Origin of the sequence: Diaphorobacter caeni (genome assembly GCF_015354245.1) — a bacterium.
Lineage (GTDB): Bacteria > Pseudomonadota > Gammaproteobacteria > Burkholderiales > Burkholderiaceae_C > Diaphorobacter_A > Diaphorobacter_A caeni.
This window is the reverse complement of the sequence record NZ_JADKYZ010000005.1, coordinates 57,672-115,342: the sequence shown is the minus strand read 5'-3', so window position 1 is coordinate 115,342 and position 57,671 is coordinate 57,672. Positions and strand designations below refer to the sequence as shown.

Here is a 57,671-nt window from a genome sequence, read left to right as displayed (position 1 = left end):
GCACATATCCCAGTGAACTAAACTTGGGTTGGTTTGCGCTGGCGGGGTAGTTGGGTTCCGACCAGTGCACATATCCCAGTGAACTAAACTCTGGTACTTCTCTGCCAGCACCCACTCAGCGTTCCGACCAGTGCACATATCCCAGTGAACTAAACTCGCGATGCCTTCGCCGCCCAGGGGCATGAGTTCCGACCAGTGCACATATCCCAGTGAACTAAACTGGGCTCGTCGATGATGTGGATGGTGATGGTGTTCCGACCAGTGCACATATCCCAGTGAACTAAACTTCGAAGATCTTTTCCTTTTGCATGAATTGGGTTCCGACCAGTGCACATATCCCAGTGAACTAAACTCCGGACTGCGAGCACCTGCACCCGCTGGAGGTTCCGACCAGTGCACATATCCCAGTGAACTAAACTGCCTGCATCGATCAGGTCTCGCCACTTCCAGTTCCGACCAGTGCACATATCCCAGTGAACTAAACTCCTGTGACTGCTGTCACTTCGTATTTGCGTGTTCCGACCAGTGCACATATCCCAGTGAACTAAACTCACGCGCAGCGATGCCCAGCGGTCACCCAAGTTCCGACCAGTGCACATATCCCAGTGAACTAAACTCTGCCAGCGACGCGTAGACACGCGTGGTGTGTTCCGACCAGTGCACATATCCCAGTGAACTAAACTCTGCGCCCCCTGCAGTTGATACCGCATACAGTTCCGACCAGTGCACATATCCCAGTGAACTAAACTCTTGTCCGCCGAGTACATTCGGCCAGTGATGTTCCGACCAGTGCACATATCCCAGTGAACTAAACTGACGTCACGCTTTCGGGGTAGCCGTACTCGGTTCCGACCAGTGCACATATCCCAGTGAACTAAACTACCGTGGCCGTACGAAACCGCCCCGCCTTAGTTCCGACCAGTGCACATATCCCAGTGAACTAAACTCCAGCACGCCAGCGGTCAAGCATCCATTGCGTTCCGACCAGTGCACATATCCCAGTGAACTAAACTAATGGTTCTTTTCTTCCATGGTTACTCATAGTTCCGACCAGTGCACATATCCCAGTGAACTAAACTATGTTGATGCTTGATGTCAATTCACAAACTGTTCCGACCAGTGCACATATCCCAGTGAACTAAACTCACGGCGGACGCGAAGATGTTTTTCGTCGTGTTCCGACCAGTGCACATATCCCAGTGAACTAAACTATCGACCAAGAGTTCATCCCTGGTATTCATGTTCCGACCAGTGCACATATCCCAGTGAACTAAACTTGAAAGCGTTCTGCGTATGTGTCCTTGTGGTGTTCCGACCAGTGCACATATCCCAGTGAACTAAACTGCGTACAAGGCGCGGGACTACGAGGGGGCAGTTCCGACCAGTGCACATATCCCAGTGAACTAAACTCTAACGCACCTTGAAGCTCTGTAGACCATGGTTCCGACCAGTGCACATATCCCAGTGAACTAAACTGAGGCGTTGGCTTGCGAGTCCGTGAGGAGTGTTCCGACCAGTGCACATATCCCAGTGAACTAAACTTCGTCATCGATGATCTCGGTGTACAGGCGGGTTCCGACCAGTGCACATATCCCAGTGAACTAAACTGCAGGGCTGATAGGTGTCTTTGTCGATCAGGTTCCGACCAGTGCACATATCCCAGTGAACTAAACTTGCCATCGCCCAGATTTCCTCCATCGTTCTGTTCCGACCAGTGCACATATCCCAGTGAACTAAACTGCACCATCACCAACTACGAAAATGTCCTACGTTCCGACCAGTGCACATATCCCAGTGAACTAAACTCTGATGCCCTGTGGGGGTAGCCTACCCTGTGTTCCGACCAGTGCACATATCCCAGTGAACTAAACTGCCGAACACGATGTCACTTGTCAGCCATCCGTTCCGACCAGTGCACATATCCCAGTGAACTAAACTGCGCGTTGCGTAGACCCCGGTGGGCGCGCGTTCCGACCAGTGCACATATCCCAGTGAACTAAACTTTTCGGAGTGCATGCGATCGCGTTCATCGTGTTCCGACCAGTGCACATATCCCAGTGAACTAAACTGTTGTGGATGAATTTGACTGGGTAGGTGTAGTTCCGACCAGTGCACATATCCCAGTGAACTAAACTCAGCAGTGCGAGCGTGAGACTCGCGGGCAAGTTCCGACCAGTGCACATATCCCAGTGAACTAAACTGCCGCCATACAGCAGCGATTGCCGTGCGGAGTTCCGACCAGTGCACATATCCCAGTGAACTAAACTAACCAGGCGGCGCAGACCCGACCGCTCCGAGTTCCGACCAGTGCACATATCCCAGTGAACTAAACTGCGCCGACGATAACCCCTTGATTTCTCAAGGGGTTTTTCGTTTTTTCAGCCCAATAATTCACGATTCACCTCAAAAAAGATCAAACTGATCAGGCGCTTTTTTCGGCCTTTGGGCGCTCCGTCCGTGGAAGGTGATCGTGCGTCCGTACTGTTTGTCGGTGAACTGAAGAATATGAACTTTGCCACCGCTTGGCAAGACCCGCTCAACGGCCTTGCACAGCGTGTCCACCTGCGTCTGACTGGTGCAAAAACGCAGATATACGCTGAACTGACTCATCTCGAATCCGATGTCCAGCAGGGCGTTGCGAAAGCCCGTCGCGGCTTTTCGTTCTGGCTTGGTGACCACTGGTAGGTCGAACATCACCAGCATCCACATAAGCCTGTATCCAGAAAGCATGTTGAGTTCACCTTTCCTCCTGGTTTGCTTTTCAATCGCGTGAACTAGCCACGACTCAATGAATCAATCTGCGTCCAGACTCCCAGCAAGGGAAAGCGGCAAACCTGGAAGCGGAAGATCCAATTTGTTGCGCTCATCAAGAAAAACCTGTGCCAGCGATGTCGCCAGCCGATGCATGCAAACCATGACTGGAGTGACACCCACATTGGTTGGCAAATCGTCATACAGAACACGCACCAGTGATCGTTTGGTTTCTGGCGTGACTTGTGCCTCTCCAGCGCGATTCAATTGCCAGACCTTGAGATCGACCACCGGACGAAAAGGCTCCATCAGATCATCCACCAATCGCATGGGATTTGCATCATTGCTATGGTGCAGTCCGATGCTCGGATGCAATCCTGCTGCAACCACACCACGGGCCATCGCAGAGCGCAATACGGTGTAGCCGTAATTCAGCATGGCATTGAGACCACCGCCGTCCTGGTCTCGCCTGAAATCACTACCAAACAGCAGGCCCCAGTATCGGCGAGCACCTTGACCTTCGAGATTCTCCGGGTCACCACTGCGCACCTTTCCCACCAAGGCGCTCAAGGGAATGGACGGCGCGCCTGTAGCTTCCAGCGCAGCGGCCTGTTGTTGCAGTTTGGATTTGACGACTGAGGCCCACAGCCGTTTGACGGTGGGTTGGCTGGCTGCAATCTGTGCCTCGATGCGCTTGGACTGCACATGGTGACCATCAAGGGTGAACAGCATTCCGACCACATTGTGATTGGCTCCACACAATACAAACGGTGCGCCTTTTTCAGCCAAGGCCACTAACAAATTGTTGGTATAGGTGATGCCATGCGCGTTTGCGATGACGGCGGCAATATCGTCCAGCGGGATCTGTCCAAGCTCCTTGCGCTCTCCTTCCGCATCGCGTACGACCATGAAACCTCGGCTGACGAAAAGGTGGCGCCGGTCATCTGCAATTTCGACGATTCGGCCCACCATGTTCGTTACTCCTTGAAGCCTGGGTCGCGAAGCTCGCCGAGCGGCGATAGGCTCACTTGTCGCGCTTTTGCTTTTTGGAGTGAGCCTGCCATCTTTGAGATATACGCGAAATCGCTTTGCTTATCCCTGTTTCGCGCATCGACATTTGCTTCGTTCGGTGCAGCCATAAAAACCTGCCCATTAGCAAAAATTGTTACAACCCTCATAAGCTGCATTCGCCCTTCCAATTCGAGACGTATGAAATCGCCAATGACGAGCCGCATCACAAGCGGCTTCCCGCTTTGACTGATTCCAGGATGGCGCAATTGTTTCAACCCGCCTTTTCCGACAATCGCATAAGCCTCAAAAGTGGATATAACCTGACCTCCCCATTTACCGCGCTCACCCTGAGAAATCTCGAAACAGTAATTGCGTCCACGAAGGTACCCTTTATATGGAAGTGGCGACCCTGCAGCGTCAATACCATGACGCAAAGGCTGCCCGAGTTCCGCAATCCGCACAAGATTGCTGATCTCCCGCCCAGCGCTTCCATCTGCCTTCTTGCGCTGCTTGATCACCCCATCACGCCGAATACCGTAGCTGGTCTCCTCCATCATCGCGCCTTCGTATCCGTGATCCGGCTTATGGCTCACCCAGATATGCCGAACAGCGCGCTCCACGTGCTCGCGATATGTCTTCCACGGCAGTGGCATATCGTCCACCAACCTCGTCAGGCCCCCTTCTCTCGCCTCTGCGCTTGCGCGGGCAAACCGCTGCATCAAACCTTGATCCGTCACACCAATCACACAGGCATCCACCGCATGATGGCGATGGTCGTTGCGATTCTTTTCTCCATCTAGTCCGAGAACATCGTTGAGACCGAATTTGCCACGCAGTAGCGCAGTCATCTGGCCTGGAATGACGCGCGTTGCACTACCGGGCGCGACAAACCGCAAATACTCAGCAGCAACACGCGACAGGTAGCGGGTGTCATTCAAGGCGCGCGCCAGAAAATCCTTATCCTCGCCCAGCCAGCGCTCATAACCATCAGCCGCGAAGCGATAGCGCTTGCGTAATGGCATACGTTCTGCGCGCAGCAAAATGCCGTCGTAACTCCAGCCTTGCGATTCAAAATCTGCGCGTGCATCCCACGGCGGGCGGTTGTGCTTGATGCGATTGGCCTGGCGCATAGCCACCGTACGATTGTTGAGGCTGTCGTCGAGCGTTTTGGAAAACGGCAGAATGTGCTCGATTTCCACCTGATCGCTCAGCAGCATCGCCGCGCTGATTTGCACGCCGCTGTAGGGGCAGCGCCGATCCGCGACATCAAAGCTCAGCTCTTCCCAAAGAATCCATTTCTGCACATCGGTCGTGCGAACGCGTGTTTCGGCAATGCCCAGTACTTCTGAAATTGACCGGCGAATGCGTTCATTGCGCCTCTGGTTGTCCGCCTGCTTGCGTTGCGCTTCCTGCTTCTGCTCCCGGCTTTGCTTCAGGTCGCGAGCCAGTTCAATCACCACCTCTGTCGGCCTGCCGTACTTGCGGATGAGCGCGTTGACCACCACACGCACCTGATTCAAACCGATGTGCACCGTGGGATTGGCTATCTTTCCAAAGCGCTTTTCTTCTGAATCGTCAAGCTTGCCGCTACCGAAGGCGACGTGGCGCTGCAAAGCGCGTCCGTAATAAGGCAATTGCTTGAATGCGAATACTGGTTTGACTTCACCCGTCGTCGCAATGGTGCGCTCACCGATCTGTTCAACATCGGCTTCGTTGTACTCGAAGTTGAATCCCAGATCGCTGTGATGCGAAAAGCCCGCAGCCTGCACCGCCTTGTCATAGGTGACCACGTCGCGTTGCAACTCTGGCAGGATCAATGCCAAGGCTTTGCGACTCAGGCTGCCATATCCTTCCGGCAGTCCAGCATTGGCGATGGCGTCGGCACGGTTCGCATCCACACCGACATTCTGTTCCAGCCAGGCAATCAACCGTTCTTCACTTTCTTCGGTTTGAAGCTGCCAGACGATGTCGTCCTGCAGTGCCGCATCAAGCTCCGCCCACCGCGCACCCAACATCTCTTTCTTGCCCAAAACAGCTGCTGTGGCGTTGCCTTTGAGCTCCTGCCGTTTGGCGTCTTCCAGATTGAACTGAGTGCTGCCAGACAGACCCAGCGCCTTGCGCATCTGCTCGAACGTGACCTTTTGCTTGCTCTCCAGCATCGCCACAATCTTGTCGCGTTGTTCAAACGTGAGTGCCGTCTCACTCAAATCATCATGCAGCACGCGCAGATGGTTCACCTCCTGATAGATGCGAAAGCGCTGCGTGCTGGGCAACGCAAGCGGTGCACGTTCTTCCTCAGGCAACAACGTGCAACGCCCCGGCTTGACGGGCCGTAGATTGCGCTGAAACAGCAGCGTATCGCGCAGATCCGCCCGCGCAGCTTCATTGAACTGTGCCGGATTGAACGCCGCCTGCGCAGCCCAAAGTGCATCAAACTCCTGCGCAACCATCGCACGATCAAGGTACAGGTCATAACGCTTGTCGACGCGCTTCTTGCCTTCGTCATTCGTGAAAGGCGTCTCGCGATATCGCGCGCGAACGCCCTGGCCCTTCACGCCCTCGACGCGCCGCTGCATGCGCTCCGTCCAGAACCACTCACCTACGGTACGGCAGCCCGTTACTTGCAACTGCGCGCGCACCGTGCCAATGGCCTGCTTGAGCGCTCCGCTGTCGTTGTCCTTTTTGTCCGTCTTGCGATTGCTCAGAAAACCACGCCGCTGATTCAGATGGAACAGTGCACGCGCGAACTCTGCGGGTTTCAGCGCTTCATTCAGGCCCTTGGCACGCAATTCATAAGGATTCAGCGTTTCAAGCGATTTGCGTGCCGCTTCGTCTGCGGGGAAAAAGCCGTAATCGATCAGCTTGCGCAACATCCGCTCCTTGCGCTTGAGCAGACGATCACGACGGCGGCGCATGGCACGTGCGGCACGACGGGTGACGGCGAGGGAGCTACCGTCTTTTGGATTGCGACCATCGCTGAAGATGCGAACGCCCGCCTTCATCAACGCCGTGGGTTCAAATTTCTCGTTGAGACGTAAAACAGCCCAGCCCAAAGATGTCGAGCCCAAATCAAGTGCCAATCGATATGCCATGCATCGTCCCTGTTTCTCTTGTGCCATAAAGTTGTCGCAGGCTAGCACGCACATTTACTTACATCAACTGGATGAATCAACAGGGTTTCAGCGAAATCGCTCGTTCTCAGCCTGATGTTGCCAAACTCACCCAAATCACATAGACTGCGATTCACATATTCACTGGGATATGTGCACTGGACGCTAACAAGCATAAAGTTGCACCAAATGGAAAGCCCCGCATGCGGGGCTTTCGCTTTTCTGGACGATGGCTTGTCGCCGGATTGGGGAGTTGCTTGATGGCCAGCGTTTCAAGCAACCGTTTTGGAGTTATCCCAAATTCGGCGCCAGCGCGCGCTTCAACCCTTCCAGATCCATGCCGCGTCGCTGGGCCATGTCTTCCACCTGGTCTTCGCCGATCTGGCCGACGTTGAAGTAGGTGGAATCGGGGTGTCCCAGATAGAAGCCGCTCACGCTCGAAGCCGGGAACATCGCCAGGCTTTCAGTAAGCGTCATGCCGATGTCGGCGGCGTCGAGTGACTTGAACAAATCGAGCTTCGCCGTGTGATCCGGGCAAGCAGGGTAGCCGGGGGCGGGGCGAATGCCTTTGTATTGCTCTTTGATAAGCTCGGCGTTGCTCAAATTTTCATCCGGCGCGTAGCCCCACAGATCTTTGCGCACGCGCTGGTGCAGGCATTCTGCGAAGGCTTCGGCCAAGCGGTCGGCCAAGGCTTTGAACATGATGCCGGAGTAATCGTCCAGCGCGGCTTCGAATTCCTTGTCTTTCTTTTCCGCGCCGATACCAGCGGTCACGGCGAAAAGGCCCGCGTAATCCTTGATGCCGGATTCCTTGGTCGCAACGAAATCGCTCAGGCAGCGGCTGGGGCGCATCACGCCTTCGATTTCCTGCTTCTCGGTTTGCTGGCGCATGCCGTACCACGTCATCAGCACGCGCGTGCGTGATTCGTCGGTGTAGAACTCGATGTCGTCGCCCACGCGATTGGCGGGGAACAGGCCCATCACGCCGTTGGCCTGCAGCCAGCGGCCTTCGATGATCTTCTTGAGCATGGCCTGCGCGTCGGCGAGCACCTTGCGTGCTTCGGTGCCGACGATCTCGTCATCGAGAATCGCTGGGTAAGACCCGGCCAGATCCCAGGTCTGGAAGAACGGGCCCCAGTCGATGTATTCAGCGATCTCGGACAGGTCGAAATTCTTGAACACGCGGCGGCCCATGGCGCGCGGCTCGAGCGGTTGGAAATTCGCGAAATCGACGTGCGTTGCGTTGGCGCGAGCCTTCTCCAGCGGCCACAGCGGAATCTTCTTCTTGTTGGCGTGCTGCGTGCGCACCTTGTTGTAGTCGGCCTGAACCTCGGTGAGGTAGGTGTCCTTGTTGTCGCCGAGCAGGCTCTGCGCCACGCTCACGCTGCGCGATGCGTCGGGCACGTAGACGACCGGGCCGTCGTACTTCGGCGCAATCTTCACTGCCGTGTGCACGCGCGAGCAGGTCGCGCCGCCGATCAGCAGCGGGATCTTCTTGATGCGGAAATACTCGTCCTTGTCCATCTCGCCCGCGACGTACTGCATCTCTTCCAGGCTTGGCGTGATGAGACCGGACAGGCCAATGATGTCCGCACCCTCGGCCTTCGCACGCGCGAGAATTTCATGGCAGGGCACCATCACGCCCATGTTGATGACTTCAAAGTTATTGCACTGAAGCACCACGGTGACGATGTTCTTGCCGATGTCGTGCACGTCGCCCTTCACGGTGGCAATCACGATCTTGCCCTTGCTCGACACGTCCATGCCCGCCGCTTCCTGCTGGCGCTTTTCTTCTTCGATGTAGGGCACAAGATGCGCCACGGCCTGCTTCATCACGCGGGCGGATTTCACCACCTGCGGCAGGAACATCTTGCCCGCACCGAACAGATCGCCGACGACGTTCATGCCGTCCATCAGCGGGCCTTCGATCACGTGCAGCGGACGACCGCCGTTCTTCACGACGATCTCCTGGTACGCCTCTTCCGTGTCGTCCACGATGAAGTCGGTGATGCCGTGCACCAGCGCGTAGGAAAGGCGTTCGCCCACGGTCTTGGGCTGCTCGGGCGTGCCGCGCCATTCGAGCTTTTTGCTGTCGTCCTTGGCCGCGCCCTTGGCTTGGTCGGCGATTTCGAGCAGACGCTCCGCCGCATCGGGGCGGCGGTTGAGCACCACGTCTTCCACGCGCTCGCGCAGGTTGGGCTCCAGATCGTCATACACGCCGACCATGCCGGCGTTGACGATGCCCATGTCCATGCCTGCCTTGATCGCGTGGTACAGGAACACCGTGTGGATGGCTTCGCGCACGGGGTCGTTGCCGCGGAACGAGAACGACACGTTGGACACGCCGCCCGACACCTTCGCGCCCGGCAGGTTCTGCTTGATCCAGCGTGTGGCTTCGATGAAATCGACGCCGTAGTTGTTGTGCTCTTCAATGCCGGTCGCCACGGCGAAGATGTTCGGGTCGAAGATGATGTCTTCCGGCGCAAAGCCCACCTCATCCACCAGCACGCGGTAGGCGCGCGCGCAGATTTCGGTCTTGCGCTCGAAGGTGTCGGCCTGGCCCTTTTCGTCAAACGCCATCACCACGGCGGCCGCGCCGTAGCGCTTGACCAGCTTGGCCTGCTCCTTGAACTGATCGACGCCTTCCTTCATCGAAATCGAATTGACGATGCCCTTGCCCTGAATGCAGCGCAGGCCCGCTTCGATGACTTCCCACTTGGAGCTGTCCACCATGATCGGCACGCGCGCGATGTCGGGCTCGGACGCGATCAGATTCAGAAAGCGCACCATGGCGGCCTTGCTGTCCAGCATGGCCTCGTCCATGTTCACGTCGATCACCTGCGCGCCGTTTTCCACCTGCTGGCGCGCGACGGCCAGAGCCTCTTCGTACTGCTCGTTGAGGATCATGCGCGCGAACGCTTTGGAGCCGGTGACGTTGGTGCGCTCGCCCACGTTCACGAACAGCGAGCCTTCGCCGATGTACACGGGCTCAAGGCCGGACAGGCGCATGGGGGCCACTGCGGGGGAAGAAGAATCGACGGAAGACGACACAACAGACATCTCGCTCACCTGTGCAAAAACCAATGACAAAAAAACAGGTGAGCGCCGTTGTGCGGTACGGGCAGTCAACTGCCCGGGCCCCAAGCCTGACAGGAGCGGACGAAAAATCCGGCGTGGCCTGCTGCAGCGCTCCTTGGGGCGAAGCCGCAGATTTTAAGGCAAGGCTGTCAGCCCTGCACGTTGGACGCCGAAGTCCCGACGGGCGGCTCCTCCTCGAAGGTCTGCGGAACGGGATTCGCGGCCGGTGCAGGCCGGCCGCTCAGGCCGAGCAGCTGCGGCAGCCTGCGCACGGCGTCGCGGTCCTTTTCGCGCTCGGCTTCGCTCAACTCGAACCAGGGCAGGAGCGAGGGATGGGTCCTGCGCTCGTCGTCACGCTCCGCGCCGTAGCGCCAGCCGTTGAGATAACGGTGCGCGGCCCAGCGCTGGTGTTCGGTCATCGCGAGAAACTCGAGCACCTCGCCGTCGATCCGGGTGACATCGCCCTGCACCGCCATGAGCTTGTAGGCGATGTGGTCGGCCTGCGCGCGATTGGCGTCGCGGGCGTCTTCGCCGAGATCTGCCCAGCCGCTTTTGTAGGCATCGCTCTCGCTGGCCGTGCCCTGCGCGAGGCCGACATAGTCCGCATGGATCGCACGCGCGATCCGGTCCTGCTGCTCGCCGCAGATCATCTCGACGGTGCAGAAATCCGCGAGATTGCCGAAAAGACGCAGGCGCGGCTGGGTGCCCGCAAGCAGCGCGGGCAGGCCGTCGATGTCGGCGCAGCGCGCAAACACCGGGAACCGCGCGTTCGGCACAGCCTGCAGCAGCTCGGCCGCCGCGCTGATGTTGTCCTCGTCGCCGGGGTGCGCGCAGATCACGATCTGCAGCGTGTCCTCGGGGCAGGCGAAGGCGTCGTCGACCAGCGCGCGGTAGTGCGCGTCGCTGCCGTGAAAGCGGATGTCGGCGATGTGGTCCGCCATCGGATGGCGCGCCGCCAGCGTCTGGCGCGCCTTGCCCGCCGTGCTCGCGTCCACCCACACATGCCATTGCACGCCGTCGGGCAGCCCCAAGTGGAGAACGCGCAGGCCCTGCACGAGAATCGCCTGCGCCTCCTGCCCGAAGCCGATCAGGTCCACCCGCACGCGGCGCGCGCCGTTCATCAGCGCGGGGGCGAGCTCCTTGGGAAAACGCTCGAACAGGCTGCGCGCCACCATCTTGTGCAGGTTGAAGAAGTGCACCCGCACCGGCTGCATTTCGGCCTGCACATGGCTGCGGAACAGGTCCACGAGCTGGGGATTGTCCAGATGCACATGGCAGTCGCAGGTCTCGCCCCGCAGATCGCCGCGCGCGCTCCACAGCTCGCGCACCAGACCCGCCACCTGGATGCCGGTCTTCTGCTCCTGCGCGAAGCAGATCACGCGCCTGGCCCGGTGCGCTCCGGCGCTTTTGAGCACCGGCTGGGAGGTCGCGTCGCCCGCGATCACCAGATGCCCCTCGCGGCGCAGCGGCGCGACTCTGGCGGCATCGCCCGCGCCAGCGGCACGCTCGATGATGACCGCCGATTCATGGTGCCGCTCGCGCAGGTCGGCCGCGATGCGGCGGCCCTTGCGGCCCGCGCCGACGATGACCGTGGGATGCTTCTTGAACATCACGCGCAACTGCGTGACGTTGTCGCGGAACACGCTGCCGACGATCTTCATCAGCCCGCGGATCAGCACCAGCGTCACCAGCAGCTTGGCGACGATGAGCTGCCACGGCACGTCCGGGCTCTCCAGCGCCGAGCCCAGCGGGTCGGTGCCCATGACCGTCTTGACGAGCCGGAACAGCCGGTCGGGAAAGTAGCGCACCGAGGCGATGTCGGGATAGGCCACGGCGAGGCCGAACCAGGTGAGGAGCACGATGGCCAACACCACCGCTGCCCAGAACAGGCTGACTGCCTTGCGTCCGATTTTCATGTGCTTGCGTTTTCTGTTGTGTCGATGTCAGTGGGAGGGCGTGGTCAGCGCGCGGGCCTTGTCGAGCCAGCTGCGCGTCTGCCGGGCCAGATCGGCGGCCGCCGCCCGTTCACCGCGTCCCTGGCCTTGCGCGCCGTCCGCTCCATCCACGCCATCCACGTCGTTGACCAGCTGGCGCTCGGTGATCTGCACGAGCTGCTGCACCAGCGCGCCCATGCCTTCCTGATGCGCCAGATATTCGGCAATGCCGGCACGCGCGAGCGGGTGGTCCAGCGAGATCGCGGCCAGCGAGCGCAGCTGCGCGCCGTCCTTGAGCGGCAGGCGCGCCGCGATGTCCTGCACCACCGTCCGGCCCGATGAGGGCGTGACCTTGCGCAGATACGGGTCGGCGAAGAACCACGAATCGGCGGGCTGCTTCGCGTCGATCGCACGGATCGCGCCGGTCTGCATGTCGTACTTGCGGCCGTAGTAGTTCTCCAGATCGCTGGCCAGCCGCTCGGGCGGCAGATGCAGCGTGCCCGGCACCTGCCACAGCTGCGCGCCCAGTCCGTCCGTGCCCATGCCGATGGTCAGCAGCAGTCGCTCGTCGCCGAGCAGCTTCACCTCGCTGAACGTGCCGCGCGCGAACGGCATCGAGATCAGATTGCCGTTGCGGCTGTCGACCACCTTGATCCACGGCGCAAGCGACTCGGTCATGGTGTCCTGCAGAAAGATGCGGCGCCCGTCGGCGGAGAACTCGGCCCATTGCTGGCCCAGCGCCACGGGGACCACCTGCCCATACGCCTGCCCGGTCTGCGTGTCCCACAGACGCAGCCGCCGCGCATCCTCGGAGGCCAGCAGCGTGCTGCCGTCCGGGCTGAAGCGCAACAGCGGTGTCACCGTACTCGCGAATTCAAACAGCTTGGTGCCGCTCGCCACCTGCCAGACCGTGACCTTGCCGCCCTTGTCCGCCACGGCCATGAGGCGGCCATCGGGACTGAAGCGCGGCACCGTCAGCGCCTCCTTGCCTGCGAGCACGGGCTTGCGACTGGCGACGTCAAGCACGCTCCAATCGGCGTCGCCGGCCTGCAGCATGTACTTGAACGAGGGTTCGAGCGCGTAGCGCGGCAGCTCGCCGTCTGCCTCGTTCCAGTCGACGATCTGCTTGCCGTCCGAGATCTGCCAGACGCCCATGCGGCTCGCGCCGGTGCGTGCTGCCACCCGCTGGCCGTCGGCGCTGAACTGCACGCTCGAGAGCACCCGCAGCGCCACGCCCGTGGGCTTGCCCGATGAGGCGTCGTAGAAGCGCAGCTGGTTGCTGGCGGACAGCGTCGCGAGCTTGCCGCCCTTGGGCGCGTAGAGCTCGGTGATCGCCACGTCCTCGCGCAGAAAGTTGTCCTCCACCGCGCCGCTGGCCTGCGTGCGGCGCGCGACGAGGTTGCTGTCCTTGCGCAGGATGAACAGGTGCTCGCCGCCCGCATCCGCCACCACGCGGCGCGTGTCCGCATGCAGCGGCACGGCGCTCACCAGCTGCGGCGTGGGCGTGAGCTGCTGCAGAAACGCCCGCTTGTTGCGCGACACCAGCGCGTGCGCCGCATCGGGCGAAAGCCCGGGCGTCGCACCCGAGCGGTCGGGCAGCACGGTCTGCAGCGACTCGGGCACGGACTGCGAGGCGACGCGCTCGCCGTTCGGCAGGCGATACACATCGGCCTCGCTGTCCGCGAGCGCCAGAATCGTCTGGCCGCCGGGGTTGAAGCCCACCCAGTCGTAGATCCGCCCATCGGTGGCGATGGGCCGCACGTCGCCACCATCCCAGACCTGCAACTGCGCGCCGCGCCAGAACACCAGCTTGCGACCACCGGGCGCAAAGGCCACGGGCGGCGGCGAGCCTTCGAGCTTGACCGTCACCGCATCGCCGACATCCTCGCCCGTCTGCAGCGGCGCGATCAGGCATTCGGTGGTCTTGTCGTCGCGCTCGGCGCAGAGCGTGGCGAGCGTCGAATCCGCCGCGAACCGCGTGACCGCCATCCGCGCCTGTCCGGCCGCAAGCCGTCTGGATTCACGCCCCGCCGCCGCCACGGTCGGCACCAGCAACAGATCGCCCTTGCCGCGCAGGTGGCGCAAACCGAGCCAATGGCCGTCGGGGCTCACCTCGAGCAGCGCGATTTCTTCCTTCGCCGGATTGGCGTACAGCACCTCCTGCTTCCGGGTCTCGAGGTCGTAGCGCAGCACGCGGTATGCATCGTCGGAAAAGTAGATCCGGTTCTGCGCATCGAAGCGCGGCCTGCCGATGCCCTGCACCATCCTGGGCTGATAGATGTCGGCCACCTGCGCGCGCGTGCGGACGTCAAAGACCTGGATGTGCGAGCCCTCCGCGCCCGCCCGCGCGCGGCCCGCCACATAGCGGCCATCGGGACTGAACAGCAGATCGCCGATCAGCAGATTGGGCAGCGGCGTGAGGTCTTCCCGGGTCGCCAGCATCGACTCGGCGAACGCCGTGGCGTTGGCGTTGCCCTCGCGCACCGAGGCCGCGATGTAGGCCGCCGGGTCGCCATATTCGTTCTGCGCGATCTTGTTGAGGCCCGAGGTATAGAGCGTGAATGCGAAGTTCTGCTGCGCGCGCGTCTTCTGCTGCCACGCGAGCGCTCCGGCGATCACCGCCGCGATCGCCAGACCGCCCATGCCCGCGGCGACGCCCATCACGATGCGGCTCCTGCGGCGCATGCGCTCGAGCTGGTAGGCCTGATCGCGCCGGGTCAGGTCGGCCAGCGGAACGCCGAGAATCGTGGAGATGATCTTGAGCCGCGCAAGATTCAACCGTCCCTCGTATTCCACGACGCGCTGCCTGATCTCACTGGGAGGCACTTTCTGCGCGTGCAGGTGCTGGCGATAGGCCTCGGACGAGGTGAAACCCTCCTCGCTCGAATGCGGCAGTCGCACGTCGGCAGCCAGCGCTTCCTCCGCCTGCGCCTCGATGATCCGCCCCTGCCCGTCCACCGCATGGCGCAGCACGGCGGGAAAGCACTGGTCGTCGCTTTGCGCATCGACCGCACCGCCGTACGCGGGCTCGCCCCGCAGAATCATCGCGATGACGCGATCGCCGCGCCCCAGACGCTTGAAGTGCCGCAGCTCCTCCTGCACATAGACCGAACGCGCCGAGCGCGGCGAGGCGAGGAACACCAGAAAGTCCGAATGGTCGAGCGCGTCCTTGAGCGAGGCGCTCAGATCGGCGTTGGCCGACAGTTCCTTCTCGTCCTGAAACACCGGAAAGATCTGCGCGGGAATCGGCTGCCCGTGGGTGTTGGTCTTGCCGATCAGCTCGGCGGGAATCTGGTAGGTCTCGAGGCTGTGGTGCAGCCAGTCCGCCCATTTGCGGCCCTGCTCGCGGTTGTCCGAATGGCTGTAGCTGATGAACGCCCGATATCGCTTTTCCTGCGCTGTCGTCGCCGACGCCTGTGCGGCGCCGCAGCCGGAATCTGCTGGGTGTTCTTGGTCGGTCATGTACGCGGTTCCCTCCTGCCTGAATCACCACGCACGCCGCTTCGCGCGGCATCGTGGCAGCCGGGGTGTACCACTGCGCGGGCCGGCCCCGGTATCCAAATGGTGCGCCTGCGCTCACGCGCTCTGGAGGCGGTGGATCACCGGAAAGCGGTGCTTCGGCCCGCGCTATCAACATTCACAAGCCCATTCAAGCATGCATGGCGCCGCGCAGCGGCCGTGATGCGGTGTGGCAAATGGTTGCAGTCCAAAACGACTGCATACCGCTTGACCGCCGTTTGAGTCAGGAATGAATGGGGATTTTTGTGATGCTGGCAAGCGGCGCCTGCGCGCGTTCTTGCCTGCGTGCTCGCCTACCGGACGGGCAGAAACTGCAGGAACGTGCCGCCCACGAATCCCTGCGCATAGCCGATCACCGCACGGCGGTATTTCTCGGTGGTGACGGCGGCCAGCAGATCGAGCCGCGCGATGATCTTGCCGAATTCGCGCTCGTAGCTCAGGTTGCGCTCGCTCGCGTTGAGCTCGTCGGCCAGCAGCAGGGGCTTGCCGTTCTCGCCACGGCGGTTGCCCAGCATCCACACGGCGATCTCGATGTTGCGCGCGGCGTTGTAGATGTGCTGCGCATCCTGGCCGTCGATCAGATAGAACTCCGTCTTGCCGCCGTGCGCGGTGATCAGCATGTCCGACGTGCCGTAGATGAACGCCGCCACGCGGTCGCCGGTGAAGCCGTGCGACAGCGCCAGATCCATGGCCTCGATGTCGCGCTTGCCCTTGAGCGGCGCCCAGCCCTTGGCCTGCGCCGCACTGTTGGCCGTCTTCTCGGGCTCGCGGCGATCGGTGCTGCTCTCGGGGTTTGATGGGCTGTCGCCGCTGTCCGGGCTGCCCGCCGCCTCGATGGCCGCCTTGAGCACCTGCATCGCCTCGTCCCGGCTCGCGAATCCGCCCTTGCGCCACTCCGCCGGGTTGCGCTTGTAGAGCTTGTCTGCCAGCCGCATCAGCGCATTGAGGTTCTCGCGCATGCCGACATTGGCCACCCGGTTCATGTCGGACTGCAGCCACTCGCCAATCGACGCGTCGGAGCCCTTGACCTCGCCACGGTTGGTGGGTGCGGAATTGCACGCCGACAGCGCGAGCGCTGCGGCGATGCAGCTCAGGGAAACGGTGATTGGACGCATGCAACTCCTCATGGCGCTGCATTCTCCAAGACAAACGAGAAATCTCTCTACTGACTTGCGCCAATAGCCGTCACTTTTTTGCAAACGAACGTGTCAATGCCGCCGGTCAATATCCACTGACATGCGGCACGCGACACACGACTTGCCTCAATCCAGACGGATGTTCCGTTCCTTGATCAGCTTGCCCCAGCGGTCGAGTTCCTTGTTCAGGTGCGTGCCCAGTTCCTGGGGCGTCGTGCCGATGGGCTCGGCGCCCACGGACTCGAGCTTCTTGAGGGTTTCGGGGTCCTTCATGCCGTCGTTGAGCACCTTGTTGAGCTTGGCGATCACGTCAGCGGGCGTGCCTGCGGGTGCGAACACGGCGAACCAGGGCGAGACCTCGTAGCCGGGCACGCCGGCTTCGGCAATCGTCGGCACGTCGGACAGCGCGGAGGAGCGTTTGGCCGTGGTCACGCCGAGCGCACGCAGCTTGCCGGACTGGATGTGCGGACGCGCCGAGGTGATGCTGTCGAACATGAGATCGACCTGGCCGCCGAGCATGTCGGTGATGGCCGGGCCGCTGCCCTTGTAGGGCACGTGCAGGATGTTGATGCCCGCCATCGACGCGAACACCTCGCCCGCGAGGTGGATCGACGTGCCGTTGCCCGCCGATGCGTAGGTGAGCTTGCCCGGGTCCTTCTTGGCGTGGGCGATCACTTCCTTCACCGACTTGTCGGGGTTCTTCGAGGCGTTCACCACCAGCACGTTGGGCACCACGGCCAGCAGGCTGATCGGTGCGAAATCCTTCACCGGGTCGTAGCTCAGCTTGGCGTACAGCGCCTTGTTGGTGGCCATGCCGATGGAGGTGATCATGATGGTGTAGCCGTCCGCCGGCTGCTTGGCGACATAGTCCGCGCCGATGTTGCCACCGGCACCGGGACGGTTCTCCACCACCACGGCCTGGCCGAGCACGCGTGCGGCCTTGTCGCCGAGCGTGCGCGCGATCACGTCCATTGCGCCGCCCGGCGGGAAAGGCACGATCCACTTGATGGGCTTGCTCGGCCAGTTGGCTTCGGGCTGCTGCGCGTTCGCAGCGACCGGCAAGGCACCTGCGAAGGCGACGGCGCTGGTGAAGAGCACGAGAGAGCGGCGGGTCAGTTGGTTCATTTCGGTTGTCTCTTTGAAATCAGTTGATGAGGTCTTGCTCGGGTCTTGCTCGGGAATGCCGAGACATCAGTACGCTGCGCGCCCCATGTCCACATGCACGGCATGCAGGCCTTCGCGCGCGCGGTCGAAGCGTTCGAGGCGTTCGGGCACGACCTCCACGCCGAAGCCCGGGCCGTCGGGCAGCACCAGTTCGAAGTCGCGCAGTTCCATGCGCTGCTCGACGATGTCATCCACCAGCAACTGCGGGCCGAACAGCTCGCAGTTGTGGTGCGCGCCAGGCAGGGTCGCGAAGACGTGCGCCGACGCCGCGCTGCCGATGGAGGTCTCCAGCATCGTGCCGCCGTACCAACCAATGTCGGCCGCCTGCGCGATGGCGGCCACGGCGCGGGTGCGGATCAGGCCACCATGCTTGGCGACCTTGAGCGAGAACACATGGCAGGCCTTGTTCCTCGCCAGCCGCATCGCGTCCTGCGGCGAGCACACGGTCTCGTCGGCCATCACCAGCGCGGTGTGCGGCAGCGTGGCGGTGAGCGCGGCGAGCGCCTCCTCGTTCCACTGCGCGACGGGCTGCTCGAACAGCGTGACGCCCGCGTCGATCAGCTCGGGCACGTAGCGGCGCGCGGTGTTGCCGTCCCAGGCCTGGTTGATGTCCACGGTCATGCTCGCGCGGCCTTCCAGTGCACGCGAGATGCGCGCGACGTGGGCCACGTCGCCTTCCGGTGCGCGCGCGCCGATCTTGAGCTTGAAGATGCGGTGGCGACGGATCTCGAGCATGCGCTCGGCTTCCTCGATGTCCTTGGCGGAATCGCCGCTGGCCAGCGTCCACGCGAGCGGCAGGCTCTCGTGCACCTTGCCGCCGAGCAGCTGGTATGCGGGCCGGTTCATCGAACGGGCCACGGCGTCGATGGCCGCCATTTCCACGGCGCTCTTGGCAAAGCGGTTGCCCTTGCAGACCGCGTCCATCTTCTGGATGAGCGCTTCGAATCGGCCCGCGTCCACGCCCTTCAGCGCAGGCGCGAGGTAGCCGTTGATCGCGAGAAGAATGCTTTCCGGCGACTCTTCGTTCCACGAGGGGCCGCCAATCGTCGCCGCTTCGCCGAAGCCGCAGGCGCCGTCGCTCAGCCACAGCTGCACGATCACCGGACTCTGGCGGTTGATGGAGCCGAACGAGAACTTGTGCGGGCGGATCGTGGGGATGTCGAGAATGCGCGCCTCGATGCGATCGATGCGATCGATGCGCAGCAGGGGAGCGGTCGGAATGGCGGATGCGGTCATGGTCGTCAGCGCTCGGGCTGGAAGAGGTCAATTGACGCGAAAGTTATCCCCAACCATGCATTGAATCCAATGGTATATATTGCACAAATCGTTCGATAGCTTCGAACGAATCGCCATTCAAGGGTTAACCCCAATCCCCCAAGGAGCGCCAGTTTCCATGGAATTGCGCCAGATCCGCTACTTCCTGAGCGTCGCCGAAACCGAGCACCTCACCCAATCGGCCGAGGCGCTGTTCATCACCCAGTCCACGCTGTCACACGGCCTGCGCCAGCTCGAGAGCGAACTCGGCATGCCGCTGTTCGACCGCATCGGTCGCGGCCTGAAGCTCTCGCAGGCGGGCGTCGCCTTTCGCAGCCATGCGCAGCGCGCGCTGCAGGAACTCGACGCCGGCCGCATGGCGCTCGCCGACATGGCGGGCCTGCAATCGGGCACGCTCACCGTGGGCGTGATTCCCACGTTTCTCACGCATTTCCTCCCCGACGTGGTGGCCGCCTTCAGCGCGCAATATCCGGGCGTGCAGGTGATGGTGCGCGACCTGCGCAGCGGACAGATCGAGGAGCAGCTCATCGCCGGTCGGCTCGATCTCGGCATCGCCTTCCACCCCGCCAGCCGCGAAGAGATCGAGGCCGAGCCGCTGTTCGACGAACGCATGCATCTGGTGGTGCATGAGAGCCATCCGCTGGCGAAACGCCGCACGCTGCGCATGCGCGAGCTGGCCGATGTGCCGCTCGCGCTGCTGCCGGTGAGCTTTGCGACGCGGCGGCTGACGGACACCGCTTTCGCCGAGGCCCGCATCAGGCCGCAGGTGCGGGTGGAGATGGAATCCGTCGACGCCCTGCTGCTCGCCTGCCGCAGAGCCCCTCAGCTCGCAACGATCGCGGCGGAGCATGCGGCCACGCACGCGGGAGCCGACATGCGCGCCATCCTGCTCACGGAGCCGCGAACCGTGCGCCGCGCGGGCGTGCTCTGGCGACGGGATGCGTCACGCAGCGCGGCGGCGCGGGAATTCGCGGCGCTGCTGCAGCCCGCGGTGAAGCAGGTCCAGAAAACGGCCACATCCGACCACTGATTCCGCGAACCAAGTGCTGGCCCGCATCCACGATCCACGCCCAGAGGCTGTGCATGGAACCGTCGAAGCGGATTTCGCTTCTCGGCGCGCGGCTGGAACCGTTCGCAACGCTCGTCATGCACGTGTCTTCGCGACCTTTGATGGATATTCGACCGGGCAACTGTCGCACCGCACGGCATTGCTCTCTTTCACTTCGCCGCGCTCTTGTCTCCAGGACAGGGCATCCCCGCCTTCGCCCACGCATCCAGCTTCTGCAGAAACTGCTCGTGCGTGATGCTTGGCGTCGAGCGTCCATTGCCCGGGTTCCATGCCCAGAGCACCAGCGGGTCGATGCGCATGTGCTCGATGACCTGCTCGGGCGTCTTGCGGCCGCCGTTGCGTTCGGGGTCCTTGATCTGGTTGCAGATCTGCGCGCGGGTCTTGCTTTGCCAGGACATGCTCAGCGGCGCGAGGTGCCAGTGCGCCGCGCCGGGCACGCGACCGTCGGCGCTGTTCTGGCCCTGATGGCAGGCCGCGCATTGCATGGTGGCTGCACCGGTGCCGTGCGCGCCGCGTATCACCTGCTGCAGATGCGGGATGGAGGCATCCGTCTGCGCGGGGCGTTGGTCCTGGTGGCAGTTGAGGCAGCGTGGATGCGTGAGCACGCTGGCGACGGGGTCGAACAGCTTTTCCGCCGACGGCCCTGCGGGCGCTGCGGCATTGCCGCCCGCCGCGAAGGCGGGTGATGCGGCGCACAGCAGCGCGGCAACCACCACCGCGTTGATGCGCCGGATGAGCGCTGGAACTCCGGGAGCGTTTGGCTTCTTGAACATGGCGTGCGCTCCTCAGGCAATCGTGAAATGGCGCGACAGCGGCAGCTCGCGCACGGGCTGTCCGGTGGCCACGAGAATGGCGTTGGCGAGTGCCGGTGCCACGCAGGGCACGCCGGGTTCGCCCGCGCCGCCGGGCTTCTCGCCGCTCTTGATCACCTGCACTTCCATCGGCGGGCACTGGTGCATGCGCAGCACGGGGTAGTCGTCGAAATTGGACTGGCGCACCTGCCCTTTCTCGAGCGTCACCTCGCCCATCAGAGCCGACGACAGGCCGAAGACGATGCTTGACTCCATCTGCGCGACCACGAGGTCGGGGTTGATCGCGACGCCGCAGTCTATGGCGCAGTAGACCTTGTGGACGGCAAGCCGCCGGTCGGCCCCGACACTGGCCTCGATCACGTTTGCGACGTAGCTGCCGTAGGACTCATGAACCGCGATGCCGCGACTCACGCCGGGCTTGGGTGGCGTGTCCCAGCGCGCCATGCGGGCGACCGCATCGAGCACCGCGAGGTGGCGCGGCTTGTCCTTGAGCAGCGCGCGACGCATCTGATATGGGTCCTGCTTCGTGGCCTGCGCGATCTCGTCGAGAAAGTGCTCCACCGCGAACGCATTGAACGAGTGCCCCACCGAACGCATCCACAGCACCGGCACCTGAAAGCGCGGCGTGTGCAGATCGACGCGCACGTTGGGCACGGCGTAGGGGAAATCCTCCGCGCCCTCCACCGAGAGCGCATCCACGCCGTTCTTGACGATGAAGGGCTCCATCACCGAATCGGTCGCGATGGACTGCGCTGCAATGCGGTCACTCCACCCGATGATGCGGCCGCTTGCGTCGAGCGCCGCACTCACGCGGTGGTAGGCGCTCGGGCGGTAGTAGCCGCCGCGGATGTCCTGATCGCGCGTCCAGATCATCTTGACGGGCTGCTTCACCGCCTTGGCGATGTTGGCCGCCGCGATCGCCACGTCAAACCCGAGCGTCGAACGCCGCCCGAAGCCGCCGCCGGTGAGCGTGGTGTGCAGCTTCACGTTCGCGGGCGCAATGCCGAGCACGCGCGCGATGGCGTTCTGGTCGCCCTCGGGCCATTGCGTGCTCATCCAGACTTCGGCGCCATCCCCGCCGCGCCAGTCGATGACGGCGTTGAGCGGCTCCATCGGCGCATGCGTGAGATACGGGAACCAGTAGTCCGCCGTGAGGCTGCGCGCCGCGCCCTTGAGCGCTGCGTCCACATCGCCGTCCTGCCGCGCCACCGTGCCGCCGAGGTTCATGAGCGACGCGTACATCGCGCGCTGATCGCGGCTGTCCACGCGCTCGCCGAGCGTCGCGTCGTACTGCGGCTGCAGCGCCTGGCGCGCCTGCGATGCGGACCAATAGTCCTTCGCGACCACGGCCACGCCCTCGGGCACGTCGTACACGCCCACCACGTTGGGCAATGCCAGCGCGGCCGCCTTGTCGCAGCGCGCCACCTTGCCGCCGAAATACGGCGGGCGCGCGAGCAGCGCGGTGAGCATGCCGGGCACCTGCATGTCGATGCCGAACAGCCCCGAGCCATCCACCTTGGCGCGCGCATCGAGGCGGCGTGGCGACTGGCCGATGATCTTGAAATCCTTCGCGTCCTTCAGTTGCGGATTCGCGGGCACGGCAATGCCCGCCGCGTCGCTGGCCAGCTCGCCATAGGTCGCGCTGCGCTTGCTCGCGGCATGCAGCACGCGACCCTTTTCCGTGCGCAGCGTGGACGCGTCCACGCCCCACTTCCTGGCCGCCGCCGCAATCAGCACCTCGCGCACGGCCGCGCCCGCCTTGCGTTGCGGCTCGTACTGCGCGATGGTGGTGAGGCTGCCGCCCGTGAGCTGCTGGTGCATGATCGGGTGCTGGTAGGCCTTGTCGGTGGGCGCCTGTTCCCAACGCACGCGGCTCCAGTCGGCATCCATCTCCTCGGCCACGAGCATCGGCAGCACGGTGGCCACGCCCTGCCCCATCTCGGTGTGGCCGACGATCACGGTCACCACATCATCGGGCGTGATGCGCACAAAGGCATTGGGCTGGAAGGCGGGACTGGCGCCTGCGGTGGTCTGCGCCTCGGCCTCGTTGCCGAGAGTCGGCAGATAAAAGCCCGCGAGCAGACCGCCACCGGCGAGCGCCGAGAGGCGCAGAAAGTCGCGGCGAGCTTCGGAAGATGGCGCGGCGCGTGTGGTCTGCTCAGCTTGCGCGGCCAGCGCGTTGACGAGTATGCGTTTCATGCTGCGCTCCCTGCGCCATTCGCGATGCGGTGGATCGCCGCCCGGATGCGCGGGTACATGCCGCAGCGGCAGATATTGCCCGACAGTGCCTCGTCGATGTCCTTGTCCGTGGGCTTGGGAATCGCGGTGAGCAGCGCTACCGCCGCCATCACCTGGCCGGACTGGCAATAGCCGCACTGCGGCACGTTGAGCTCGGTCCACGCGGCCTGCACCTTGCGGCCGATCTCGGTGCCGCCAATGGCCTCGATGGTGACCACCTCGCGCGTGCCGACCGCCTGCGCCGGCATCACGCAGGAGCGCACCGGCTGGCCATCCACATGCACCGTGCAGGCGCCGCACAGCGCCGCGCCGCAGCCGAACTTGGAGCCGGTCAGGCCGCAGTCCTCGCGCAGCGCCCAGAGCAGGGGACGACCCTGAGCGACCTCCACATCCCGTGTCTGGCCGTTGACCTTCATCTTTGCTGTCATGGGGCGATCCTTTGTTTTTCGATGTCCTCTGCGCGTCGCACGCATGGATCGTCCCAGTGTATGAATTTATTTACTCAATAGTTGACAGCTATTTTTAACGAAGCTGTCGGTTTGTTTGAACAATGCTTGCGGCGCTCATGCCGCCTCGAGGTACGGCGCCAGCAGCTCGGCCAGCCAGTCAGCCACGGCCTGCACCCGCGCGGGGCGGTGCTTGCGGTGCGGGTAGACGAGATGCACCGGCAGCGCGGGCGCGCGATGGGAGGCCAGCACCTCGACCAACGCGCCCTGCGCCAGAAAATCCACCACGCTGTAGCGCGGCACCTGGATCAGCCCCGAGCCCGCGAGGCAGGCGCCGGTATAGGTGTCGGTGCTGTTGACCAGCAGGCGATGGCGCATCGGCACACTCTGCAGCACGCCCTCTTGATCCACATGGTCGAACGACGCGGAATGCGCCTTGCCCGGCGGCGCGTAGCCCACGATCCAGTGCTGCGCGAGATCCGCCAGCGCATGCGGCTCGCCATGCTCCGCGATGTAGCTGGGGCTCACGCAGTTGACGAGATCGAACAGGCCGAGGGCGCGCGCCACGAGGCCGTTGTTGGCCAGCGCGCCCACGCGGATCACGCAATCGACGCCCTCCTGGATGAGATCGGCCATGCCGTCACCCGAGCGCACGCACAGCTGCACGCCCGGAAGCCGCCGCAGCAGCCCCGACGCGGCGGGAATCACGAGCTGGTTGGCCATGCGGTGCGGCACCTCGATGGTGACCGGCCCGCTCAGTTGCTCGGGCGTCTGGCGAAAGAGATTGTTCAGCGTGTCCGCGTCAGCCAGCAGCTGCCGCGCACGCTCCAGCAGCAACTGCCCATCGGGCGTGAGCTGCATCTGGCGCGTGGTGCGATACAGCAGCCGCACGCCCAGATCCTGCTCAAGCTGCGACACCGCCATCGACAGCGCCGCGCGCGAGACCCCGGTGACCTGTGCAGCCTGAGAAAAACTTCCGTGCTGCGCCACCTGAACAAAGCTGCGCAGCGGACCGAGCCTGTCCATGTCTCACTCCCGCAACCCGGACACGGGCGCCGCAGACAATGCTACTGGAACGCGCGACGCAGCCCGCGCTTCGTCATCGCAAGCCCCGCCAACCCCATCGACAGCAGCACCAAAGCCCATTGGCTGAGCGTGGGAACCGGCGTAGCGGTGGGCGTCACCATGGCTACAGGCGCCACCGTGATGGTCACGGCCAGCGTGGTTGTCGTCAGCGTGGGACCTGCCTTGGCCAGGGTCTGTCGACGCTGGAACGGCGCCACGGTGCTGTCGGCGATCTCCATGGTGAAGGCCGCGGTGCCGGAAGCCGTCGGCGTGCCGCTGATCAGAATGGCAAGACCATCGGCGGACAGCACCGCCGTCAGCCCGTCGGGCAGGCTGCCCGAGGTGATGCGGAATTGGTAGGGCGCCGTGCCGCCGCTCGGTTGAATGACAGCGTTGTAGCTTTCGCCGACTGTGGCATTCGGCAATGCGGACGCGCCGGCGGGCAGCGCCACGCTGGCAATCGGCGTCACCGGCTGCGGGCTGCCGGCCGATGGGCTCGGGCCCACGTCATTGATGGCGACCACGGTAAAGGTATAGGCCTTGCCATTGGAAAGCCCCGAGACTACACAACTGGTCTCTGTGGCCGCCGCGCTGCATTGCTGGCCGTCGGGCGATGCGGTGACCGTATAGCCCGTGATGCCCGCTGCGGCTTCGTCACCAGTGGGCGCATCCCACGAAACGATCACCTGCGCATCGCCGGACTGCGTGGTGATGTTCTTCGGCGCAGCTGGCGCCGAAACCGGTGCGCTGGGCCCAATCCTGCGTACCAGCTTGTTGTCGGAATCGGTGATGAACAGATGTCCCTTGGCATCAATGGCAATGCCGGAAACGGTGGAGAGCCCCGTCTCCAGAGCAGGTCCGTCCTCGCCACCCAGAACCCAGCTACCCGTTCCTCCAACCAGTGAGAACGTCGGCTCCGCTCCGGTGGTCAGCCGCACTACGCGCCCTAGCGCGCCATCGGCAATGTAGAGATTGTCCGACGCATCAAACACCATGCCAAACGCCGAGCCCATGCGCACACTCGAAAGATCCGTGCCGTAGTAGTCATCGTCTCCTTGAGGGTTACCCAAAATCGTACGGATCGTCTTGGTGGCGGCATCTACCTTGTACACGCGCCCGTTATGGCCATCCCCCACGTACAGATTGTCATTGCTGTCGAAGGCGATAGAGTCAGGTCGAAATTGGAAGTCGATCGCGGAATTGCCCTCGAACATCTCTTCGTAGAAAGGGTAGGTGTTCCCGGCCACACGATCGATGATCTGGGTGCTGGCATCCACCTTGCGGACATGGTAATGCCCATAGTCTGCAATGTACAAATTGCCTTGGCTATCAAAAGCAACGCCCGTCGGCGAACTCAGCAGCGCTTGCGTCGCAGGCTTCCCGTCGTTATGAGCTCCTCCAGTGTCCGCGGTACCAGCCACCGTGGTGATCAGGCCAGTGACAGCGTCCACCTTGCGAATGCGATTGTTGCCATAGTCGGCGATGAAGACGTTGCCGCTGGCATCAACAGCCATTCCGATCGGCCCATTCAGTTCAGCTTGGTTGGCCGGGCCACCGTCACCACCAAAACCCCAAACGTCATACGTGCCCGCGAACAAAGTGACGACGCCGTCCACCGAGCGTTTGCAAACCACGCTATTGAGCGTGGACACATACATATTGCCGGCCTTGTCTATCGCAATCCCTCGCGGGAAATCCATCTGCTTGTCTGCGCAACCTTGGGGGCCCATCACCGTGGTGATGTCCTCTGCTTTCACCGGTGCCGCCGCCATTGCAACCAACAGCGCGCCCGCCATCAGCAGCTTGTCAACCCATGTCTTGCGCGGCGCTGTCTGCGCACCACTAGCGGTACCTATACCGCAGGACGATCCGTGAATCGCCTCAATCGCTTGCCTCGCCTCTCTCATTGGATGCTCCGACTGCTGTGTTTGTATGCATCGGAGTCTATCGACAAGACGAATTTAATCAATTGAAATTTGTTGCTTAATAGGCAAAATTAATACACCAATCAAGCCTCGTAACACCGCGCCTGCAAAAGCCCGCAGGCTCCCGCTTTGCACAGTTGGGGTGAAGCGTCTTCGGCTCAGGCTTTCACGGGTACCGCGACACCCTGCGCCGAGGCGGGCAGTCCGAAGATCCGGTCAAACGTCCAGTTGAACGCGTAGGTGTAGACCAGAAAGAACACCAGCAGTCCCGCCTCCATCACCGTGGCTTCCCACAGGCTCACACCGAACCACCAGGCCATGAGCGGGATGAGGACCAGCGCGAGGCCGCCCTCGAAGCCGACGGCGTGCACCGCGCGGCGCGCGATGGAGCGGCCCTTGACGGGCTGGCTGGCTTCCCATTTCTCGAACAGGGTGTTGAAGGTGACGTTCCAGATGATCGCGATGGTGGACGCGGCGACCGCCATGGCGCTGGAGTGCCCGGCCTGCTGGCCGAGCGCCATGAAAAGGCCGCTGGAGACGATGATGGCAATGGTTTCGTACAGACCGACGTAGATCACGCGGCGCCATGGTCCCTGCAGGCCGATGGCTTGTGTTGTTTGACTCATGCACGCAGTTTATGCGCCCTGAATTGAAGAAAAAAGTCAGAATATTTCAGTTAATCTGATAGATTGAGCCATGACTGTCGCTTCCGCATTCACTTCGGACAATGTGCAGGTGTTCCTCGCCGTACTCGACAAGGGCTCGTTCTCGGCGGCCGCGCGCTCGCTCTCGCGCGTGCCCTCGGCCGTCAGCATGACCATCGGGCTGCTGGAGGCCGAGCTCGACCTGCAGCTCTTTGACCGCCGCACCCGCGAGCCGCGCCCCACGCCCGCCGCGCTGGCGCTGGAGCCGCAGGCGCGGCTGCTCGCACAGCAGCTCGCCCAGCTCAACCGGCAGGCAGAGGCGCTGCAGATGGGCCTCGAGGAGCGCCTCACCTTCGCCATCGCGCCGGAGCTGCTGTCCACCCACTGGGCCGATGCGTTGACCCCGCTGATGGCCGAGTTTCCCGCGCTGGCGGTGGAGGTGCTGGCCGCTCCGCAGACCGACGCGCTCGCGCTGGTGCACGGCGGGCGGGCGCATCTGGCGCTGGTGTTCGAGCGCCCGGCGATCGATGGCCGCGAGGATTTTCAGGAGATGGGACAAGAAACGCTGCTGGCCGTGATGTCGCCGCAGTACCAGCCGTGGAAGGATGCGCAGGCCGAGCTCGGCGAGACGGCCAGTCTCAACGTGTCGCGCCTGGCGCTCGCGCGCCAGATTCTCGTGGCCAGTCGCGATCCGCAGCAGACCGATCTGCGCTTCGTGTTCTCGCGCCAACTCTGGCGCACCGACAGCCACCTGGCCGCTCTCTCGCTCATCGGCGCAGGCCTTGGCTGGGGCTGGCTGCCGAGAAGCCTGGTCGAATCGCACATCCACACCGGCCACCTGATGGAAATCCCGGTGGAAAACCTGAGCAACGGCACTACGCTGTTCGTGGACTGGGTCTGGTCGCGCGAACGCGCACTGGGTCTCGGGGCCCAGCGCTTCATTGCGCTGATGCGCGAGCGCAGACTTCAGCAGTCGACGCCTTTGCGCTGATCGCCCCCGCTCCTCCTTCATTCACCCCCACGCGTTGTCGAACTCCATGCCACCACCCATGCCTCCTCCATCGTCATCACCCACCCACGGCAAGAAGAAGTCCGCCAGCGCCCCCGCCCGCACGCCCGACCAGCCCCGCCATGTCGACAACGCGCTGCTCGCCGACGGTCGGCTGGTGCGGCTCACGATCCGCGATGGCCGATTTGACGCCATCGCGCCCATGGCCGACGCACCCGCCTGCGCCGATGCGCTCGATCTCGGCGGGCTGCTGGTGCTGCCGCTGCTGGTGGACGGCCATCTGCATCTGGACAAGACGTTGCTCGGCCTGCCCTGGATGCCGCATGCCGCTGGCCCCACGCGCGCGAGCCGCATCGAGACCGAACTGGGCCTCATGCCCACGCTGCCACTGTCGACCGCCGAGCGCGCCGGCCACCTGATCCGCGCCTGCGCCGCGCACGGCACCGGCACGCTGCGCACCCATGTGGACGTGGAACCGCAGAACGGCTTGAAGGCGCTGGAAGGCGTGCTCGAAGCACGCGCGGCCCACCGCGACTGGGCGCAGATCCAGATCGTCGCCTTCCCCCAGACCGGCGTGATGCGCGCGCCAGGCACGCTCGAACTGCTGGACGCCGCCATCGCAGCCGGTGCCGATCTGGTCGGCGGCATGGACCCCTGCGAGGTCGACTGCGACCCGGCCGGACAGCTCAACGGCATCTTCGCCATCGCGCACCGGCGCGGCGTGGGCGTCGACGTGCATCTGCACGAGTCCGACGAACTCGGCCTGTTCTCCATCCGCGAAATCTGCAAGCGCGCCAAGGCCCTTGGCATGCAGGGCCACGTGACCATCAGCCACGGCTTCTGCCTCGGCCACGTGAGCGAAAGCAAGGCCCGCGCCACCGCCGACCTCATGGCCGCAGCAGGCGTGAACCTCGTCACCCACGGCGCCGCCTCGCATCCCCTGCCGCCGCTGGCGCTGCTGCGCGAACACGGGGTGACGGTGTTCGCGGGCAACGACAACGTGCGGGACATCTGGTCGCCCTACGGCACGGGCGACGCGCTGGAGCGGGCCTCGCTCATCGGCTGGCGGGCGGATTGGCGCACCGATGCGCAGATGATGGATGCGTTCGATCTGGTGACCGCATCCGCTGCGCGGGGGATGGGGTTGACGTTCTCTCCGGTCGCCGTTGGGGAGGCGGCCAGTTTCTTTGCGGTTCGTGCTGGAGGCGTGGCGGAGGCTTTGGCTGCACGGCCTGTGAGAGAGATTGTTGTTCGGGGTGGGCTTGTTTTGGCGAGGGGTGGGGTTTCGTCTCAATCGCTTGTTTCTGTTTGATTTTTTGTTTTTTTGATGTGGGGCGGAGGCTTGGTTAGGGGCAGATGCCGGGTTAAGGACAGAGGCCGGGACTGCCCCCGGCGGGGCAGTAACTTTTTGGTCTTGCCCAAAAAGTCACCAAAAATGCGTTTTCAATGCCCGCGGCAGAACTCGCTTTGCGCTACGCGCGCCGCTCGGGCAACCGCCGCGAGCTAGATGTTCACTCGGAGGTGTGTTCGGCACGTCGCTGCGCTCGTGCCGGGCATCTCGCGATTTTTGATTTGCTCGCTGGATCGCCCTCGCTGAAAAAGCACAGTGGGCATTTGCGCACCAACCCAACTTCATCGACACCCCGGCACGAGCGAAGCAAAGTGCCGCAAATTCCTCTTGGTTAAACACTAGCTCGCGGCGGTTGCCCGAACGAAGCGACGCAGTCGCGCAGTGAGTTCTGCCGCGTGACCCCGTATTCAAAAGCGCGCTTTTGGTGACTTTTCGCGCGCAAGCGAAAAGTTACTCCGCCGCCGGGCGGAACTCCCGGCCTCCACCCTCAACGAGAAAACAGAAAGAAAAAACCGCCCCGAAATCTGCACTCAAAAGAGAAAAACTCAGAGCCCCAACCTCACCACCCCAACCCCATCAAAAAAGACCTCCACCACATCCCCCACCCCACCCACCAACGCCCCCACCCAATTCCCGGTAGTCACCACCGTCCCCGCAGGCACAGCCGCACCGCCATGCTGCTGCACCACATGCCGCGTCCACTGCGGCAGCAGCCAGGCAGGATCGCCCAGCGAGTGCGTGCCGACAAACTCCCGTTCGGCAGACGCACCCACCCGCACCACGCAGCGCTGCACCGACCAGTCACGTCGCTGATACGGAACCCATTCGCCCAGCACGAGCGCGCCGTGCACGCCCATGTCGGCGAGCTTGAACAACGGCGGGAGGTCGTTCAGCGGTTGGGCCCATCGGCTGTCCACCATTTCGATGGAGGCGGTCATCGCGTCGATGAAATCGTGCGCGGTTTCCGGGGTCATGCTGGCGGCTTGTTCGGCGGTCACGTCCTGGCCGAGGCGCAGGGCGATTTCGCCTTCGATCAGGCGGTGTTGAAAGGGCCAGGCTCCGGCGCTTGCGGGCGAGGTCCATACGCCCGCGTCGGGCAAGGGGGCGTGCGTGAGGAGCGATGTGCGATGCGCGCCGCCGGATTTCCAGTGGCGTGGCAGCGGCGTGGCGAAGAGGCCGAGCGTCCGGGCCACGCCACGTTGCACGGCGTAGGCGTCGGCCTCGCTTTGCAGCGCATCGGGGGCGAAGGCGCTGGCGTCGGCGAGGGTGGCGTTGCGGCGCGCGGTGCACAGGGTCTCGATCATCAAGGCGGCAAGCGAAGCGGTGGAGGAAGAAGCATGTGCGGTCATGCGCGCATTGTGCATGCGTGAGAGCGTCAACACGCTCTGACAACGCGGCCAATACTTGTCTTGTCTCCGCAGGCAAATCGCGCGGTGCGTGCGCCGCGCGCGCATGCGCCGGACAATGAGCGCTCGCAGCGCCCCGTGCACGTGCACGCGCACGGCTGTCGCTGCAACCCATTTCTTGCATTTGCTTTTTTTCCGATTTGAAAGATCCGCTCACCATGTTTGATCGCCGCCGCTTTCTCGCGTCCAGCGCCGCCGTTGCCCTGCCTTCCATGATTCCGGCCCTCGCCCACGCGGAGAAAGCCTGGCCCGGCGCGCGCACGATCCGCGTGGTGATTCCCTACGTCGCTGGCGGCGTGTCCGATTCGGTGGGGCGGCGTCTGCTCGAGCAGGTGGCCAAGGGGCTCGGTCAGTCGATCATCGTGGACAACAAGGGCGGCGCCGGTGGCACCGTGGGCATGACCGAGGTGGCGCGCGCCAAGGGCGATGGCTACACGCTGGCGCTCACGGCCATCAGCCCGGTGACGCTGATGCCGCACCTCATGAAGCTCACCTACCAGCCGGACGACGTGATCGCCGTCGCGCCGATGATGTATTCGCCGATCTACCTGATGGCGACGACCGCCTTCAAGGGCAAGACGCTGGAGGACATGATCGCCGAAGCGAAAGCCAAGCCGGGCAGCATCCGCTGGGCGACTTCGGGCATCGGCTCGGTCGGCCACATCATGCTCGAGCAGGTGCAGGCGAAGACCGGCGCGCAATTCATCCACGTGCCCTACAAAGGCATCGCGCAGACCGTGACTGACGCGGCCAGCGCGCAGTTCGAGATCATGACGGGCAATCCGTTCGGCACCATCAACAGCCTGATCGATCAGAGCAAGCTGCGCCTGCTGGCCGTCACCGGCCCCAAGCGCGCTCCCAATCAGCCCAACGTGGCGACGCTCGCCGAAAAGGGCCTCGCCGAGGCCAACCTGACCTCGATGTTCGGCTTTCTCGCACCGGCCGGAACGCCCGCCGACGTGGTCGCGCGCCTGAACGCGGCCATCGCCAAGGAAATCGCCACGCCCGCGATCCAGGAAGCCATGCACCAGACCGACAACATCCCCATGCAGCAGAGCGCCGCCGATTTCGAGGCGCTGCTGCAAAAGGAAAGCCAGAACAATGCGGCGATCATCAAGAAGGTAGGCATCACGCTTTGACCCCGCAGGCCCGCTGTGGGCAGGCCCTGCGTCGTCATCAATCGACGATCAGCTTGTGGTTGTTGAGCAGCTGCGTGATGATCTGCTGGTCGGTCGTGGCACCAAGGTAGGTGGATTGGAGATTCACGTCGATGAGGACGATCTGCTGGGTTTCGGCGGCGCTGGTGTAGCTGCCGTTTATGCTGTGTGGATCCGCCCCGAAACCGCCGGTGTGGCTGATGTGAAGGATGGTGTGACCGCCCGACACCTCAAAGTGCAGATAGTCGGCCAGATTGCCCGCAGCATTCGCCGGTCCGACGCTCTCGCCCTGCAGGAGCTCGCGCAGGTTCAGCACGTCGCCCCCGGCCGCACTGCTGCCGGCTGCGGCGGTATCGAAACTCTCGATGGTGTCCATCGCCGGTGCTCCCGCGGCGCCCTGGTCCTCCAGCTGCCAGACAAATACGTCCACGAAGTTTTCACCGTCGTTGCCGCCCTTGAGCATGTCATTGCCCGGCCCGCCAATGATCACGTCGGAGCCGCTGCCGCCGTTGATGGTGTCATTGCCCAGTCCGCCGTAGATCACATCCGAGCCACTGCCCGCCGTGAGCCTATCGTCACCTGCGCGACCGTCGACGATATTGTTGCCATTGGCAGCGTCGATGGTATTGTTCCCCATGCCGCCCACGATGTACTCGCTGGTTGCCGAGCCGGTATAACTGCCGGAAATTGTTGTGGTTTCGTCCCACGTCGTGTATGCCGCCTTCAAGGTCACCACGTTCGAGGTGGAGGCCGTGTCCCCGTTGAGGGTTTCCGTGGCAATCACCCGCACGGTGAGATGGGTGGCAGTCGTGGTGTAGCTGCCCGGCAGATTCAGTCGGAGGTTGGGCAAATCCACCTGTGCGAACTGCCACACGCCGCCGCCCAGATTCATGCCGGCATTGAACGAGAGATTGAGCGGCACGTTGCTGACCTGGACGGTCAGCGTCTCGGAACCGTCCGTATCGACCAGCTTGGTGATGATGGGAAACACGACGGAGACGCCGCCTGTGCCGTGCGCATTGGTAACCAGACTCCTCATCACGACGAGCGAAGGTGCCATGGCGCTGCCCACCTTCACTGTCACCGTGCCGGTGGCCGTGCCCCCCTTCCCGTCACTGATCGAATACTGGAACGAGGCCGTGCCTTCAAAGTCAACTGCGGGCGTGAAGGTCACCACATTGCCGGTGATGGACACCGTTCCATGAATCGGGTTGCTGACGCCCGTGACGATGAGCACATCATTGTCCTGATCGGTGTCGTTGGCCAGCAGAGTGGCCGTGGAGACGGTCACGGCGGTGTTGATTCTCGTGCTCAAACTTTCCGAGACGACGACGGGTATCCTGTTGACTGGCGGAATCACGCTTACCCACACGCTGGCGCTGGAAGTGGCGCCCGATGGGTCCGAGATGGTGTAGGTGAACGTATCACTGCCCGTAAAGCCGGCCTGCGGTGTGTAGACCGGGTTGCCACTCACAGCGTCAATCACCACCGAACCCTTCGCCCCTTGAGTCACTCCGATCACCTTGAGCACATCACCGTCCGCGTCAGTGTCGTTGGCACGCACGGCGATGGTCACCGCCGTGGATTCATCGGTGAGCGCGGCGTCGTCCTTGGCCACGGGTGCCGCATTCACCGCTGTGACCGTCACCGTCAGCGTGCCCACCGCACCCGTATGAGTGGTGTAGCCCATCTGGATGGTCGGCGTGGTAAACGGCTTGGCCGCATGGAAGGTGAAGCCACCGCCGGCCTGCAGCGAAAAGTCGCCAAGCCCGCCCACGCTGGCGCTCTGCCCCGCGAGATGGCGCACGCCGCCGAACACGAAGCTCGCCACCAGCAGCGGTCCGTCCGCGTCGGAGTCGTTGGAGAGCACGTTGCCCGAGACGCTCTCGCCTTCGTTGACGACCGCCACATCGGCCACCACCACCGTGGGCGCAGCACCCTTTGTGGCCGCTGCCGCGTCGGCGCACAGCTTGGCGATGTCCACCCAGCAGGTCTTGCCTGCTGCAACGTTGCTGCCCGATGCACACTGTGGTGATGCGGGCGGCATGCTGGTGACAGGCAACGTGTCCGGAATGCCTTGCGCAAAGCACGCGTCCCATGTCGGCAGGGTGACGCCTTTGATCTGCAGGGTGACGTTGGTGGCATTGCTGAACTCGACCGGCACGAAACCGCTGATCACGCCCGCCACCTCCACCGGCTGCACCGGCACATTCAGGGTTTCGCCGCCCGCCTGCGTGAACTGGCGCTGCAGCAGCTGCAATTGCGCAAGCACCGCATCGCCCCAGAAGGCCGACGCGCCCAAGGTCAGCATGGCGCCGCCGATCGCCACGTTGCGCAGCGTGCTCATCGACACACCCATGCGCTTGAACAACCAGAACGCCGCAGCGCACAGCGCGAGCACCAAAGCGAGCAGCGCCAGCGGATGGTCCACCGGAACGGGGAAGGACGACGGCGTGACCGCCAGAGGCGCGGTCGTGATGGTCTGTGCACGGCTGTCAAAGCAAAGCGCTGCGAGCAGCACCGCCAGCGATGCCGACCCGCTTCGAATCGACGCTTTCTCTTTCTGCAAATTCGTCATATGCGCTCCCATGGCAGCTTTGATGAGTCACACCAACGCCCAAAGAGTTCCACCACGCTGCAGCAAGCGTCTGCCCGACGCAACCTCGACGGCTGCGCGCCGCTCGATGCATTCGCTGTGTGCCTGATGAGGCGGTGACATCCGACACGCGCGGGCGGGACGCTCGCGCATACTGGCGCCATTTCAACCCCATCTCCCACAGGAAGCATGATGGCCCAGCAGTCCAGCAGCAGCAACCCCTTCGACATTGACGACAAGGCCACGCGCGAGCTGTGGAAGCAGTGGCAACCCGGCGGGCAGCCCGACACCAAAGCAAAAGACGGCAAGGACCAGCCCGCAGTCAAGCTCACCGACTTCGACCCGGCCGCCAAGCCCTTCTCCAAGGGCGACAAGTCCGAGAACAAGGCACTGGTCGAGGAGATCGCCGAGGCGCTTGATCCGCTGCAGCAGGTGTTCTACGCCGACCGCCGCTACAAGCTGCTCGTCATCCTGCAGGGCATGGACACCTCGGGCAAGGACGGCACCGCGCGCGGCGTCTTCGGCGAGATGAGCCCGCTCGGCGTGCGCTCGGTGAGCTGGAAAGCGCCCACCGAACTCGAGAAGGCACACGACTACCTCTGGCGCATCCACCAGCAAGTGCCCGGCGCGGGCGAGATCGTGATCTTCAACCGCAGCCAGTACGAGGACGTGCTCGTGCCCGTGGTGAACCAGTGGATCACGCCCGAGCAGCAACAGCAGCGCTATGAACATATCAACCAGTTCGAGAAGATGCTGGCCGACACCGGCACGGTGCTCCTCAAGTTCATGCTGCACATCAGCAAGGACGAGCAGCGCCAGCGCCTGCAGGAGCGGCTTGACGACCCGGCCAAGCACTGGAAGTTCGAGATGGGCGACATCGAGGTGCGCAAGCAGTGGGACCCGTACCAGACCGCCTACGAACAGCTGCTGAGCGCCACGCACACGCCCTGGGCGCCGTGGACCATCGTGCCCGCAGACTCCAAGACGCACCGCAACCTGATGATCGCCACGGTCACCCGCGCGGTGCTGGAAAACCTCAAGCTGAAGTTTCCAGATGGCGATCCACAATTGACGAAGTTCAAGGTGGAATGACGCCCAAAGGCGCCCCCCAAAGTTATGCATTCAAAGCATAACAACGATACAGAGCGGCCTTGGACAGGATAAATTGGCAGGAATACAGTGCGTTCCGTCGTGACCCCTTAACCATCACGCAAGGCAAACCTCATGTCCAAATCCAAAGACACCTCCGTTGCTTCCCATGCGCTCCCGTCCTATCTTGACGCCGAACACCTCGGCCCTTGGGGCAACTACCTCCAGCAGGTAGACCGCGTCACCCCCTACCTGGGCAACCTCGCCCGCTGGGTGGAAACGCTCAAGCGCCCCAAACGCATTCTGGTCGTTGACGTACCGATCGAACTCGACAACGGCACCATCGCGCACTTTGAAGGCTACCGCGTGCAGCACAACCTGAGCCGCGGCCCCGGCAAGGGCGGCGTGCGCTTTCACCAGGACGTGACTCTCTCCGAAGTGATGGCGCTGTCCGCCTGGATGAGCGTGAAGAACGCCGCCGTCAACGTGCCCTACGGCGGCGCCAAGGGCGGCATCCGCGTCGACCCGCGCAAGCTCTCGATGCCCGAGCTGGAGCGCCTCACACGCCGCTACACCAGCGAAATCGGCATGATGATCGGCCCCTCCAAGGACATCCCCGCACCCGACGTCAACACCAACGGCCAGATCATGGCCTGGATGATGGACACCTACTCGATGAACACCGGCGCCACATCGACCGGCGTCGTCACCGGCAAGCCCGTTGACCTGGGCGGCTCGCTCGGCCGCGTGGAAGCCACTGGCCGCGGCGTGTTCACCGTCGGCATGGAAGCGGCCAAGCTCTCGGGCATGAACGTGCAGGGCGCCAAGGTGGCGGTGCAGGGCTTCGGCAACGTGGGCGGCACGGCGGGCAAGCTGTTCGCCGAAGCGGGCGCCCTCATCGTCGCCGTGCAGGACCACACCGGCACCATCCACAACGCCAAGGGCATCGACGTGATCGCCCTGCTCGCGCACGTCGCCAAGAAGGGTGGCGTAGGCGGCTTTGCAGGCGCTGAGAAAATGGAAGACAGCGCCTTCTGGGGCGTGACCTGCGACATCCTGATTCCGGCCGCGCTCGAAAGCCAGATCACCAAGGACAACGCAGGCAAGATCAAGGCCAAGCTCGTGATCGAAGGCGCCAACGGCCCGACGACACCCGAAGCCGACGACATCCTCACCGACAAGGGCGTGCTCGTCCTCCCCGACGTAATCGCCAACGCCGGCGGCGTGACGGTCTCCTACTTCGAATGGGTGCAGGACTTCTCGAGCTTCTTCTGGACCGAAGACGAAATCAACGCCCGCCTCGTGCGCATCATGCAGGAAGCCTTTGCAGGCGTCTGGGCCGTCGCGCAGGAGCACAAGGTGACACTGCGCACCGCGACCTTCATCGTGGCCTGCAAGCGGATTCTGCATGCACGTGAGATGCGTGGCTTGTATCCATGATCGGTCCGCTCGTTCGCTGATCCGCTGATCGGCGGAAAACACTAAGGCGGCTTTCGGGCCGCCTTTTTTCATGGTGCGTCAGTTCAGCGATGGCCTCTCCTGCAACGCCGAACGAACGCTCAACGCGAACCTCACGAAAAAAGAATCGCCATCAATCCACCACATTCAGGTTGTCGGGATCGACTGTTTTTTTCCAATCCTTGCCATCGAACACCATGAACCAGCGGTCACTCACCACCAGCAACTCCCCATCATAGGAATCCAACTCTACGCAATTGAACGGTCCCTTTTCGATAGTGGGCACTGGTTTGACAACGTCACCATCCAAAACGTAGAGCCCTTTTTCGCTACCGATATACAAGCGCCCCTCAAAAAACGCCATCGTTTTCAAATGCTCGGATAGATTCGTCGGGATAACCGAGAACCCCAATTCATCGCCACGCAGCAAAATTCCACCACGCCCAGACACATACACGGTTCCAGATTGATCAATCTGAATATCATTCAAAATTGCATTTGTATTGGAGTTCACTTCTATCCATGTGTCACCCTTTAAGAAAAAGACCTTTCCATCATGACCTGCAATGAATATTTTTCCATGCCCCCCATTGATGCACGTAGTGACTGCCTGACCTTCAATCAAATCAATTGCTTCCAAGGCAGAATAACCTTCACTGCGATATTCCTCTATCCCCTTTGTATTCAACCCATTGGAAAGCAGTCTCCAGTTATTTGCCGAAATACGCTGATAGATGCACCCCACAGACCCAGCGGCATAAAGCAAGCCATCAATCTGACGCAATTGCCCCATGACCCCTCCGCCTGAATTGGGTGGTTTTGGCAATGCCTCATCATTGGCGCCGCCGCCCTTGGGATAAAATCCAACTACTGAATTGAACCGGGGTAATACGCAGGACGCACGAATAGGCTCTTCCATCGTTTCCCTGCGAATGCAGACAGACTCTACCTGAAGATCTCTGGGTTGATAGAAGAACTTACCCTCCTTGCATGCAGAGATAATTGCAGCGTCATAATAACCACTTGATAGAGAATCAAGTCGCGACGAGAAGAAATAAATTCCTCTCTCAACGATTTTTCCGCTCAGATATTTCGAGGAACTCATCGGCTATTTATCAGACCCCGGATGACTGAGCCCAGTCCTGTCGCACAAGTCTCTCGAATATTTTCGGATCATCGCCTACGAGCGACTTTGCATCATGTGTCGCAGTCACCGCCTCATGCAATGATTGCTCCGTACCGTCCAACAGCGCCTTTGTGACCAGCATACCGCGCTGATAGATGCATAGTTCTGGCAAAGAATCAGGGATGTAGTCACCGAGAAACTCCGCATGCTCTTCCAGATCAAGCCACAACATCACCACATGCGTTGGAGCTTGAAGCGCGAGCTCTTCAAAAGAGGATTTGAGTGACTGGCATTTTTCGCACCAAGCCTCAGCTCCTAAAACCACAATCAGTTGCCCGGATGGCCTCGCAAGAATCCGACCAATTTCTGCGGCGTCATTCCATGGGTCAAATACTGGACGTCGTATTAGCATATTGTTTACGTCTTCCAATTCACAGGATCAGTGTGCCAGTTGAGTTTGGGCGAACACGCGGTTTCGCAACGCAGATAGCTCTTGCCACTGTTGCCGGAATGGAGCCCTTGTGTTCACTGTCACGCCATTGATTTCCGCCGAGAACTCATTCAACCGCTGAGCAGCAATCCATCGAAGTCCTTGGGGGGCCTGCAAAAGCACGTCGGTCAGTACGCGCGCTGAAATAGGTCTACCCACGATCTGCAATCCCTGTCGAGATGTAGAAACAGGATATTGATCAATGGCTGCAGGATTGGGCAACAACAGACCTGGGTCCAGATCATCGGTAGGCATTGCGATGGCGTCGTCGTATGCAGCGGGGTCAAAAGCCAGATTCTGCTGCTCCAAGTCCACCCCAGTCATCGCCGACCATGTCCATCCAGCTAATCTGGCACATTCGGGATTGCCGAGCTGAGATTTGACCCATGGTAGCAGTTGCGAATCCCCATGGTGCAATACGAATGCCAGCCCAAGCCGCGAAGGCAAAAAACCCAACAAGCGATTAATGTCACCGTGCCCCCTCGGCGTGGCCAAAGCAAGATGGCGAACCCATCGGATTAACCTATGGATAGCAATTGTCTTGAACGCTCCAGTCAAAGTAGGCAAACGCTCCAAACTCTGCCACACCCTATGCCAGAGAGCTTGCAACGCGCTCTCACGAGAGCCTCCATTCTGTTGAAACGAAAAAATAGCAGCTTCCACAGTCGCAATAGGATCGTTTTGCCGCATCACAGAATCCAAATTAACTACTTGATTCATATATGCAGCCGCACGAATTGCCGCTGCACGCAAATGAGGATTTTCACTAGTGATCGTCGCTTCAAAACGGCGCGGCAGCTCAGATATCCCCGCTAAACTGCGATTACGCGCAATCGCTCGCCATGCTGCAACCTGCCACTCAACCGGCTGATTCGTCTGCGTAAAATACGTTAGCCAAGGTGCCGCCGATTCCGGCCCGCCCCATAGCAGTGCACTGATCAGCCCACGCAACATGCGCTGCGGATCGGTCTTGAGAACGCTGGCGATCTCAGTCCAGTACTTGGATGCTTCCTGCGGCGTGCGGCGAAATGCCAGAGAGGCACAGACGAACATCTCCCCAGGACCACGCCAGCGCTGCAAGGCCTGCAAAGCCTCTCGCCTACCCTGCGAATGTGAAACCTCGATTCCATCCAAGTGGGCTTGCAAAATCCTGTCAAATGCACGTAGATCACCCAAGGTAAGCAATGGCGAGTGCCCTGATTTGTCGTGCTGCTGCCAGTAAAAAGCAGCATCGCCGACGTGGCGCTCCACCAAGGCCGAAATGCTTTGCATACGCGACAGAGTTCCGTTGCTGGGTTCCATGGGAGATATTAAATCGGTTTATTCCAATTTATCAAACACTCCACTACTGAGCGCTTGGATTTCGAACGCGACACTATAAATAATTGTACTAAACACGCACAAAAAAATCAGGAGCGTCGCGCAACACTTCAGATATTACAGCCCCTATCGTATCAAGCGCCGTACTTCTTGTACAAATCCACCAAGTCAACCAAGGACACCCATTTCCCCCCGTCATACAGGCTCGACCCATACATACCTGCGAGAAGCAATATGCCATCTGCCTCTGACATTGATCCAGCACTACTCCGAACGAAATCAGGCAAATCTGGTTCATTAAACCCCTTATCCCCCAAACACCAGATTGAATAATCATTAGTAGCCCAAAGTTTATTTTGGTACCACACCATATCCTTAAACCATTGCGCGGTGCAAGCATCGCTCACTTTTTCCCATACATCATGCCGCCCCCTGTATGTCACCCCCCCTTGAGCAGCGATATACACTCGCCCATCTTTACCACAGCATACATTTCTTAAATCCTGGTTTGTCGGAAAAGATATCTGGCTCCACTTATTTCCATCAAATTGCCATACATCACCATTTCCACCAACCGCATAAATATCAGTTTCATCAAATCCATCGATGTCCGCGAAACCAAAATTATTCAATTCCACGCTGCGTTTCACAACAGGGATAGGCAACCCATCCCAGACAGCTTTCCACTCCCCCACCCCAAGGCGTTTACAGACACTCCTGCGAGCACCAACGCCATACACATGCGATCCAATTTTTTTTACTCTTATCACCCCACCTCTTTGCGGCCCATTTTCCAAGTCATAGCCAATAGATTTTTCCACCCCAAGTATGCCACTGCCTTGCCCCCACACTTGACCTTGATAATCAATTGTTACAGAGTGATGTTTCGGGTAATCCTGCACAGATATATTACAAACACCAAAGTCGGCCAAAGTTGACTGACCATATCTTCCAGCTCCGACCCGGTCCAATACAATATTAATAACCCGTTTATCAACATCTGGCTCTTCGGGCGACCCGCCCCCCTCCTCGCTTTCATACAGCTGCCGCCCGAGAAGATAGACGATATTACTGCTTCTCACCGCACAACCGATAAAATGAAAATTTCTGAAAAAAGTATCAAAGTCTTTTTTATTCATATTAAACCGCCACATCTCCGGCACCACCACGACCTCGACCGCCCTTACCCGAACTCGCCTTTAGCGGAGAGCAGTTTGCGTATTTGTCATAAAAGGACTTTAGCTGAGCACGTAAACATTTCTCAGTACAGCCTGACACTGAAAAAACAGAGCGCACTGAACTCACGCCCTCATCAACTGCCTGATTATAGGTAATTTCACCATTTGGATATTTCGCCATCAATTTCTCAAGTTCATTATGTATCGCACCGTGAGACCCATGAGAGTTGTTCACTCCTTCAACACAAACAGTAGGGGCTTTTTGATGTGCACAACTTGCAGAAGGTTTTCCACCATTTGTAAATAGTTGGCAATCTTTAAACATCGAACTTGGCAGGACATGATGTCCGGTTTGCCCAGGACAGCAACCCTTTCCAGTCGCTGGCCCAGTTGGAACGACCTCTTCTTCATCCTCACCAAATTCGGCACAATTTTCTGGTTTCTTTCCCAGATGGGTTTCTTCCATTGGAACTAATTGACAACGACGTGCACGGACACAATCATTCAAATTTGAAATGATCGACATCGCATCCGCAATTGCTTTTTGTGGATTATTAGCAGCATCATTTGCCAATTGTCGAAGAGCTTTCGGGAAATCATCCAACAGCTTCTTCAAGCTCTCTATTTCCTTACGAAACTCCATCACGTTCCCAGCCACTTCGACGGCTGTAATTGCCGTGTCGACAACATTGACCACAGTAGCGACCGCTGCACCAATTGGACCAAAAAGTGCGCCAATTCCCCATCTACCAGCGGCCTTAGTAGCTGTCTTCGTTGCCGTATCCTTGGCGATTTCCTTTAATGCATTCTCCAGCAGAGCTTTTGCGTGATCCATCGATTCAGATGCTGCTTTTAGCAGTTCATCTGGATCCATTTTCTTTAGACTATCCCCCAGCTCCTTTATTTCGCCAGATACCTTTGGGGAAACAGGCTTCATCCACAGACCATCGCAATGTTCGACAAGCCACTCCGGAGAGTGCGCGCCCATTTTTTTCTTCAGCTCATTGAGTTTGTCTGTTGCTTTTTTGCCCATTAGCTTTTCAGCCAATGGAGATTTGTTTTTATTGTTTTTTTTGCAATTATTCTTAATGCGTTCGGACTCTTTTCCACAAGCACGTCTTAAACTTGGGGTATCCAAATAGATATTTGCAGGAGTATTAGGTGGGCCGGCCATATTTTAATGCCTCAAAAATGGTTATGAGTCATAGGATCGGTATGGCGGCAAACATTGAGTCCTTCCACCTTCACATCTGGTGACCAGTCAATGAAATACGCCTTTCCCTTGATGATGTGGCTGACCAACCCCATCCCCAGGAACCACGTTGCTGCCTCATTGCCGGTACTGTTTGCCAAATAAGAGACGTGCTTCTTTGCAATTGGTGTTCCGCAAACAAAGACTGTCTTTGAGCCATTTTGCAGATTTCTGGCGTGTGCAGTGTTTCGATAGTTCGTGGGTTTAGGGCCTCCACTGGGCGGAGGCGGGCTCCAGCACGGATCCGGAGATGCGGCTCGAGATACGCCATTGGCGGCCTTCGAACAGAATTCATTTTCATTGGCGTACACATGTGTTTCCATCGTGAATCCCCATCAAATCAACGCATGCTGTCTTAGGATCACTGCGCTGCGGTCCCCGTCGTCACTGGCCAAATGCATCATTCCCACAGAACCAGGAGCATCCGGATGGGGCATGTACCGGTGCATCCATGCCAACATCAGCGGCCCGCAAGCAGAACCGACTTCTCCAACGCAATCTGCAATCGTCAATAACTCAGGCAACGTTCCACCAGATTCCGCCACTCGCGTTAACGCATTGGCCGCATCCTTCGCAAAAAATGCCTCCCCGTTCTGGTCGCTGATCCTGAAATCCACATCGTTGAGCGTGGCATTTGCCTGAACCAATGCCTCTCTCATTGCGGCACTCATCCCCTTGGAGCGACTTGGAACACTGCCATCGAATCGACCTTCTTCATGAGCGTGACCAATACCCGAAATGTGAAGTCCACTCGCATCTTCGAACATGTCAGCGCGCTCCAACAACACTGCGGCAGCTGCCTCGCCAGGAATGAATCCATCACTGTTTCCTGAAGCAAGTAGGCGTTCCTCGGAAAGGTAATGCGTGATGTTTGCCGAATTGAGAAAGCTGTCCAGACCCAACACGATCACTTTTCGCACATGCGGCTGCAGCATCATTTTTTGGGCATACCTCAAGCCGGTACTGAATCCGCCTCGCCCTCCTGGGATGATTAGAGAACCTTGAGCGAAACGCAGACACAAGGCTTCCTGAGCAGATCTGGCAGTTTCGAACTGAATCTGTTCTGCGCCCATCGGACGCTGCAGATCACATGTCATCAACACAACCGGAATGGACGTTCTCTCTTCAACAGCCACCGAATCCAGGCATTCTTCAAGCGCGTACTTGGCCCATTGAGCCAACCTTGCAGCCCCCCAACGACTTTCTCCTTCAATGCGGGCAATCCTTATAGGAGAGCCGTCATTCGAAATAAAGTCGCTTTCGCGAAAGTGGTCCATTCCTGCGCGCAGCGCACAACTGGCCGACTCGGCGTTGAGGCCCACCGCACAACAAATACCCGATCCCACAACTCGCATGTCCCGGAACCTATCGCATGAGTCCCCCCCCAAGGTGACTTTATTGTTCATGTAGTTTCACTTTCTTTTGCACACCCAAGACAGCCTCCAGACACATCCAGTCCCATCGTCTTCATATGCCACCAATGTGGATCCACAGCACCGACAGCCACCGTATCAAATTCTTGAATACGTCTGCGTATCGGGGTGCTGGCGCGCCAAGTCACGGAAAACCGCTGCATCTCGGTTTCAAAAAACAACGTGTCTGCCACCGCAGGCAAGGTTTCCGTACTGAAGTCTTTGCGCAGGACTCGTACTTTCATCTGATTCAGTATCGGTAAAGTGAAATGCAGTTTTGGCTGATTTCGCAAAATATGTATGAGCTGCACTTCTTCCCCTCCGTTCAGATGAGGCACCTGCTGATCCTCGGATGCTGCTTGCTCGAATTGCACGTCAAAGTCTTCGGGAAGAAAAGGTGCCACTTCTCGCCGCCAAGAATCGTCATAAGTACCTCCCAATTTGGCACGTGGCATCCAATGTCGTCCAATCGCGCTCAAAGCTATGGGCGAAAGTGAGTCGTCCGGTCGTTTGATTGGAGCTCCGGGATGGGCCAGATTGGCAACCGCCTGTCCAGCCATGGACTCACGTGTTTTGTCGCCCGCCCACCCCTGACCTACCGGATTGGTGAACAACGCCTCTGCAAATTTTTGACCTCGCTGCTCGTAATAGCGAGTTCCCCCAAAAGCTAGTCCAAAATGCAATGGCATGCTCGTGAATGGCTCCGCTGCGGATAACCCCCAACCTGTCAGCGAACTTTTCCAACGACGTGCTCCGGTGACTCGAATCACCTTCTGCAACGCGCCCACCTGCACCCCCACATCCAATTCCTTGACCGATTTTCCAAACGGCGCATGCGCCACGGCATCGAAGATTACGTCACAACGTGGCTTGAAGCGTGCGTAGTCGTCGCCACAGCGCAGTGCCGATTCGCCCGGTTCACCGTAATACTCATCAGCATCCAGCAAAGGCTGAGGCGGCAAGGGACGCGGACGCTGCCCTGCCACAGGAATGGTCCATGAAGCTTTGGCAATCACAACCAGATGCTCTCGTCCCGACACATCCAAAGCAGTGATGTAAGCCGAGTTGAGGTGCTTGGATGTACACACGAACTCCATATCAGGACACCCTCAGTTGATCTGAACCGATCCGCCACGGATCCGCTGACCAGCGTCGGCGTGGCTGGTGATGTACTCTCCCCTTAACGTAATGCGTCCATCGGACTGCAGGAGAATGACAGCTTCACCACAACGCAATTCCAATTCTTCCTGCGCTTCAACGAGAACGCGTCCTTGATCTGTTTCGACAGAAACCCCGTTTCCTCGAATCTGAACGGCAGCTCCAGACGTGTGCATGATGCCGAGAATGATTGGAAAACGCGCATCGCCCGACTCAAAGCCCAAGGCCAGTGTCTTGCCCGTATCCTGATGAGACAACGCCACAAGAGAGCGTGCAGCGACCGACTCCGTGCCTAGGTAAGCGATATCCACCAACGGCACACCATTGACGTCGAAATTTTGCAATGTGCCTAGCAAAATTCCTTCAATCCTGTCTCTTGTGCCGGCATCCGTTGAGTTAGAAGTGCGCGCCCGATTCAGCAATTCATCTATCGGTGCTGCATCAGCAGATTGCTCCCGGGCAACGCCTCGCGCCAAGTGACTAGTTGTCATGAATCTGCGCCCCTCTCGTCGTCACCTTGCCATCAACCTTCACAATTTTCTCCCCGGTCATATTGGTGAAGAAGTCATGCCCGTTGAGTGAGATCGTCCCGTCTTCCTCCAACTTCAAAGACGATTTCCCCACAGTCAACGTAATGCTCTTCCCATCCATCGTGATGTTCGAAGCGGAGCCGCCTCCGCCTCCTCCACCGCCCGATGAAGACCCCGGCGCAACGATGTTCATCGCGCCCAGCGGTGTAGCTCCACCACTGCCTCCTCCAGACCCACCACCACCGCCCACCGTCAGCGTGTAGAGTTTTCCAACCGTGGACGCTTTGGTATCGCCGATGGAAATGGTCTCGTTGTTGCCCACACTCAGTGACTTGTTCTGGCCCACCGTGGTGTTCATCGTGAAGCCGACGTTCGTGATCATCGTGACACCGACATTGGTGTTCCATGCGACGCCCACATTGGTCATCTTGGCCACGCCCACGTTCTGCATATAGGCAATGCCAATGCTCTGGGTCTTGAGCAGGCCGATCGTGACGTTCTCGATCATGCCGATGCTCTTGTTGCGGTTGATGCCGATGGAAACCTTCTCGCTCAGGTCCACGGTACGGTCGCGGCTCTTGTGTACGGTCAGCGTCTCATCCAGATCCACTTCCTCCGTGCGCCACCCATGCACATTGATCTTCTCGTTGCGATCCACGATCTCCGTGCGGTCGCGGTGGATGGTGTTGAATTCGTCGCGGTCGATGGTCTTTCGGCGGTCGTTGCCGACCCACTTTTCCTCGTCGTTCTCGACTTCGGTGAGCTGGTCTTTCTGTGCATGCAGCCAGAGCTGTTCCGCGCCCTTCTTGTCTTCGAAGCGAAGGGCATTGGCGTCGCCCGCGCCGTTCTTCATTCCATCGCCGCCGGCGCCGCCGAGGCTTGAATGGGTCTTGATGCCAGACTGCGTCTTGTTGGCCGGCAGGTCCCATGGCGGCATCTGCATGGCGTTGTAGACGCGGCCGGTGATGATGGGGTAGTCCGGGTCGCCGTTCAGAAAGTCGACGATGACTTCCTGGCCGATGCGCGGGATGTGCATGCTGCCGTAGTTGCTGCCCGCCCAAGTCTGGGAAACGCGAATCCAGCAGCTGGAGTTCTCGTCCATATTGCCGTAGCGGTCCCAGTGGAACTGCACCTTCACGCGGCCGTATTTGTCGGTGTATATTTCCTCGCCAGCCGGGCCGGTAACGACTGCGGTCTGCGGACCAGTGGTGTGCGGCTTGGGTGCTGTGCGCTGGCTGCGGTAGGGAACCGTCTTGGGCACGACGTTGAAGCTGATGCGGTACGTGGTCGGGCTGTCGATGCCCGCACGCTTGGCGCTGCCGGAGCCGCCCGCACCGTCGCTTCTGCGCACGTTTTCTTCAAAGCGGTAATACGCCGACTCGATGAGGTATTCCTTGTTCTGGTCGTCACGCAAGTATTTGGAAAGCGTGAACAGATAGCCTGGCGCGATGTTGCGCGCATTGCCTTCGCCCTGCGCCATCTCGCGCTGGGCCTTCTGCTGCTCGATGCGCACGCGGGCGTAGTTCTCGCCGTCGCCCGTGTCGGTGTAGCCGCCGGGCCAGTCGTAGAGTTCGCGGCTGTCTTCGGTGTGGCCTGCAGGTTGCTGCTGCTTGGTTTCGAGCAGTGCTTTGGGCTTTTCGAAGTCGTAGTCGTCGCTCGCGAAGTGGCCCGATGCGATGTCTTCGGCGAAGCTCCAGCCGTCGATGAAGTCCTCATCGTGCACATGCGCCGCGCGCTCGCCTGGGTAGTAGGGAATCGTCGTGGGGCCACTCGGCAACGGGCTATGGCTGCCGATATCGTCGGCCAGCACGAGCTTGTGGCTGCCCTGGCTGTGTTCAAAGAAGAAGTAGCCTCCTTCGGCTTCGAGCAGGCGCGAGACGAAATTGAAATCCGTCTCGCCGTACTGCACCATGTAGTCCCAGCTTCGGTAGTGGCCCGAGAGCTTGTCATCAATGGTGAAGCCGTAGGGGCCGAGCACTTCCTTGATGATGTCTGGCACCTTCTTGAATTGGAAGATCTTGAAGTCCGAGCGCCGTGTCGCATGCCACAGCCAAGGGCGCAGCACGGCCTCGTAACTGAAGTAGTCGCCGTCCCGGCCTATGTAGGTGAACTGGGTCACCTGGCCCGAGAGAAAACGCTTGCCACCACCGCCGAGCTTGGTGGTGAGGTCGATCTCGATGCTCATGTCCTTGCCAAGCAGGCTCTTGGCACCGATCGACGAGCTCTTGCTGATCAGCCGCACGCGGTATTCGAACAGACGGGAGATCTGCTCGCTTCCCTCCAGCGAGCGGAATTCCAGTTGATCGCCCAGTGGACTGTGGGCGATGAAGGTGCGATTCGCCATGAGAGAGCTTCCCTTTGTCGCTGGCCGCGATGGCCGTGTGCGTCACGAGCGGCGCTGCCGGAACAGCCAGCGCGCCCGTCATTGAAATGCATCAATACAATCAATACAATAGCTAGACTATATGACAAACGCGTAAATTTGCATCAGCCCGCGGACGAAACGGTCTGTAACTGAGGCAGTCGCGGCACGCAGAATCCCTGCAGCAAGGGCCGCAGTTCCGCGGGCGGGGAGTTGCGCAGATAGTCGCTGGCCGGGTCGTCCAGCCGATGGCGCACGAAAAAGCCGGTCTGCGCGGTGCTGGCAAGAAAGTCGCGCTCGAAGAGACGCTGGAATTCAAGCGCATAGGCAGTGCCCATCAGCTCCCTCAGGCTGCTCTGGATGAAGCTCCAGACCTCGGCCTGCCGGCCCTCCCAGCTCGCATGCAGCAGCGACCAGGTCTTGCGCTTGAGCTGCGATGGCGGGCCGCCATTGTTGATGATGGCGAGGATCGCGTCGTGCCCGCGCTGCTGCTGGGTGTAGGTGCTGATGCGCACGTGGACATGGCGCGGCTTGAGCGCATCGAACCACGCGTTGAGCCATTCAAGTCGCTGCTTCAGCTCGTCCGCATCGGGCGCGGGGGCGACTTCGTCGCGGGCGATGCGTTGCGCATCCACCAGATGTGCGAAGTGCGCGTTGGCGCTGGCCGTGGCGTCGGGATGCACGGTTGCGAAGCTGTCGGGATACTCCCGCAGCAACTCTTCGCGCGCTGCGATGGCCAGTTGTTGCGCTCGCTCTTCGCCGTGGTCCTTGACGGAAAAATACCGCCGCCTCGGCTTTTCCCGGCCGATGCTCAGCGTCGCCAGCCATGCGACGAGCTTGCCTTTCTTGTGAATGGCCTGCACACCCGAGGTGCCCGAGGTGTTGGACGAGCGCAGCTTCATGCTCTGCTCGCGCTGCGTGCGCGGCGGAAACAGGCGCATCGCGGCGTCGCGGTAGGCCTCGGCCATCAGCAGCGCCGACGCCTTGTCGCCATACACGCCGTCGTAAAAATGGCGCACGATGTCCACGCCTTGGCGTTTGATGCTCGTGGTCCACAGATGCACGGGAATGCCGCGCGCGTTGATCGTGTCCACGCGCACGATGCTGTAGCTGGACAACTCGCGCTTCGCCCTCGCTTTCTTCACCCTCGGCTCTGGATTGGCAGTCGCTGCAGGTTTGCGTGATGTCATTCCGCGCGGATCCAGACCCATTCGACCAGCGCTTCATCCGCCTTGGGGGTGACGCCGAGCGTGGGGAACATCTCAGCCTCATTGCGAAAGACCAGTCGCGCCTCGGAATTCGCGAAGTATTTCTGCATGGGATGCGCAGCGGGCAGAGTGGCCTCGTACCAGCCGGCACGACGTGCACGGGTGCCCGCCGCAGCGCGCAATGTCGACTCGCCAATGGACGAATCATCCGCATCGGCCGAGCCCCTGCTCTCGACGGCTCGTTCTGACAGCGGAAGCCATTCGTGCATCTTCACGAGCGTCAGGCTTTCCAGTCGACCGCGTTCGTCGAACAGGCATTGCGCTACCCAGCCATGGTCGTGCGGGCCCTGGATCTGATAAAGCGCGATGGTTCGATCCTGAATCAGTGGCTCGCCGAAGAACTGATTCGCCATCGAGAGATTCGCCTTGACACCGGGCAGACCCTCGGGCCAGGGGCCCGCCCATGCGGCGTCATCGTCGGCCTCGGTGTTCAGCGTGACGCTCTGCAGTCCCCATTCGCTCGTGTTCTGCGATGCGTCTTCGCTCAGCATCTGCCAGTTGGGCTGCAGCTCGGCCACCGGATGCACCGCCAGACGCCGCTCCCAGTCGGCGTGCGTGGCCTTGCGCCCCAGAAAGTGCACCACACCTTCGGGAAGCGCCTGCCACAGGGTACTCAGGGTGCTCGAAGATTCCATGATGTCAATTGGCTATGTTTTTGCAATAGCCTCAGCCTACCACGACTCCATGGCATAGGACTGCACAGCCAGCCGCCGCATGCCACACGGCACGCTCTCAGCCCTCCGAAAAGAACTGGCTCGGCGTCTGTCCAAACTGCTTTCTGAACATCGTGGCGAACGCGCTCGGGCTCTCGTAGCCGAGCGCCAGCGCCACGTCGATCACCTTCTGCCCCGTGGCCAGCAACTCCAGCGCGTGCAGCAGCCGCGCCTGTTGCCGCCACTGCCCAAAGGTCATGCCGGTCTCTCGGGTGAAGAGCCGCTGGATGGTCTTCACGTCGACGCCAAGGCGCTTGGCCCAGTCGGCCATGGTGGAGGAATCATCGAGCCTGCGCTGCAGGTGCTGGCAGATCTGCGCAAGGCGCGCATCGGTCGGCATGTGCAGATGCAGCGGCAGCACCGGCAGCGCGCGCAGTTCGTCGAGGATCAGCCGCATCAGCCGTCCGTCGCGCGTGCCCGGTTGGTAGGGCTGCGGCACGTCCTGCGCGGCGCGGATCAGCTCGCGCAGCAACGGCGAAATGGCGACCGCCTGCGTGGCGCCCAGCAGCCTCGGCCCCGCATCGGGGCGCACCAGCAGGCTGCGCATGTGCACCTCGCCCACGCAGCGAATCTCGTGCAGCACGCCCGACAGCACCCAGATGGCGCGCGTGGGCGGCACCACCCATTGCCCGCCCTCGGTCTTCACCACCATCACGCCGCGCACCGCGTAGATGAGCTGGTGCTTGTTGTGTGCATGCGGCGCGATGTACCAGCCCGCCGGATAGTCGGTGGCGCGGCAGTTGATGGGCGCGGACAGGGCTTCGATCTCTTTCAGAGACTCGGGCAGCGGCTTGGGCTGATGGATGGGGTTCATGTCCTTTTTGCGAAGGTTGCTGGCTTATTGGCGCGAGACAGGCGCATAAGTATCCCCGAATAATCGCCGGATCCTTTCGCTTTTTTCGTGCCGACGCCGACACACCACCATGACGACCACCACCACCGAAGCCACGCTCGGCGCAGGCTCCGCAGCAACACCGCTTCCGCAGCAACCACAGCAGCAGCAAAAAGCCAAGCCCGCGTTCGGCGTGCTCGCCTCGATCAGCGGCGCCCACATGGTCAACGACATGATGCAGTCGCTGATCCTCGCGATGTACCCGATTCTCAAGGGCGAGTTCTCGCTCTCGTTCATGCAGATCGGGCTGATCACGCTGACCTACCAGCTCACCGCCTCGTTGCTGCAGCCGCTGGTGGGCCTGTTCACCGACAAGAAGCCGCTGCCGTATTCGCTGCCCTTCGGCATGCTGTCCACGCTCATCGGGCTGATCCTGCTCGCGTTCGCGCCGAGCTTCGGCGTGGTGCTGCTGGCCGCCGCCTTCGTCGGCGTGGGCTCGTCGATCTTCCATCCCGAATCGTCGCGCATCGCGCGGCTCGCCTCGGGCGGGCAGCACGGGCTCGCGCAGTCGGTGTTCCAGGTCGGCGGCAACGCGGGCACGGCCATCGGCCCGCTGCTCGCGGCGCTGGTGATCGTGCCGTTCGGCCAACGCAGCGTGGCCTGGTTCGCGCTCGCGGCGCTTGTGGGCATCTTCGTGCTCACCAAGGTCAGCCGCTGGTATGCGACGCACCATCTCGCGAACGCCAAGCGCAAGGCGCCCGCCACGGTCACCGCGCCATATCCGCGCAAGGTCGTGCTCTGGGCCATCGCCGTGCTGCTGGTGCTGATCTTCTCCAAGTACTTCTACATCGCGGGCCTGAGCAGCTTCTACACCTTCTACGTGATCGAGAAATTCGGCCTCTCGGTGCAGAGCGCGCAGATGCATCTGTTCTATTTCCTGTTCGCATCCGCCGTGGGCACGGTGCTCGGCGGCCCCATCGGCGACCGCATCGGCCGCAAGCCGGTGATCTGGTTCTCGATCCTCGGCGTGGCTCCGTTCGCGCTGATGCTGCCGCACGCCAACCTGTTCTGGACCACTGCGCTCACCATCCTCATCGGCCTCGTGCTGTCCTCAGCGTTCTCGGCCATCCTGGTCTACGCGCAGGAACTCATGCCCGGCAAGGTGGGCATGGTCTCGGGCCTGTTCTTCGGCTTCGCCTTCGGCATGGGCGGCCTCGGCGCCGCAGTGCTGGGCGTGCTCGCCGACCGCACGAGCATCGACTTCGTGTACCACGCGATCGCGTATCTGCCGCTGCTGGGCATTGTCGCCATCCTGTTGCCGCGCAAACGCACAGCAACAGCCTGATTGAATTGGGTATTGAAAACAGCGAGCCTGCAAAGCGAGCAAGCTGTTTGAACCACCCACACCAATGCCGAGATGGGCCCTCAGGCGCGACGCAAAGCCGCAGACAGTATGTTCATACGGCAAGGCTTTGCAACAAAGTATGAGGGCCCATCTCGGCACCTCCAAACGAGCAACAGCCCAAGCCCCAAAATAAATCAGCTGCAGACGGAGACGACTTGGGCGGGCTGCTTGCTGAGGCTGACGTAGACATGTCCCACGCCGCTGTCGAAGTATGCCGCCTCGTGCTTGCCGAGTTCCACCGTTTCGCCGTTTTCAAAAACGATGCGCACGCGTCCCGAGAGCACCATCACGAACTCCTGCCCGGGATGCCGGATGGTTTCGGAAAAATCCCGCGCCTCGCGCGCATTGATCACCGCGACCAGCGGCTGCATCTTCTTGGCCGGATACGCGCCGCAGAGCACGCTGTATTCGTACTGGTCGGTTTCGTAGCGCTGCACGTCCGCGAAACAGTCCTTCACGACCGTGGGGCACGCACCGTCGCCTTTGGCATCCGCGGTGCTGGCGTCTCCCGCCATGAAGAGGCGGGTCATATCGATGTCGAGCGCGGTGCCGAGCTGCAGCACCTTTTCATAGCTCAGCGCGATCTGGCCGCGCTCGGCCTTGGAGATGGTGGACACCGCAAGACCGCTGCTGGCCGCCACCTGCTGCAGCGTGAGTCCCCGCTCCTTGCGGGCCTTGCGGATCTTGATGCCCACCTCGTGCTTGCCGGCGGGCGGTGCGGCTGAGGCGGCTTCGGCGGCGCGAGCCCCGGGCAGTATTTCTGCGAGTACCTTGCTGGCGGTGGTTTTCTGTACGGGGCGGGTCATGCGCGCCATTCTAAAGAAGCCAAAGGAGCGGGCGCGATCCCTCCGACGCCCGCACCCCGCTCAGCGGCCGCCGCTCAGAACTTCGGGCGAGTGCTTGCGCGACATGCGCAGCCAGCCGACGAGGCCCAGCGCCATCAGCACGAAGCCGATGTAGCCGTAGATCGGATAGACCATGCCCACCAGCGCGATGAAGCCCACGAAGCTGCCCGCCAGCGCGACCACGCCCGCCACGGCCGTGCCGATGCGAAACTGGCGTGTGCCCGTCGGCACGATGCGCGCCATGAAGGCGTAGAGCATGCCGACCGCCGTGTTCAGAATCATGCCGAAGATGACCAGCGACATCAGGTGGCCCAGCCATGGCGAGATCTGCGTGGCGATCGAGAGCATGGGCATCGACAGACCACCGATGGTGTCCATGCGCAGATACATGGCCGCAGCGATCAGCAGCATCAGCAGGCTGAGCAGCAGACCGCCGAGAATGCCGCCCCACAGCGCGACCTTGCGCGAGCTGGCCTGGCCGCCCATGATCACCAGGAAAGGCATGCCCGCCACCGTGTTGTACGAGACATAGAGCAGCGCGGCGACCAGCCAATGGCTTGCGCCCTTGGGTTGCGTTTCCGCGGCGGCCTGCAGCGCTGCATGGTCAGGGTGCGGCGTCATCAGCACATAGCCCGCGACCACGATGGTCATGAACATCAGGAACGGCGTGACCGCGCCGATAAAGGAGATCACGCTGGTCACGTCAAGGCACACGATGAGCACCGTGGCGATGGTCGCGATCACGCTGCCCCAGACCTCGGGCACGCCCAGCCACTGGTGCAGCAGCGAGCCCGCACCGGCCAGCATCACCACGGTGATCGCGAACAGGAAGAAGGTGATGAGCACATCGAACACCGCACCCAGATGCTTGCCGAGCATGGCGGTGACGACCTCCTTGTGCGAGTTCGCCATCAGCCGCTGCCCCATGGTGGAGAACGCCATCGACAACAGCACGAACACCACGCCCGCGACCACGCAGCCCACGAGGCCGATGCTGCCGAAGCTCGCGAAGAACTGCAGGATTTCCTGCCCCGAGGCGAAGCCCGCCCCCACGATCACGCCGACGAACGCGCCTGCGATCTTGCACACTTCCTTGAACGGACTCATTTTTTGTCTCTCCCTTGTCGGATGGTTGGATGATGGATGGAATGGTTTGAATGATTCTGGCGAGCGACTGCAATGCGGCGACCGACCTCGCCAAGGCCCTGCCCCGCTTCGCGGGAGAGGGCTTGCGCGAGGTACGTCTTTCGATCTCAGTCGAAGCGCGCGGGACTCAGCTTGGCGGCGTCCACGCCGTGCCGGCTGACCGACTCGGGCAGCGCCTCGCGCAGCAGCAGCGCGCAGGCCGTGGCCGATGCGCCCGCAGCCGTCTGGATGCCATAGCCGCCTTGGCCCGCAAGCCAGAAGAAGCCCGCGCGGCGCGTGTCCCAGCCGATCACGAAATCGCCATCGGGCGCGAAGCTGCGCAGGCCCGCCCATACATGGTTGGGACGGCGGATGCGCAGGCTCGAGACCTCCTCGATGGCGTGGATGCCCATCGCCACATCGAGCTCCTCGGCCACCACGTCGTGCGCGGGCACCGGGTCGGCGTTCGCGGGCGAGCCCAGCAGCTGGCCCGCATCGGGCTTGAAGTAAAAGCTCTCGTCCACGCCGATGACCACGGGCCAGGCATGTGCGTCCACGCCTTCGGGCGGGTTGAAGGTGAAGGCCGTGCGGCGCTTGGGCTGAATGTTCAGCGGCTTGGCGCCGCAGGTCTCGGCGACCGTGTCGGCCCACGCGCCCGAGGCGTTGACGACGGAGCGTGCGCGCACCACATCGCCGCCGGGCAGCGTGATGGACCAGACGCCGCTCGCCTCGTCGCGCTCGGCGCTCACCAGTTCGGCGTTGCAGCGCAGCTGCGCGCCCTGCTCGCGCATGCCGCGCAGAAAGCCCTGGTGCAGCTCGGCCACGTCGATGTCGGTGGCGGCCTTGTCGTGCACCGCGCCGATGATCTTGTCGCGCTCGAGCACCGGCACCAGCTCCTTGGCCCGGTCGGCGGAGATCATCTCCGCCTCGAGGCCGTCCTTGATGTACATGGCGAGCGCATCGTCAAGCAGCTGCTGCTGGCCCACCTGTCCGACATAGAGTACGTCGCGCGCGGGCAGCAGCTCGTTGCTGCAGAAGCCTGCCGGTGGCTGCGCGTAGAAGCTGCGGCTTGCGCGGGTGAGCGCGCGGATCTGATCGGTGCCGTAGCTCTCCATGAACATCGCGGCGGAGCGACCCGTGGAGTGGTATCCAGGTTGCGATTCACGCTCCAGCACGATCACCGAAGCGCCTTTTTGCGCGAGACGGTAGGCCACGGAAGCCCCCGCCATGCCCGCGCCGATCACGGCAAAGTCGAGCACGTTGTCAGTCATATCAGTTCCGTTCGAAAATTTTTCCAATAAGAAAATTATCTCATTGGAAAATTCCTGAGCGTGTCGTGGTTTTCCTCAGGGCCTGATGTCCACGCAATCCCGCACTTGAAATGCGCCAACGGCGGGCCCATTTAAGCTGTCTTCCGTATCGGCAATGGCATCAAGAGGATAGAGACCGTGAACACTCCACAGCAGACACCCCGGCAATACCCGCTGCGCGACTTCTTCAAGAACCCCGAGCGCGGCTACTACCGGCTGTCGGATGACGGCAGGACGCTGGGCTTCATGCAACCCTCGGGCGATGCGCGCCGCATGAACCTGTTCGTGCAGCCGCTCGACGGCGAGAAGCTCGTGGGCGAGCCACGCCAGCTCACGCACGAAACCGAGCGCGATCTCGCGGGCTATGTGTTCAAGGGCCACGACGTGGCGCTGTTCTCCAAGGACTTCGGCGGCGACGAGAACTTCCACGTGCTCGCGGTGAACACGCGCACCGGCGCGTCGCTCGATCTCACGCCCGGCGAGCAGGTGCGCGCCAGCATCGAGGACGATCTCGAGGACGATGCCGACCATGTGCTCATCAGCCACAACCTGCGCAACCCCGAGGTGTTCGACGTCTATCGCGTGAACATCCACACCGGAGCTTCCGAGCGCGTGGCCGAGAACCCCGGCAACATCATCGGCTGGCAGACCGATCACGCGGGCAAGCTGCGCGCCGCCGTGGCCAGCGACGGATTGAGCAGCGTGGTGCTCTACCGCGACGACGAATCGCAGGAGTTCCGCCCCATCATCGAGACCGACTTCCGCGTGAACGTCGGCCCGGCGTTCTTCGACTTCGACAACCGCAGCCTGTTTCTCTACAGCGCGCGCGGACGCGACAAGATGGCCTTCGTGCGCATCGATCCGGCCAGGCCCGATGACGAAGAGCTCATCTACGCCAATGACGAGGTTGATCTCGACGGCGTGGGCTACTCACACCAGCGCAAGGTGCTCACCGCCGCAAGCTACCAGACCGACAGACTGCACCTGCATTTCTTCGACGACGCGACGCGCACGATCTACGAGCAGCTCCGCCGCAAGCTGCCCGGCTACGAGATCCATCTGCAGGCCAGCAACAAGGACGAGAACGTGTTCATCGTCGCCGCCGTGAACGACCGCACGCCCGGCAAACGCTACCTGTACGACGCCCAGCGCGACGCGCTCACGCTGCTCAGCGAGATGAACCCCGCCATCGCCGAGGCCGACATGGCGCCCATGCAGCCCATCCAGTACACAAGCCGCGACGGCCTCACGATCCACGGTTATCTCACGCTGCCACTGCATCGCAAGCCGGGCGAGCGACTGCCCGTCATCATCAACCCGCACGGTGGCCCCTGGGCGCGCGACAGCTGGGGCTACAACCCCGAGGTGCAGTTCCTCGCCAACCGGGGCTACGCCGTGCTGCAGATGAACTTCCGCGGCTCCACCGGCTACGGCCGCGCGTTCTGGGAAGCGAGCTTCGGCCAATGGGGACTGCGCATGCAGGACGATATCACCGATGGCGTTCAGTGGCTCATCAACGAAGGCATCGCCGATCCCCAACGCATCGCGATCTACGGCGCGAGCTACGGTGGCTACGCGACGCTCGCGGGCGTCACGCTCACGCCCGACCTGTACGCAGCCGCCGTGGACTACGTGGGGGTCTCCAACCTCTTCACCTTTCTCGGCACCATCCCGCCCTACTGGAAGCCGATGCTCGAGAAAATGCAGGCCATGGTCGGCGATCCAGAGAAGGACAAGGCCCGCCTCGAAGCCACCTCACCCGCCCTGCTTGCCGACCGCATCAAAACCCCGCTCTTCGTCGCCCAGGGTGCCCAGGACCCACGCGTGAACAAGGCCGAAAGCGACCAGATGGTCGCCGCCCTGCAGGCACGCGGCGTGGAGGTGGAATACATGGTGAAAGACAACGAGGGCCACGGCTTCCACAACGACGAGAACAAGTTTGAGTTCTATGAAGCGATGGAGCGCTTTCTCGCCGAGCATCTGAAGCGCTGACTCTCTGTAGGCAGGCCAACGGCTCCCGCGCCCAACAAGGGTGCCGGGAGCCGTTCCATCGCATCAGAACGCGTGCGACATGCCTACGCCAAATGCGGTTTTCGAGCCCT

General features: G+C 61.5%; 42 protein-coding genes, 1 CRISPR repeat array and 1 riboswitch (2 of these 44 cut by a window edge). Of the genes, 8 read left to right on the top strand and 34 right to left on the bottom strand.

What is annotated here, in order from left to right; all coding sequences use genetic code 11:
• Positions 1 to 2,333: a CRISPR direct-repeat array (repeat unit 36 nt; unit sequence GTTCCGACCAGTGCACATATCCCAGTGAACTAAACT); it reaches 2,782 nt to the left of the window's first position.
• 70 nt (positions 2,334 to 2,403) lie between these two features.
• The 9 genes from cas2 to ISG32_RS13725 form a co-directional block, all read right to left on the bottom strand.
• Positions 2,404 to 2,709, bottom strand: a complete 306-nt coding sequence (gene cas2, locus ISG32_RS13765) for a CRISPR-associated endonuclease Cas2 (protein WP_228529814.1) — start codon at positions 2,707 to 2,709, stop codon at positions 2,404 to 2,406.
• Positions 2,710 to 2,793: 84 nt separating this feature from the next.
• Positions 2,794 to 3,723, bottom strand: a complete 930-nt coding sequence (cas1, locus tag ISG32_RS13760) for a type II CRISPR-associated endonuclease Cas1 (protein ID WP_194771603.1) — start codon at positions 3,721 to 3,723, stop codon at positions 2,794 to 2,796.
• Positions 3,724 to 3,728: 5 nt separating this feature from the next.
• Positions 3,729 to 6,854 carry a type II CRISPR RNA-guided endonuclease Cas9 gene (gene cas9 / locus ISG32_RS13755; RefSeq protein WP_228529813.1) on the bottom strand — a complete coding sequence of 1,042 codons (3,126 nt, stop codon included), beginning with the start codon at positions 6,852 to 6,854 and terminating at the stop codon, positions 3,729 to 3,731.
• Between the two features lie 309 nt (positions 6,855 to 7,163).
• Positions 7,164 to 9,932, bottom strand: a complete 2,769-nt coding sequence (metH, locus tag ISG32_RS13750) for a methionine synthase (RefSeq protein WP_228529812.1) — start codon at positions 9,930 to 9,932, stop codon at positions 7,164 to 7,166.
• 33 nt (positions 9,933 to 9,965) lie between these two features.
• Positions 9,966 to 10,073, bottom strand: a riboswitch (S-adenosyl-L-homocysteine riboswitch).
• 26 nt (positions 10,074 to 10,099) lie between these two features.
• Positions 10,100 to 11,866: an NAD-binding protein gene (locus ISG32_RS13745; protein ID WP_194771601.1), complete on the bottom strand. Its 1,767-nt coding sequence runs from the start codon at positions 11,864 to 11,866 to the stop codon at positions 10,100 to 10,102.
• 27 nt (positions 11,867 to 11,893) lie between these two features.
• Entirely contained in the window at positions 11,894 to 15,346 is a 3,453-nt protein-coding gene (locus ISG32_RS13740) for a toll/interleukin-1 receptor domain-containing protein (RefSeq protein WP_194771600.1), read from the bottom strand.
• A 350-nt stretch (positions 15,347 to 15,696) separates the two neighbouring features.
• Positions 15,697 to 16,518, bottom strand: coding sequence for a hypothetical protein (locus ISG32_RS13735; protein ID WP_194771599.1), 822 nt, complete (start codon positions 16,516 to 16,518; stop codon positions 15,697 to 15,699).
• Between the two features lie 147 nt (positions 16,519 to 16,665).
• Positions 16,666 to 17,664, bottom strand: a complete 999-nt coding sequence (locus ISG32_RS13730) for a Bug family tripartite tricarboxylate transporter substrate binding protein (RefSeq protein WP_194771598.1) — start codon at positions 17,662 to 17,664, stop codon at positions 16,666 to 16,668.
• A 66-nt stretch (positions 17,665 to 17,730) separates the two neighbouring features.
• Positions 17,731 to 18,939, bottom strand: coding sequence for a muconate/chloromuconate family cycloisomerase (locus tag ISG32_RS13725; RefSeq protein WP_194771597.1), 1,209 nt, complete (start codon positions 18,937 to 18,939; stop codon positions 17,731 to 17,733).
• 157 nt (positions 18,940 to 19,096) lie between these two features.
• On the opposite strand from ISG32_RS13725, the gene cynR reads away from it, so the two are divergent.
• Positions 19,097 to 20,008, top strand: a complete 912-nt coding sequence (gene cynR, locus ISG32_RS13720) for a transcriptional regulator CynR (RefSeq protein ID WP_194771596.1) — start codon at positions 19,097 to 19,099, stop codon at positions 20,006 to 20,008.
• A 188-nt stretch (positions 20,009 to 20,196) separates the two neighbouring features.
• Here the strand turns inward: cynR and ISG32_RS13715 are convergent, their stop codons facing one another.
• The 6 genes from ISG32_RS13715 to ISG32_RS13690 all read right to left on the bottom strand — a co-directional run bounded on the left by ISG32_RS13715 (position 20,197) and on the right by ISG32_RS13690 (position 27,159).
• A complete protein-coding gene (locus ISG32_RS13715; RefSeq protein ID WP_194771595.1) occupies positions 20,197 to 20,820 on the bottom strand; it encodes a hypothetical protein in 624 nt (207 codons plus the stop codon).
• A gap of 12 nt (positions 20,821 to 20,832) precedes the next feature.
• A complete protein-coding gene (locus ISG32_RS13710) occupies positions 20,833 to 23,058 on the bottom strand; it encodes a xanthine dehydrogenase family protein molybdopterin-binding subunit (protein ID WP_194771594.1) in 2,226 nt (741 codons plus the stop codon).
• Complete coding sequence (locus ISG32_RS13705; RefSeq protein WP_194771593.1) at positions 23,055 to 23,525, bottom strand: (2Fe-2S)-binding protein; 471 nt, start codon at positions 23,523 to 23,525, stop codon at positions 23,055 to 23,057. The genes ISG32_RS13710 and ISG32_RS13705 overlap by 4 nt, the downstream gene beginning before the upstream one ends.
• 135 nt (positions 23,526 to 23,660) lie before the next feature.
• Entirely contained in the window at positions 23,661 to 24,569 is a 909-nt protein-coding gene (locus ISG32_RS13700) for a LysR family transcriptional regulator (RefSeq protein WP_194771592.1), read from the bottom strand.
• A 41-nt stretch (positions 24,570 to 24,610) separates the two neighbouring features.
• The gene (locus ISG32_RS13695; protein ID WP_194771591.1) at positions 24,611 to 26,404 is read right to left on the bottom strand and encodes an IPTL-CTERM sorting domain-containing protein; all 1,794 of its coding nucleotides are present in this window, start codon (positions 26,402 to 26,404) and stop codon (positions 24,611 to 24,613) included.
• A gap of 287 nt (positions 26,405 to 26,691) precedes the next feature.
• Positions 26,692 to 27,159, bottom strand: coding sequence for a PACE efflux transporter (locus ISG32_RS13690; protein WP_194771590.1), 468 nt, complete (start codon positions 27,157 to 27,159; stop codon positions 26,692 to 26,694).
• Between the two features lie 70 nt (positions 27,160 to 27,229).
• On the opposite strand from ISG32_RS13690, the gene ISG32_RS13685 reads away from it, so the two are divergent.
• Entirely contained in the window at positions 27,230 to 28,168 is a 939-nt protein-coding gene (locus ISG32_RS13685) for a LysR family transcriptional regulator (protein WP_194771589.1), read from the top strand.
• A gap of 46 nt (positions 28,169 to 28,214) precedes the next feature.
• Positions 28,215 to 29,498, top strand: coding sequence for an amidohydrolase (locus ISG32_RS13680; RefSeq protein ID WP_194771588.1), 1,284 nt, complete (start codon positions 28,215 to 28,217; stop codon positions 29,496 to 29,498).
• Positions 29,499 to 30,082: 584 nt separating this feature from the next.
• Here the strand turns inward: ISG32_RS13680 and ISG32_RS13675 are convergent.
• A complete protein-coding gene (locus tag ISG32_RS13675) occupies positions 30,083 to 30,886 on the bottom strand; it encodes a fumarylacetoacetate hydrolase family protein (protein WP_228529811.1) in 804 nt (267 codons plus the stop codon).
• Positions 30,887 to 31,101: 215 nt separating this feature from the next.
• Between ISG32_RS13675 and ISG32_RS13670 the strand changes: the two genes are divergently transcribed.
• Entirely contained in the window at positions 31,102 to 32,082 is a 981-nt protein-coding gene (locus tag ISG32_RS13670; RefSeq protein WP_194771587.1) for a Bug family tripartite tricarboxylate transporter substrate binding protein, read from the top strand.
• A gap of 37 nt (positions 32,083 to 32,119) precedes the next feature.
• Here the strand turns inward: ISG32_RS13670 and ISG32_RS13665 are convergent, their stop codons facing one another.
• The gene (locus tag ISG32_RS13665) at positions 32,120 to 34,678 is read right to left on the bottom strand and encodes a midcut-by-XrtH protein (RefSeq protein ID WP_194771586.1); all 2,559 of its coding nucleotides are present in this window, start codon (positions 34,676 to 34,678) and stop codon (positions 32,120 to 32,122) included.
• A gap of 210 nt (positions 34,679 to 34,888) precedes the next feature.
• Between ISG32_RS13665 and ISG32_RS13660 the strand changes: the two genes are divergently transcribed.
• A complete protein-coding gene (locus tag ISG32_RS13660) occupies positions 34,889 to 35,788 on the top strand; it encodes a PPK2 family polyphosphate kinase (RefSeq protein ID WP_194771585.1) in 900 nt (299 codons plus the stop codon).
• 132 nt (positions 35,789 to 35,920) lie between these two features.
• On the top strand, positions 35,921 to 37,225 hold the full coding sequence (locus ISG32_RS13655; protein WP_194771584.1) for a Glu/Leu/Phe/Val family dehydrogenase: 1,305 nt from the start codon (positions 35,921 to 35,923) through the stop codon (positions 37,223 to 37,225).
• A gap of 151 nt (positions 37,226 to 37,376) precedes the next feature.
• Here ISG32_RS13655 and ISG32_RS13650 read toward each other — a convergent pair whose 3' ends face one another.
• The 13 genes from ISG32_RS13650 to ISG32_RS13590 form a co-directional block, all read right to left on the bottom strand.
• The gene (locus tag ISG32_RS13650; RefSeq protein WP_194771583.1) at positions 37,377 to 38,348 is read right to left on the bottom strand and encodes a PQQ-like beta-propeller repeat protein; all 972 of its coding nucleotides are present in this window, start codon (positions 38,346 to 38,348) and stop codon (positions 37,377 to 37,379) included.
• A gap of 10 nt (positions 38,349 to 38,358) precedes the next feature.
• Positions 38,359 to 38,799 (bottom strand): thioredoxin domain-containing protein, encoded by a 441-nt coding sequence (locus ISG32_RS13645; RefSeq protein ID WP_194771582.1) that lies wholly within the window; start codon positions 38,797 to 38,799, stop codon positions 38,359 to 38,361.
• Between the two features lie 9 nt (positions 38,800 to 38,808).
• Positions 38,809 to 40,161, bottom strand: coding sequence for a hypothetical protein (locus ISG32_RS13640; protein ID WP_194771581.1), 1,353 nt, complete (start codon positions 40,159 to 40,161; stop codon positions 38,809 to 38,811).
• Between the two features lie 152 nt (positions 40,162 to 40,313).
• Complete coding sequence (locus ISG32_RS13635) at positions 40,314 to 41,318, bottom strand: hypothetical protein (protein WP_194771580.1); 1,005 nt, start codon at positions 41,316 to 41,318, stop codon at positions 40,314 to 40,316.
• 1 nt (position 41,319) lies between these two features.
• On the bottom strand, positions 41,320 to 42,531 hold the full coding sequence (locus ISG32_RS13630) for an HNH/endonuclease VII fold toxin-2 domain-containing protein (RefSeq protein ID WP_194771579.1): 1,212 nt from the start codon (positions 42,529 to 42,531) through the stop codon (positions 41,320 to 41,322).
• 11 nt (positions 42,532 to 42,542) lie between these two features.
• Positions 42,543 to 42,920, bottom strand: a complete 378-nt coding sequence (locus tag ISG32_RS13625) for a DUF4150 domain-containing protein (RefSeq protein WP_323745937.1) — start codon at positions 42,918 to 42,920, stop codon at positions 42,543 to 42,545.
• Between the two features lie 24 nt (positions 42,921 to 42,944).
• Positions 42,945 to 44,015, bottom strand: a complete 1,071-nt coding sequence (locus tag ISG32_RS13620) for a hypothetical protein (RefSeq protein ID WP_194771577.1) — start codon at positions 44,013 to 44,015, stop codon at positions 42,945 to 42,947.
• Entirely contained in the window at positions 44,012 to 45,118 is a 1,107-nt protein-coding gene (locus tag ISG32_RS13615) for a DUF2169 family type VI secretion system accessory protein (protein WP_194771576.1), read from the bottom strand. Before ISG32_RS13615 ends, ISG32_RS13620 begins: the two co-directional genes overlap by 4 nt.
• A gap of 12 nt (positions 45,119 to 45,130) precedes the next feature.
• On the bottom strand, positions 45,131 to 45,670 hold the full coding sequence (locus ISG32_RS13610; RefSeq protein ID WP_194771575.1) for a DUF6484 domain-containing protein: 540 nt from the start codon (positions 45,668 to 45,670) through the stop codon (positions 45,131 to 45,133).
• Entirely contained in the window at positions 45,660 to 48,053 is a 2,394-nt protein-coding gene (locus ISG32_RS13605) for a type VI secretion system Vgr family protein (protein ID WP_194771574.1), read from the bottom strand. The genes ISG32_RS13610 and ISG32_RS13605 overlap by 11 nt, the downstream gene beginning before the upstream one ends.
• 143 nt (positions 48,054 to 48,196) lie before the next feature.
• Entirely contained in the window at positions 48,197 to 49,261 is a 1,065-nt protein-coding gene (locus ISG32_RS13600; RefSeq protein ID WP_194771573.1) for an AP2/ERF family transcription factor, read from the bottom strand.
• Complete coding sequence (locus ISG32_RS13595) at positions 49,258 to 49,974, bottom strand: hypothetical protein (protein WP_194771572.1); 717 nt, start codon at positions 49,972 to 49,974, stop codon at positions 49,258 to 49,260. Before ISG32_RS13595 ends, ISG32_RS13600 begins: the two co-directional genes overlap by 4 nt.
• Positions 49,975 to 50,071: 97 nt before the next feature.
• The gene (locus ISG32_RS13590; RefSeq protein WP_194771571.1) at positions 50,072 to 50,866 is read right to left on the bottom strand and encodes an AraC family transcriptional regulator; all 795 of its coding nucleotides are present in this window, start codon (positions 50,864 to 50,866) and stop codon (positions 50,072 to 50,074) included.
• A gap of 109 nt (positions 50,867 to 50,975) precedes the next feature.
• Here ISG32_RS13590 and ISG32_RS13585 point away from each other — a divergent pair, with 109 nt between their 5' ends.
• Positions 50,976 to 52,229 carry an MFS transporter gene (locus ISG32_RS13585; protein WP_194771570.1) on the top strand — a complete coding sequence of 418 codons (1,254 nt, stop codon included), beginning with the start codon at positions 50,976 to 50,978 and terminating at the stop codon, positions 52,227 to 52,229.
• A gap of 194 nt (positions 52,230 to 52,423) precedes the next feature.
• On the opposite strand, the gene ISG32_RS13580 is transcribed toward ISG32_RS13585, so the two are convergent.
• From ISG32_RS13580 to ISG32_RS13570, 3 genes are all read right to left on the bottom strand, one after another.
• Positions 52,424 to 53,095 carry a helix-turn-helix domain-containing protein gene (locus ISG32_RS13580; protein WP_194771569.1) on the bottom strand — a complete coding sequence of 224 codons (672 nt, stop codon included), beginning with the start codon at positions 53,093 to 53,095 and terminating at the stop codon, positions 52,424 to 52,426.
• Between the two features lie 60 nt (positions 53,096 to 53,155).
• Positions 53,156 to 54,241: a YkvI family membrane protein gene (locus tag ISG32_RS13575; protein WP_194771568.1), complete on the bottom strand. Its 1,086-nt coding sequence runs from the start codon at positions 54,239 to 54,241 to the stop codon at positions 53,156 to 53,158.
• A 146-nt stretch (positions 54,242 to 54,387) separates the two neighbouring features.
• Complete coding sequence (locus tag ISG32_RS13570) at positions 54,388 to 55,530, bottom strand: NAD(P)/FAD-dependent oxidoreductase (RefSeq protein ID WP_194771567.1); 1,143 nt, start codon at positions 55,528 to 55,530, stop codon at positions 54,388 to 54,390.
• 168 nt (positions 55,531 to 55,698) lie between these two features.
• Between ISG32_RS13570 and ISG32_RS13565 the strand changes: the two genes are divergently transcribed.
• Positions 55,699 to 57,561 carry an alpha/beta hydrolase family protein gene (locus ISG32_RS13565; protein WP_407645063.1) on the top strand — a complete coding sequence of 621 codons (1,863 nt, stop codon included), beginning with the start codon at positions 55,699 to 55,701 and terminating at the stop codon, positions 57,559 to 57,561.
• Between the two features lie 63 nt (positions 57,562 to 57,624).
• On the opposite strand, the gene ISG32_RS13560 is transcribed toward ISG32_RS13565, so the two are convergent.
• Positions 57,625 to 57,671: the 3' portion of a porin gene (locus tag ISG32_RS13560; RefSeq protein WP_407645056.1), read on the bottom strand. It continues 985 nt past the right edge of the window; 47 of the gene's 1,032 nt are visible here — the last part of the coding sequence; the start codon falls outside the window, past its right edge — the gene reads right to left on this strand; the stop codon is at positions 57,625 to 57,627.

Coding starts and splice junctions, on each gene's coding strand:
- ISG32_RS13695 (WP_194771591.1), bottom strand. CDS start 26,404: ATGGCGGGCGCGCTGTTGGTTGCAATGGCGGCGGCACCGGTGAAAGCA.
- ISG32_RS13665 (WP_194771586.1), bottom strand. CDS start 34,678: ATGACGAATTTGCAGAAAGAGAAAGCGTCGATTCGAAGCGGGTCGGCA.
- cas1 (WP_194771603.1), bottom strand. CDS start 3,723: ATGGTGGGCCGAATCGTCGAAATTGCAGATGACCGGCGCCACCTTTTC.
- ISG32_RS13630 (WP_194771579.1), bottom strand. CDS start 42,531: ATGGCCGGCCCACCTAATACTCCTGCAAATATCTATTTGGATACCCCA.
- ISG32_RS13585 (WP_194771570.1), top strand. CDS start 50,976: ATGACGACCACCACCACCGAAGCCACGCTCGGCGCAGGCTCCGCAGCA.
- ISG32_RS13690 (WP_194771590.1), bottom strand. CDS start 27,159: ATGAGTCAAACAACACAAGCCATCGGCCTGCAGGGACCATGGCGCCGC.
- ISG32_RS13740 (WP_194771600.1), bottom strand. CDS start 15,346: ATGACCGACCAAGAACACCCAGCAGATTCCGGCTGCGGCGCCGCACAG.
- ISG32_RS13650 (WP_194771583.1), bottom strand. CDS start 38,348: ATGAGTTCCTCGAAATATCTGAGCGGAAAAATCGTTGAGAGAGGAATT.
- ISG32_RS13700 (WP_194771592.1), bottom strand. CDS start 24,569: ATGGACAGGCTCGGTCCGCTGCGCAGCTTTGTTCAGGTGGCGCAGCAC.
- ISG32_RS13685 (WP_194771589.1), top strand. CDS start 27,230: ATGACTGTCGCTTCCGCATTCACTTCGGACAATGTGCAGGTGTTCCTC.
- ISG32_RS13670 (WP_194771587.1), top strand. CDS start 31,102: ATGTTTGATCGCCGCCGCTTTCTCGCGTCCAGCGCCGCCGTTGCCCTG.
- ISG32_RS13710 (WP_194771594.1), bottom strand. CDS start 23,058: ATGAAACGCATACTCGTCAACGCGCTGGCCGCGCAAGCTGAGCAGACC.
- ISG32_RS13610 (WP_194771575.1), bottom strand. CDS start 45,670: ATGACAACTAGTCACTTGGCGCGAGGCGTTGCCCGGGAGCAATCTGCT.
- ISG32_RS13600 (WP_194771573.1), bottom strand. CDS start 49,261: ATGACATCACGCAAACCTGCAGCGACTGCCAATCCAGAGCCGAGGGTG.
- ISG32_RS13635 (WP_194771580.1), bottom strand. CDS start 41,318: ATGAATAAAAAAGACTTTGATACTTTTTTCAGAAATTTTCATTTTATC.
- ISG32_RS13735 (WP_194771599.1), bottom strand. CDS start 16,518: ATGCGTCCAATCACCGTTTCCCTGAGCTGCATCGCCGCAGCGCTCGCG.
- ISG32_RS13615 (WP_194771576.1), bottom strand. CDS start 45,118: ATGGAGTTCGTGTGTACATCCAAGCACCTCAACTCGGCTTACATCACT.
- ISG32_RS13655 (WP_194771584.1), top strand. CDS start 35,921: ATGTCCAAATCCAAAGACACCTCCGTTGCTTCCCATGCGCTCCCGTCC.
- ISG32_RS13675 (WP_228529811.1), bottom strand. CDS start 30,886: ATGACCGCACATGCTTCTTCCTCCACCGCTTCGCTTGCCGCCTTGATG.
- ISG32_RS13660 (WP_194771585.1), top strand. CDS start 34,889: ATGGCCCAGCAGTCCAGCAGCAGCAACCCCTTCGACATTGACGACAAG.
- ISG32_RS13705 (WP_194771593.1), bottom strand. CDS start 23,525: ATGACAGCAAAGATGAAGGTCAACGGCCAGACACGGGATGTGGAGGTC.
- ISG32_RS13745 (WP_194771601.1), bottom strand. CDS start 11,866: ATGAAAATCGGACGCAAGGCAGTCAGCCTGTTCTGGGCAGCGGTGGTG.
- ISG32_RS13715 (WP_194771595.1), bottom strand. CDS start 20,820: ATGTTCAAGAAGCCAAACGCTCCCGGAGTTCCAGCGCTCATCCGGCGC.
- cynR (WP_194771596.1), top strand. CDS start 19,097: ATGGAATTGCGCCAGATCCGCTACTTCCTGAGCGTCGCCGAAACCGAG.
- cas9 (WP_228529813.1), bottom strand. CDS start 6,854: ATGGCATATCGATTGGCACTTGATTTGGGCTCGACATCTTTGGGCTGG.
- ISG32_RS13640 (WP_194771581.1), bottom strand. CDS start 40,161: ATGGAACCCAGCAACGGAACTCTGTCGCGTATGCAAAGCATTTCGGCC.
- ISG32_RS13590 (WP_194771571.1), bottom strand. CDS start 50,866: ATGAACCCCATCCATCAGCCCAAGCCGCTGCCCGAGTCTCTGAAAGAG.
- metH (WP_228529812.1), bottom strand. CDS start 9,932: ATGTCTGTTGTGTCGTCTTCCGTCGATTCTTCTTCCCCCGCAGTGGCC.
- ISG32_RS13730 (WP_194771598.1), bottom strand. CDS start 17,664: ATGAACCAACTGACCCGCCGCTCTCTCGTGCTCTTCACCAGCGCCGTC.
- ISG32_RS13605 (WP_194771574.1), bottom strand. CDS start 48,053: ATGGCGAATCGCACCTTCATCGCCCACAGTCCACTGGGCGATCAACTG.
- ISG32_RS13595 (WP_194771572.1), bottom strand. CDS start 49,974: ATGGAATCTTCGAGCACCCTGAGTACCCTGTGGCAGGCGCTTCCCGAA.
- ISG32_RS13725 (WP_194771597.1), bottom strand. CDS start 18,939: ATGACCGCATCCGCCATTCCGACCGCTCCCCTGCTGCGCATCGATCGC.
- ISG32_RS13570 (WP_194771567.1), bottom strand. CDS start 55,530: ATGACTGACAACGTGCTCGACTTTGCCGTGATCGGCGCGGGCATGGCG.
- ISG32_RS13580 (WP_194771569.1), bottom strand. CDS start 53,095: ATGACCCGCCCCGTACAGAAAACCACCGCCAGCAAGGTACTCGCAGAA.
- ISG32_RS13620 (WP_194771577.1), bottom strand. CDS start 44,015: ATGAACAATAAAGTCACCTTGGGGGGGGACTCATGCGATAGGTTCCGG.
- ISG32_RS13680 (WP_194771588.1), top strand. CDS start 28,215: ATGCCACCACCCATGCCTCCTCCATCGTCATCACCCACCCACGGCAAG.
- ISG32_RS13575 (WP_194771568.1), bottom strand. CDS start 54,241: ATGAGTCCGTTCAAGGAAGTGTGCAAGATCGCAGGCGCGTTCGTCGGC.
- cas2 (WP_228529814.1), bottom strand. CDS start 2,709: ATGTGGATGCTGGTGATGTTCGACCTACCAGTGGTCACCAAGCCAGAA.